The organism is Pseudomonas sp. HD6422 (assembly GCF_025377065.1).
GTDB lineage: Bacteria > Pseudomonadota > Gammaproteobacteria > Pseudomonadales > Pseudomonadaceae > Aquipseudomonas > Aquipseudomonas putida_U.
This window is the reverse complement of sequence record NZ_JAHWIW010000001.1, coordinates 167706-225376: the sequence shown is the minus strand read 5'-3', so window position 1 is coordinate 225376 and position 57671 is coordinate 167706. Positions and strand designations below refer to the sequence as shown.

45 protein-coding genes (2 of these 45 cut by a window edge) are annotated in these 57671 nt (G+C 62.9%); 21 read left to right on the top strand and 24 right to left on the bottom strand.

The features are described 5' to 3' along the window. Positions 1 to 1095 carry the 3' portion of an ATP-dependent nuclease gene (locus KY379_RS01100; protein ID WP_261240435.1) on the top strand. Its footprint begins 732 nt before the window's first position, so only the last 1095 of its 1827 coding nucleotides appear in the window; the start codon falls outside the window, past its left edge; it ends in the stop codon at positions 1093 to 1095. A 287-nt stretch (positions 1096 to 1382) separates the two neighbouring features. On the opposite strand, the gene KY379_RS01095 is transcribed toward KY379_RS01100, so the two are convergent. From KY379_RS01095 to KY379_RS01080, 4 genes are all read right to left on the bottom strand, one after another. Further along, positions 1383 to 1964: a hypothetical protein gene (locus tag KY379_RS01095; protein ID WP_261240436.1), complete on the bottom strand. Its 582-nt coding sequence runs from the start codon at positions 1962 to 1964 to the stop codon at positions 1383 to 1385. Between the two features lie 97 nt (positions 1965 to 2061). Beyond that, positions 2062 to 2436, bottom strand: coding sequence for a hypothetical protein (locus KY379_RS01090; protein WP_119714029.1), 375 nt, complete (start codon positions 2434 to 2436; stop codon positions 2062 to 2064). 2 nt (positions 2437 to 2438) lie between these two features. After that, the gene (locus tag KY379_RS01085) at positions 2439 to 2909 is read right to left on the bottom strand and encodes a hypothetical protein (RefSeq protein ID WP_261240438.1); all 471 of its coding nucleotides are present in this window, start codon (positions 2907 to 2909) and stop codon (positions 2439 to 2441) included. A 47-nt stretch (positions 2910 to 2956) separates the two neighbouring features. Further along, the gene (locus KY379_RS01080) at positions 2957 to 3352 is read right to left on the bottom strand and encodes a DUF6957 family protein (RefSeq protein ID WP_261240440.1); all 396 of its coding nucleotides are present in this window, start codon (positions 3350 to 3352) and stop codon (positions 2957 to 2959) included. Positions 3353 to 3480: 128 nt separating this feature from the next. Here KY379_RS01080 and KY379_RS01075 point away from each other — a divergent pair, with 128 nt between their 5' ends. From KY379_RS01075 to KY379_RS01065, 3 genes are all read left to right on the top strand, one after another. Next, the gene (locus KY379_RS01075) at positions 3481 to 3948 is read left to right on the top strand and encodes a helix-turn-helix domain-containing protein (RefSeq protein WP_261240441.1); all 468 of its coding nucleotides are present in this window, start codon (positions 3481 to 3483) and stop codon (positions 3946 to 3948) included. 241 nt (positions 3949 to 4189) lie between these two features. Then, entirely contained in the window at positions 4190 to 4837 is a 648-nt protein-coding gene (locus KY379_RS01070; RefSeq protein WP_261240442.1) for a response regulator transcription factor, read from the top strand. A 9-nt stretch (positions 4838 to 4846) separates the two neighbouring features. After that, positions 4847 to 8461: a transporter substrate-binding domain-containing protein gene (locus KY379_RS01065; protein WP_261240443.1), complete on the top strand. Its 3615-nt coding sequence runs from the start codon at positions 4847 to 4849 to the stop codon at positions 8459 to 8461. 45 nt (positions 8462 to 8506) lie between these two features. Here KY379_RS01065 and KY379_RS01060 read toward each other — a convergent pair whose 3' ends face one another. Further along, positions 8507 to 8851 (bottom strand): YggL family protein, encoded by a 345-nt coding sequence (locus KY379_RS01060; RefSeq protein ID WP_196172146.1) that lies wholly within the window; start codon positions 8849 to 8851, stop codon positions 8507 to 8509. A gap of 186 nt (positions 8852 to 9037) precedes the next feature. On the opposite strand from KY379_RS01060, the gene dacB reads away from it, so the two are divergent. Then, positions 9038 to 10495: a D-alanyl-D-alanine carboxypeptidase/D-alanyl-D-alanine-endopeptidase gene (dacB, locus tag KY379_RS01055; protein WP_133328783.1), complete on the top strand. Its 1458-nt coding sequence runs from the start codon at positions 9038 to 9040 to the stop codon at positions 10493 to 10495. An 18-nt stretch (positions 10496 to 10513) separates the two neighbouring features. Here dacB and KY379_RS01050 read toward each other — a convergent pair whose 3' ends face one another. Both KY379_RS01050 and rlmKL read right to left on the bottom strand, forming a co-directional pair. Next, a complete protein-coding gene (locus KY379_RS01050) occupies positions 10514 to 12880 on the bottom strand; it encodes a diguanylate cyclase (RefSeq protein WP_133328785.1) in 2367 nt (788 codons plus the stop codon). A gap of 91 nt (positions 12881 to 12971) precedes the next feature. After that, positions 12972 to 15164, bottom strand: a complete 2193-nt coding sequence (gene rlmKL, locus KY379_RS01045; RefSeq protein ID WP_261240444.1) for a bifunctional 23S rRNA (guanine(2069)-N(7))-methyltransferase RlmK/23S rRNA (guanine(2445)-N(2))-methyltransferase RlmL — start codon at positions 15162 to 15164, stop codon at positions 12972 to 12974. Between the two features lie 561 nt (positions 15165 to 15725). Here rlmKL and rmf point away from each other — a divergent pair. Continuing rightward, positions 15726 to 15941 carry a ribosome modulation factor gene (gene rmf, locus KY379_RS01040; RefSeq protein ID WP_003248687.1) on the top strand — a complete coding sequence of 72 codons (216 nt, stop codon included), beginning with the start codon at positions 15726 to 15728 and terminating at the stop codon, positions 15939 to 15941. Positions 15942 to 16036: 95 nt separating this feature from the next. Here the strand turns inward: rmf and KY379_RS01035 are convergent, their stop codons facing one another. Then, entirely contained in the window at positions 16037 to 17062 is a 1026-nt protein-coding gene (locus KY379_RS01035; RefSeq protein ID WP_261240446.1) for a quinone-dependent dihydroorotate dehydrogenase, read from the bottom strand. 103 nt (positions 17063 to 17165) lie between these two features. Here KY379_RS01035 and KY379_RS01030 point away from each other — a divergent pair, with 103 nt between their 5' ends. From KY379_RS01030 to KY379_RS01015, 4 genes are all read left to right on the top strand, one after another. Then, positions 17166 to 18404, top strand: a complete 1239-nt coding sequence (locus KY379_RS01030; RefSeq protein ID WP_261240447.1) for a CmpA/NrtA family ABC transporter substrate-binding protein — start codon at positions 17166 to 17168, stop codon at positions 18402 to 18404. A 10-nt stretch (positions 18405 to 18414) separates the two neighbouring features. Then, the gene (locus KY379_RS01025; RefSeq protein WP_133328793.1) at positions 18415 to 18990 is read left to right on the top strand and encodes an ANTAR domain-containing response regulator; all 576 of its coding nucleotides are present in this window, start codon (positions 18415 to 18417) and stop codon (positions 18988 to 18990) included. Positions 18991 to 19155: 165 nt separating this feature from the next. Next, positions 19156 to 20367, top strand: a complete 1212-nt coding sequence (locus KY379_RS01020) for a nitrate/nitrite transporter (RefSeq protein WP_133328795.1) — start codon at positions 19156 to 19158, stop codon at positions 20365 to 20367. A 9-nt stretch (positions 20368 to 20376) separates the two neighbouring features. Then, positions 20377 to 22038, top strand: a complete 1662-nt coding sequence (locus KY379_RS01015; RefSeq protein ID WP_261240448.1) for a bifunctional protein-serine/threonine kinase/phosphatase — start codon at positions 20377 to 20379, stop codon at positions 22036 to 22038. Between the two features lie 75 nt (positions 22039 to 22113). On the opposite strand, the gene KY379_RS01010 is transcribed toward KY379_RS01015, so the two are convergent. The 8 genes from KY379_RS01010 to ppsA form a co-directional block, all read right to left on the bottom strand. Beyond that, entirely contained in the window at positions 22114 to 23148 is a 1035-nt protein-coding gene (locus tag KY379_RS01010; protein ID WP_133328799.1) for an OmpA family protein, read from the bottom strand. A gap of 110 nt (positions 23149 to 23258) precedes the next feature. Further along, the gene (gene sigX, locus KY379_RS01005) at positions 23259 to 23825 is read right to left on the bottom strand and encodes an RNA polymerase sigma factor SigX (RefSeq protein WP_133328801.1); all 567 of its coding nucleotides are present in this window, start codon (positions 23823 to 23825) and stop codon (positions 23259 to 23261) included. A gap of 114 nt (positions 23826 to 23939) precedes the next feature. Next, positions 23940 to 24764: a mechanosensitive ion channel family protein gene (locus KY379_RS01000; protein WP_133328803.1), complete on the bottom strand. Its 825-nt coding sequence runs from the start codon at positions 24762 to 24764 to the stop codon at positions 23940 to 23942. Positions 24765 to 24766: 2 nt separating this feature from the next. Further along, a complete protein-coding gene (locus KY379_RS00995; RefSeq protein ID WP_133328805.1) occupies positions 24767 to 25030 on the bottom strand; it encodes a CrfX protein in 264 nt (87 codons plus the stop codon). A 57-nt stretch (positions 25031 to 25087) separates the two neighbouring features. After that, positions 25088 to 26098 (bottom strand): zinc transporter ZntB, encoded by a 1011-nt coding sequence (locus KY379_RS00990; RefSeq protein WP_133328807.1) that lies wholly within the window; start codon positions 26096 to 26098, stop codon positions 25088 to 25090. 27 nt (positions 26099 to 26125) lie between these two features. Then, positions 26126 to 26617: a ribonuclease E activity regulator RraA gene (gene rraA, locus KY379_RS00985; protein ID WP_136913647.1), complete on the bottom strand. Its 492-nt coding sequence runs from the start codon at positions 26615 to 26617 to the stop codon at positions 26126 to 26128. 112 nt (positions 26618 to 26729) lie between these two features. Further along, positions 26730 to 27755 (bottom strand): lysophospholipase, encoded by a 1026-nt coding sequence (locus KY379_RS00980; RefSeq protein WP_261240449.1) that lies wholly within the window; start codon positions 27753 to 27755, stop codon positions 26730 to 26732. A gap of 65 nt (positions 27756 to 27820) precedes the next feature. Beyond that, a complete protein-coding gene (gene ppsA / locus KY379_RS00975; protein ID WP_133328813.1) occupies positions 27821 to 30196 on the bottom strand; it encodes a phosphoenolpyruvate synthase in 2376 nt (791 codons plus the stop codon). Between the two features lie 175 nt (positions 30197 to 30371). Here ppsA and KY379_RS00970 point away from each other — a divergent pair, with 175 nt between their 5' ends. Next, positions 30372 to 31190, top strand: coding sequence for a pyruvate, water dikinase regulatory protein (locus tag KY379_RS00970; RefSeq protein ID WP_133328815.1), 819 nt, complete (start codon positions 30372 to 30374; stop codon positions 31188 to 31190). Positions 31191 to 31342: 152 nt separating this feature from the next. On the opposite strand, the gene KY379_RS00965 is transcribed toward KY379_RS00970, so the two are convergent. Continuing rightward, the gene (locus KY379_RS00965) at positions 31343 to 36208 is read right to left on the bottom strand and encodes an NAD-glutamate dehydrogenase (protein ID WP_133328817.1); all 4866 of its coding nucleotides are present in this window, start codon (positions 36206 to 36208) and stop codon (positions 31343 to 31345) included. A gap of 273 nt (positions 36209 to 36481) precedes the next feature. Between KY379_RS00965 and KY379_RS00960 the strand changes: the two genes are divergently transcribed. After that, positions 36482 to 36835: a hypothetical protein gene (locus KY379_RS00960; protein ID WP_261240450.1), complete on the top strand. Its 354-nt coding sequence runs from the start codon at positions 36482 to 36484 to the stop codon at positions 36833 to 36835. Positions 36836 to 36876: 41 nt separating this feature from the next. Here KY379_RS00960 and KY379_RS00955 read toward each other — a convergent pair whose 3' ends face one another. Continuing rightward, the gene (locus tag KY379_RS00955) at positions 36877 to 38121 is read right to left on the bottom strand and encodes a T6SS phospholipase effector Tle1-like catalytic domain-containing protein (protein ID WP_261240452.1); all 1245 of its coding nucleotides are present in this window, start codon (positions 38119 to 38121) and stop codon (positions 36877 to 36879) included. Between the two features lie 222 nt (positions 38122 to 38343). On the opposite strand from KY379_RS00955, the gene KY379_RS00950 reads away from it, so the two are divergent. From KY379_RS00950 to KY379_RS00910, 9 genes are all read left to right on the top strand, one after another. Further along, a complete protein-coding gene (locus tag KY379_RS00950; protein ID WP_133328823.1) occupies positions 38344 to 39303 on the top strand; it encodes an AAA family ATPase in 960 nt (319 codons plus the stop codon). A gap of 4 nt (positions 39304 to 39307) precedes the next feature. Next, a complete protein-coding gene (locus KY379_RS00945) occupies positions 39308 to 40252 on the top strand; it encodes a DUF58 domain-containing protein (protein WP_133328944.1) in 945 nt (314 codons plus the stop codon). Then, positions 40249 to 40743, top strand: a complete 495-nt coding sequence (locus tag KY379_RS00940) for a DUF4381 domain-containing protein (protein ID WP_261240453.1) — start codon at positions 40249 to 40251, stop codon at positions 40741 to 40743. The genes KY379_RS00945 and KY379_RS00940 overlap by 4 nt, the downstream gene beginning before the upstream one ends. Then, entirely contained in the window at positions 40736 to 41812 is a 1077-nt protein-coding gene (locus KY379_RS00935) for a vWA domain-containing protein (protein ID WP_261240454.1), read from the top strand. The genes KY379_RS00940 and KY379_RS00935 overlap by 8 nt, the downstream gene beginning before the upstream one ends. Further along, entirely contained in the window at positions 41809 to 43527 is a 1719-nt protein-coding gene (locus KY379_RS00930) for a tetratricopeptide repeat protein (protein WP_261240455.1), read from the top strand. Before KY379_RS00935 ends, KY379_RS00930 begins: the two co-directional genes overlap by 4 nt. Further along, positions 43524 to 45149 (top strand): BatD family protein, encoded by a 1626-nt coding sequence (locus KY379_RS00925; RefSeq protein ID WP_261240456.1) that lies wholly within the window; start codon positions 43524 to 43526, stop codon positions 45147 to 45149. The genes KY379_RS00930 and KY379_RS00925 overlap by 4 nt, the downstream gene beginning before the upstream one ends. Positions 45150 to 45321: 172 nt before the next feature. Then, positions 45322 to 46560: an exonuclease SbcCD subunit D C-terminal domain-containing protein gene (locus KY379_RS00920; RefSeq protein WP_133328833.1), complete on the top strand. Its 1239-nt coding sequence runs from the start codon at positions 45322 to 45324 to the stop codon at positions 46558 to 46560. Further along, positions 46557 to 50201 (top strand): AAA family ATPase, encoded by a 3645-nt coding sequence (locus tag KY379_RS00915; RefSeq protein ID WP_261240457.1) that lies wholly within the window; start codon positions 46557 to 46559, stop codon positions 50199 to 50201. The genes KY379_RS00920 and KY379_RS00915 overlap by 4 nt, the downstream gene beginning before the upstream one ends. Next, the gene (locus KY379_RS00910) at positions 50198 to 50797 is read left to right on the top strand and encodes a glutathione S-transferase (protein ID WP_133328837.1); all 600 of its coding nucleotides are present in this window, start codon (positions 50198 to 50200) and stop codon (positions 50795 to 50797) included. Before KY379_RS00915 ends, KY379_RS00910 begins: the two co-directional genes overlap by 4 nt. A 37-nt stretch (positions 50798 to 50834) precedes the next feature. Here KY379_RS00910 and KY379_RS00905 read toward each other — a convergent pair whose 3' ends face one another. The 6 genes from KY379_RS00905 to pepN form a co-directional block, all read right to left on the bottom strand. After that, positions 50835 to 51014, bottom strand: coding sequence for a hypothetical protein (locus tag KY379_RS00905; protein ID WP_133328840.1), 180 nt, complete (start codon positions 51012 to 51014; stop codon positions 50835 to 50837). Between the two features lie 122 nt (positions 51015 to 51136). Further along, positions 51137 to 52267 carry a lactonase family protein gene (locus tag KY379_RS00900; RefSeq protein ID WP_261240459.1) on the bottom strand — a complete coding sequence of 377 codons (1131 nt, stop codon included), beginning with the start codon at positions 52265 to 52267 and terminating at the stop codon, positions 51137 to 51139. Continuing rightward, positions 52233 to 52523, bottom strand: a complete 291-nt coding sequence (locus KY379_RS00895; RefSeq protein WP_133328844.1) for a DUF5629 family protein — start codon at positions 52521 to 52523, stop codon at positions 52233 to 52235. Before KY379_RS00895 ends, KY379_RS00900 begins: the two co-directional genes overlap by 35 nt. 65 nt (positions 52524 to 52588) lie before the next feature. Next, positions 52589 to 54988, bottom strand: coding sequence for an efflux RND transporter permease subunit (locus tag KY379_RS00890; protein WP_261240460.1), 2400 nt, complete (start codon positions 54986 to 54988; stop codon positions 52589 to 52591). Then, complete coding sequence (locus KY379_RS00885) at positions 54985 to 55998, bottom strand: WD40/YVTN/BNR-like repeat-containing protein (protein ID WP_397466001.1); 1014 nt, start codon at positions 55996 to 55998, stop codon at positions 54985 to 54987. Before KY379_RS00885 ends, KY379_RS00890 begins: the two co-directional genes overlap by 4 nt. A gap of 185 nt (positions 55999 to 56183) precedes the next feature. Beyond that, a protein-coding gene (gene pepN / locus KY379_RS00880; protein WP_261240461.1) for an aminopeptidase N crosses the window boundary here: on the bottom strand, positions 56184 to 57671 show its 3' portion. 1185 nt of this gene lie beyond the right edge of the window; the window shows 1488 of its 2673 coding nt (coding positions 1186–2673); its start codon lies beyond the right edge, outside the window; its stop codon occupies positions 56184 to 56186.

Here is a 57671-nt window from a genome sequence, read left to right as displayed (position 1 = left end):
ATTAGCATTGACCTACTTGGAGAAGAGTTTTCCCTTGAGATGGGCGCAACCAACGGCATCTCCTTCCCTCTCGAAAAACAGGGCAGCGGAACACAGAGAACCGCTCTGTGGACGATATTGAAGTTGCTCGCTGACAAAGGCATAAAGGCCAGAGCTGTTGGTAGTAAAGCAAAGCAACATCACGAGGCTCTGGGCGCGAACATCTCACATATTCTACTTATTGATGAGCCCGAGGTTAGTCTTCATCCTCGAGCCACACAGGCCGCACGAGACGTTCTGTATTCCCTACCTGACAGCGAAAACTGGCAGGTAATGCTCACCACCCACTCGCCGAGCTTCATTGATCTTGCGAAAGATCACACAACCATCATTCGTGCCGAAAAAGATCACGACCACAAGGTCTCGGCCACGACTCTTTACCGTCCTGATCGCGTGCAACTTGATGAGGATGATAAAGAGAACCTCAAGCTTATGAACCTCTTTGACTCGCACATATCCGAAGCTTTCTTCGGAGGTAAAGTGCTGATCGTTGAGGGTGATACCGAATACACTGCGTTCAACTATATCAGGGATCGCGAGGTCAAGAACGGTAGCCTGCGATACAAAGATATCAACATCATCAGAGCGCGAGGCAAGGTCACTGTTGCCTCTATGATGAAGGTATTGAACCACTTCAAAACCAAATACTACGTCCTGCACGACACTGACCAGCAAAGAACGAAGTCTCGCTCTTTAGATAAAAAGGCCAGCGTGGACGGCAAGAAAGTCTACAAAGAAATTGAAATAAACAATCCAGCCTGGACGAACAACACGAAGATTCTCGACCAAATGAGTGATTATTCCCGCGTCGTGGCTTCTATCGGAAACTTTGAAGCAGCCTACTTCTCAGAAATCATCGAGAGTGACAAACCTGAAAACCCAATGAACAACATCAAAACTAATGCAGAGCACTACAATGTAGTGAAACAGCTGCTTGATGGAGTTCTTGGGTTCGATGATACCGTCTTGCCATCGGGTTCAATCGCTTGGTCGAGCATGGACGAAATCGATCAGGCAGTGAATGCCTGGAGGGACAGCGTAACAATCGTGAGCTGACGCTCAGATGAAGGCCCCACTAACCTGGGGCCTACAGAGCATGAGGAGTTACCATTCCCAGCTCAACTCCGTATCACATCGCGTCAGATTAGGTTAGCAAGCAGGCTGGAATAATCAGGGCTCCGACGATGTTTCAGAAAAGCTTAATGAAAATAAAGCCACTGCAACCAATGCAAGCGGAGCGCGCAGGCCACGAAGGCCGCAGAGGTGAGGATGGAAGCCCGGAGGGCCAAGCCCAGCTTAACTGGGCTTGGTTTACGACAGCCGTACCCGAAGGGTCACCCAAATCAGCGGTGCAGCTTACTGAAACGCTCTACTAACCTTGCAGGAGCAATCGACTGCCACGTTTCAAGCACGGTGGTTTTATAGAATAGATTAATTCCAACCCCTACAAAAAATGCCGCAATTAAGCACGCAAGAGCAAATGCACAACGCGTTACATCCCCGGCATATTCTGCGAACCCATTCACAGAGCTATAATGATAGCCATCGACAATTGAACCCAACCCAAAGAAAAACGCGATCCAAGCAAGAACAAACACCACTGCGGAAATTACCGCCCCGTTGGCCCAGATCCCAAGTTGTGCGGCATACCGCAGACTCGGCACCTCTATGACCTTGCCATTCTCCGGTTTCACCGCAAAAACAAAGCCTTTATTTTTTACTTTATTTCGAGACTTCTGTACCAGGCCGTAAAACTCGTACTCCTTGCCACTATCTACCTCCTCGTAAATCTTTGTAGGCATTCGGAAGTTTGGAATCAGCACATCATCCACCTTCATGATCACCTCCACGTTATCCGAGTACGTGTTGAACACACGCATATCTTCCAGCCGCCCTTTAAAACGCAGATACTCGAACTTAATCACTTGAAGCTCCTTGCTTTTTGCCAAAACTCAGGCACAGAGATACTTAGGGCATGACACATTCACACCCCTGGCTCATTTCTAAAATTGACTTCCGCGATTAGGTGTTGGGGTAGCGATTACCCACAAGGCGCCGAAATTCATTAAAGCTACGCCGACCACCATCACGTTGGAATGTAGCTATCACGTATCGGGAGTGGATCGTGGTGATCACCCAGAACTTCCCCTCCTTGGCCGTAGCGAGGATGTCGGATGTTTGGATAAGGTGGCCATCAGCGTATCGTCCGTGCGCCCCCTTCTTGGCATGCCCGAACACGACGCCAACCGCGCTGTGCCTACTGATGTGGACATTTACAAGAACCGCCGTGACCTCTTCTTCGAAGCCCTGCCCGACCGCTCGAGCAATCCGAAGCAGGTCGAAATCGGAATAGCGTTTGACGTAGAAATCGACTTCCACTTCGCTGTTCTCTGACATGGTTAATGCCCCCCAAGCCCTGTAACAGAAGCGGAAGTCGAGGCACGACTGCGATACAGCTCCTTCAGCCCAGTCAGGAACTCAACTTTTAGGCCTGGTTCATGCGTGTCGATGTAAACCTCACCGCCCTCAACCTCAAGGATCGAGACCGGCACTTCATCCAAGCTGAAGCCCATGGAGAGAGACACCAGCTTTTCCATCTTCCAGCCATCGCCTTTGTTCATCCAGCCGGGTGTTACCGCTTGGACTTCCTGAACAAGCAAGGTTTCATCTTGTGCCACTAGCAACTCAACGAGCCGGGTCTCGTCATTGAGCATTTCTTCATAGCTTCTGAATTGACCTTCATGGAGACGCTGAACACTCACGTGATACCAGTGCGTAGCAAGAGCTCGGGAAACGCCGTGCCAATGCATCAATCCATCTCCAAACATACCTGGGAAACCGGCGATATCAGCTTGGTGCGAACGGAACATATCTTGACCTCTGAAACAGGCAAGTCGCCACGAGTAGGCCGTGACACTTAGAAGATGGAGAAGATGCCTTGCAGGCTGGAAGGCTTGCGATACCCGGGGCCTTTCAACACGTAGGCAGTATTCCGAGTTACGAACAGGTAGCCATCTTGAAACGAAGTGCCCATGGAGGAGCGTACCCAGTTACCGGGCTCGAAGCGCCTCTGCTCGTCATGCAGCACCTTGTAGGCAAACAGAAACATTGGTTGGCATCCAGCTGCGGTTACTTTGGCCCGCTCCTCTTCCGTGACTATCGCATCGAGGATCACCCACTCTTCAACTACGCAGATGGGAAACCACTTGAACCGCTGTCGGGCCGCAGCAAGGACATCTTCGAGAGACAGCTCGGAGCCAATCAGGGCAACCCCATTTTCGCCCAGAAGCCCATCTTCGAGCCCACTTACCATCCGCTGCATCCCCGCCAAAAATTACAAATAAATTGACGATCTATGCCTTGACCGCCATCCATATAACTATAGCTCTTTGCGTGGCGGCAGGCAAACGCGGCATACCGTTCGCTTTTGGGGAGCATACGATGTCGCTGCGTTATTCCTTTGCAGCATCCCTCCAGTTGCTACGCACTCGAAAAGGGCTGTTCCAGGAGGACATCGCCAACGTCGGCGGCTCGGTCTCCCAGCCCTATGTGAGCAAGCTAGAACTCGGAAAGAGTGCGGTGAGCCTCGACACCAGCTATCAGCTAGCAGTCGCATTGAAGGTGGAACCGATCACCCTCCTAGCCCTAACGGTTGCCTCTCATGACCAAAAAACAGCTAGGGAAATGCTGTTGGCTGCGCTTGCGGAACTGGATGCTTTGGAGCTGGCAGACGCGAGCCTTCCGACGGAGCCTGCGGAATTAGCCCGCCATGGGACTTATGACGCCAGGAAGAAATGGGTGGCCGTTCAGGACTTGAAGAAGAGAGGCTTCACCCAAGCTCAGGCGAAGAAAGAGCTGGGCATTCCTGAGTCGACTTTGCGTCGGTTGTGGCACCAGCAATTCGAATGAGCAATCCGTTGTGAAAAGCTACCGAGGGGCATGACCGCAATGGTTGCAGGCTCATCACAGAGCTTGTGAGGTGTATCGCTCCCTAACCCCTCTCTTCCTGACTCACTATCAGTTCAGGCTCACTCCCCATCACAATCCCACCGAATCTAAAGATTTCACGTCAAAGGCATCAAAGCCTTTTGGGCTTTGATCAAGGGCAAGGGCAAGGGCAAGGGCAAGGGCAAGGGCAGTCAAAGCCTAGATGTTTTTGACACTAAGCCCAGTGTGTCCACAAAACGTATTCATTGTCGACGACCATCCCGTCATCCGCCTGGCCGTTCGCATGTTGCTGGAAAATCAAGGCTACAAAATAGTGGGCGAGTCGGACAATGGCGTCGACGCCATGCAGATGATTCGCGAAGCCCATCCTGACCTGGTGCTCCTTGACATCAGCATCCCCAAGCTAGACGGCCTGGAGGTACTTTCACGCTTCCAGTCCATGGCACTGCCGCTCAAGGTGCTTGTCCTCACCGCCCAGTCCCCGGCGCTGTTCGCCGTACGCTGCATGCACTCCGGTGCGGCCGGGTATGTCTGCAAGCAGGAAGACCTGAGCGAACTGCTCAGTGCCATCAAGGCCGTACTCGCCGGTTACAACTATTTCCCCAGCCAGGCGTTCAATGGCGGTAACGAGACGGCCGACGCCGACTTGCAACTGTTCCGTCAGGTCAACGACCGGGAGTTGATGGTGTTGCAACTTTTTGCCCAGGGACGGACCAATAAGGAAATTGCCCAGGGGATGTTTCTCAGCAGCAAAACCGTGAGCACTTACAAGAAGCGCCTGATGCAGAAACTTCAGGTCAATTCCCTCGTCGACCTGATCGACATGGCCAAACGCAACGCGCTGGTCTGAGGGCGGAACATGCCACGCTACGTCACTCCCCTGCTACTCGCGCTGGCCCTGGCCAGCGCTGAAGCTCGGGCCACCGCGCCCCAGCCCGCTCCCTACACCTTATTGCCCCGCTCCACCGCCAATCCCGTCCAGCCGACGCTGAGCGAATCCCAGCGGCGCTGGCTGCAAGAGCGCCGATCATTGCGGCTGGGCACCTCCGCCCCGGACTACCCACCGTTCGACATCACCAGCGGCGGACGCGACTACCAGGGGCTGACCGCCGAATATGCACACCTGATCGGCAACGCGTTGCAGGTGCCGATCGAGGTCGTGCGCTATTCCTCCCGGGATGCGGCGGTCAGCGCGCTCAAGCACGGTGAGATCGATCTGCTCGGCAGCGCCAACGGCTATGAGGCAGCAGTCGATGGCCTGGCGCTGTCGCGCCCTTATGCCGTCGACCAACCGGTGCTGGTCACCCGCGAGGATCAAGCGCCCCCGCTCGACGCCGGCCTGGCCAACCTGCGCCTGGGCATGCTCGACCACTATCTGCCCAGACGGGACATCCGCACCGCCTACCCCAACGCCAGACTGATGGCCTTCGGCTCGTCCGCCCAGGCGCTCAATGCCGTTGCCTTCGGCCAGGCCGATGTGTTCATTGGCGACACCATCTCCACTCACTATCAACTCAACCGCGGCCACCTGCCCGGCTTGCGCATGGCCAACTTCAGCAAGCATGAAGCAGTAGGCTTCGGCTTCGCCATGCGCAGCCAGGACACGCAGTTGCAAACCCTGGTGAACATGGCTCTGGACATTCAGCCCGGCGCCGTGCACGGCAGCATCTTCAAGCGCTGGAGCGCGGGCAGCGACCTGCTGCTGACCGACCGCCAACTGCACCTGACCCCGGCAGAACAACAATGGTTACGCCGGCACCCGGTGATGCGCGTGGCCATCGACGAAACCGCCGCACCGGTGTCGTTCTTCGATGTCGGCGGGCACTTTCGCGGCGTCACCGCTGACCTGCTGGAACTCATCCGCCTGCGCACCGGCCTGCGCTTCGAAGTGCACCGCGCCAGTGGCACCGCCGACATGCTGGCCCGCCTCGAAGGTGGCCGGGTCGACCTGATCGCGGCACTGGTCAACGACAATCTCGACGCCCAGCACCTGCGCAGCACCCGCACCTACCTGGAAAGCACCCATGTGCTGGTCACCCGCGACGACGAGCGCCAGGTCGATTCACTGGAGGACCTGCGCGGACAGCGCATTGCAATCACCCGCTACAGCACCCTGGACGAGCTGCTCGCACGTGACTTTCCCCAGGTTGCCTGGATCGAAACGGAGAACACCTATTATTCAATGGCGCTGCTGGAAACGGGCGCGGTCGATGCGGTGATCACCACACTGATCGATGCCAATCACGCCCTGAACAACGATCCCAAGCTGGTCATCCGCAGCGCCATCGGCTCCGAGCCGGCCAGCTTCGCGATGGCTACGCGCGCGGAGGACACCGCCCTGGCCTCGGTGCTGGACAAAGCCTTGGCGAGCATCTCGCCAGAGGAGCTGGGAGTGATCAACAACCGCTGGCGCGGCTACGGTCCACCTGACGGCAAGCGCTGGCAGCGATTGCGTCAGCTCGCCGTGCAGGTGCTACTGGGCACCGGTTTGCTGCTGCTGCTCGCAGTGCTCTGGAACACCCGCTTGCGTCGGCAGATCCGCCAGCGCCAGCAGGCCGAACGGGCACTGAGCGATCAGCTGGCGTTCATGCGTGCATTGCTCAATGGCACCCCCCATCCAATGTACGTGCGCGACCGCCAGGGCCACCTGCAAAGTTGCAACAGCAGCTACCTAGAGGCCGTGCAGGCCACTGCCGAGGATGTGATCGGCAAGCGCCTGGAACAGAGCCTGTTCTGCGATCCACTGCATGCCCGGCAGATCGAGGCCGACTATCAGCAGGTCATGCGCGACGGCACACCGCTGATCCTCGACCGTCCCTTAAAGTTGCGTGGGCGGGAAATGACCCTCTACCACTGGATCCTGCCCTATCGCGATTCCTTGGGTGAGCCGCAGGGCATCATTGGCGGCTGGATCGACATCAGCGAGCGCCGCGAACTGGTCCAGGAGCTGCGCCAGGCCAAGCAGCAGGCCGAGGACGCCAACCGCGCCAAGAGCACCTTCCTGACGACCATCAGCCATGAAATCCGCACGCCGATGAACGCACTGATCGGCATGCTGGAACTGGCCTCCATGCGCGCCGAACAGGGCCAGCTCGACCGCACTGCGCTGGACGTCGCGTACCACGCCAGCCGTGACCTGCTGGGACTGATCGGGGACATTCTCGACATCGCCAGAATCGAATCCGGCCAGCTGTCCCTGGTACCGGAGCCGGTTGACGTGGCGGCACTGATCGCTTCGGTGCAACGGGTATTCGAAGGCCAGGCGCGGCAAAAGGGCCTCACCCTGGAGGCCGACATCGCTGCGAGTGCACGCTGTCACGCCCTGCTCGACCCGTTACGCCTCAAGCAGATCCTGTCCAATCTGGTGAGTAACGCGATCAAGTTCACCGACCATGGCCAGGTCCGCATCCAGGCCTGCGTACTCGACGCAAGCGGCGAGGACGCGCCAACCCTGGTAGTAGAGGTACGCGACAGCGGCATCGGCATTCACGACGCTGACCTGCAACGCCTGTTCACGCCCTTCGCCCAAGCCAATCTGCACAGCCAGGGCGCTCGCGCCGGTACCGGCCTGGGGCTGGCCATCTGCCGCAGCCTGGCCGAAATGATGGGGGCCGACCTGCAGCTCAAGAGCCTGCAGGGCGTCGGGACCCAGGTGCGCCTGGCGATGCCCCTCTGCCGGGTCGAGCCGCCGCTGGCCCATGGGCGGTCGGCCCAGCACCTGGCCTCCCCCAACCCGCATCTGAAGGTATTGGTGATCGACGATCACCCCGCCAACCTGTTGCTCATGGCCCACCAGCTCAACCATCTGGGCCTGCAGCAGACCACCGCCAACGAAGGGCGCGAAGGCCTGGCGAAATTTCGCAAGGGCCAATTCGATGTGGTGATCCTCGACTGCAACATGCCGCACATGAATGGCTATCAGTTGGCCGATGCGATCCGCGCCTACGAGCGCCAGCATGATCTGCCGCCCTGCACCTTGCTCGGCTACACCGCCAATGCCCAGCCCGAAGTGCGCCAGCGCTGCCTCGAGGCGGGCATGGACGACTGCCTGCTCAAACCCATCAGTCTGGCCACGTTGTGCAAGCACCTGGCCCGGGTACTTCCACGTCATCTGGAGCACGGCGTGTCGCGGCGACCGTTCGACCTGAGCGGCCTGGACGCCGTCGTCGGCCTGGAGGCGCAGGACCTTCAGCGGCTGCTCGACACCGTCAGCCAGAGCCTACGCGAGGACTACAGCGCCCTGATGGCGCTGGAGGTGGAACAGGATACCGAGGCGCTGGCCGAGCAGGCACACAAGATCCTCAGCGTGGCCAGAATGCTGGAGGCACAATCGTTGATGACGGCTTGCGAGGCGCTGGAGCAGAACGGGCTGAGCGTGGCCGAAATGAAACGGCGACGACAGGCCTTGGCGCGTCAGATGCGCCGGGTGGAAAAAGCCCTGGACCGAGCGCAGCAGGCCGGGTCAGGGCTTTGATTGGACGCAGCGCAGGCGCGATAGCCTGGCGCTGCTCCAGTGGGATCAGGAAGCCGGGTTGATCGGCTTGTCCGGATACCAGGCGTCCAACAGCGGGCTGACTTCTACCTTGGTCAGTTCGCTACGGCCCTTGAGCCACGCTTCGACAGTTGCACGCTGCTCTTCGCTGACCGAGCCGCGCTTGGCACTGCAGACCAGACCGAAGTCATCGCCGCCGACATAATCCAGGCCATTGGCGTCCATGGCCTCGGCCAGGAACGCGTCGAGGAAGGCATCGATGGCTTCGTCGGACAGGTCTTCCTTGAAATCCAGGTTCAGTTCGAAACCCAGCTCCTGGAATTCATCGACGCACAGCTTCTTGCGCAGACGACGGGAACGGTTGGTAGCCATGAAACAATCCTCTTGAGTATTTACGCGCGGCACTTTACCAGTTTCCACTGCCGTTCGGGCCTTTTCCGTCGAACAGAGTTCACCGCAGCCACGCTTGGGGCATAATGCGCACTATATTTCGTTCTGGGGCAACCATTCTTACAGCCCCAATGTCTTTCTCCCTCGTCCGCAGGGTATTTGTCACCTATGATCAAAGCGCTCCGTCCCCTCTTTCTCGCCAGCCTGCTGATGCCATTGGCAATCCCCAGCCAGGCAGCTGCCGTCAACACCACCCTCCCCCCCAAGGTGCAACAGGCCCTGAAGGCCAACAAGCTGCAGGACGATGCCCTGTCGCTGGTGATGCTGCCTCTCGACGGCCCCGGCACTGCCACGGTGTTCAATGCCGATATGTCGGTGAACCCGGCCTCGACCATGAAACTGGTCACCACCTATGCCGCGCTCGAACTGCTCGGCCCGACCTTCCAGTGGAAGACCGAGTTCTACACCGACGGCACCCTGAGCAACGGTGTGCTCAACGGCAATCTCTATCTCAAAGGGGGCGGCGATCCCAAGCTGAACATGGAGAAACTCTGGTTGCTCATGCGTGACCTGCGCGCCAACGGCGTACGCACGGTAACCGGCGACCTGGTGCTGGACCGCAGCCATTTCGTACAGCCTAACCTGCCGCAGTTCAACGACGACGGCGGCGACGTCAACAAGCCGTTCCTGGTCAAGCCCGATTCGCTGATGATCAACCTCAAGGCACTGCGCTTCGTGACCCGCAACGACGGGGGCAAGGTCACCGTTGCCGTCGAACCGCCGATCGCCAGCATCCATATCGACAACCAGGTCAAGCCGGTGGCATCCAAGAAGTGCAGCGGCGATGTGCGCTACAACCCGGTAACCCAGGCCGACGGTATCACCGTGACGGTCAGCGGTCAGTTGGGTGACGGCTGCAACTCGCAGACCTACCTGTCGCTGCTCGACCACCCGACCTACGCCGCCGGCGCCGTGCGGGCCATCTGGAGCGAACTGGGCGGCAGTATCCAGGGTCGCGATCGCATCGAGAACGTGCCCAAGAGCGCACGCCTACTGGCGCGGGCGTTCTCCCCCGATCTGGTCGAGGTGATCCGCGACATCAACAAGTACAGCAACAACACCATGGCGCAGCAGTTGTTCCTCAGCCTCGGCGCACGGTTCCGCACCGATGCCGACGGCGACGACGGTCGTGCCGCGCAGCGCGTGGTGCGCCAGTGGCTGGCCAAGAAAGGCATCACCGCGCCGCACCTGGTGATGGAGAATGGTTCGGGGCTGTCGCGGGCTGAACGGGTCAGTACCCGCGAAATGGCGGCCTTGTTGCAGGCGGCCTGGAAGAGCCCCTATTCGGCGGAGTTCATCAGCTCGATGCCGCTGGTGGGCATGGACGGCACCATGCGCAAGCGCCTCAAGCGCACCGCCATGGCCGGCGAAGGGCATATCAAGACCGGTACGCTGAACACCGTGCGGGCAATTGCCGGCTACAGCCGTGACAACAATGGCCATACCTGGGCAGTGGCTGCGATTCTCAACGACCCGAAACCCTGGGGCGCCTCCCAGGTGCTCGACCAGGTCTTGCTGGATCTCTACCGCCAGCCAAAGGTGGCAGGCAGCACAGCGGCCAACTGAAGCGGTCGACGACAGGACTCAGTCCGGACCGTCTTCGACCCGGTCCCGGCCAGCTTGCTTGGCCGCGTACACACCAGCATCGGCGCGTAACAACAAGGCATCGGCGCCCTCCCCAGGGCGCCACCCTGCGACACCAAAGCTCGCCGTCACCGTGCCGATATCCGTAACCGGAACGGCACGCACGCTATGCCACAACTCCTCGGCCAACAGGCGGGCCTGCTCGGCATTGGCGCCTGGGCACAGCACCATGAACTCCTCGCCGCCGAGCCGGCAGAACACGTCGGTACGCCGCAAGCGGTTGCCAATGCGCTGGCAAAGGCTGCGCAACACCTGGTCTCCGGCGGCATGGCCGAAGCGATCGTTGATACGCTTGAAGTGGTCGATATCGAGCATGATCACCGACAGGTCGGTGCCTTCGCGCTGGGCGCGATCGAGCTCGGCCTTCAAGCGCTCCTGAAAATAGCGACGGTTATGGATGCCGGTGAGGGCATCGGTGACCGACAAGGCCCGTAGCTCCTCCTCGACTCGCTTGAGGTCGGAAATATCGGTCAGGTAGCCATGCCACACCGTAGACTGCTGCCCGCCCACCTCAGGCGTCGCCTCGCCGCGTATCCAGCGCAATCCGGCGCGCGGCAGGCAGACCCGGTATTCCTCGCGCCAGGGCGTCAGGTGCTCGGCCGAATAACGCACCGAACGACGGACACGCTCCAGGTCGTCCGGATGAATGCGTTCGAACACCGCCGAAGCGTCCTCGCGCAGGACCTGCAGGTCAATTTCATAGATGTCGTAAAGCCCCTCGCTCGCGTAGGGAAAGCACGAGTGGCCATCGGCATCCAGGCGGTATTGATAGATGCCGCCGGGCACTTCGTCGCTGAGCTTTTCCAGCAGCCGATCACGCGATGCCAACGCTTCGTGCACGCGACGGCGCTCGGTGACATCGATGCAGATGGCCAGATACCCGATCCACAAGCCCTGCTCATCGTTCACCGCGCTCACCAGCATATTGGCCAACAGCTGGCTGCCATCCTTGCGCAACAAGGTCCACTCCATGGGCTTACCGCTGCTTTCCTGCAACAGCGCCTCACCCTCGCGCCCACGGGGCAGGTGCAAAGCCTGGGCACGAGCGTCGAGCTCGGCTGCCGACACCAGCGCCTCAAGGCGCAAACTGCCTACCACCTCATGGGAGGTATAGCCGAGCATCCGCTCGGCACCGGCGTTGAAGGTGGTGATCACACCCTTGAGATCGGTGGCGATGATCGCCACCTGGGTGGCGGCGTCGAGCACGCTGCGCAACTGATTATGGGTGTCTCGCAGTGATTGCTTGCTGATCCGCAGCTGCGCGGTACGCTGCTCGACCAAGGCCAAAGCACGCTGGCGCTGGCTGAACAGATTGTAGAGCAGGACACTGAGCAACAGGCTCAGCAGGCCTCCGAGCACGGCGAGCATCTGCGCAAGGGAGGAGTGATTGGCAGTGAAGAACACCTGGCTGGGGCGGATGTCGAGCCGATAATGGTGATCGGCCATGTGCAACAAATAGGTACTCGAAAACCCCAAAGGTGCGGGTGCATTGTCCGATTCGAACAATACTTCGCCACCACCGGCCCCGGCAGGGTCGATCACGCGCATCACCAGGTTGTCGTCTCTGCCCCCGGACAACCCCTCGCCTAGCAACTGGCGCATGCTCAGTACCGCTATCACGTATCCCAGCGGAGGATTGTGCTCCTGGCCCTCGCCGAACACCGGCGCCACCATCAGCAGCCCGCGGGTGTGTTCCGGCGGCAGGTTGATCAGGTCCAGAGGGGGCGAGACGGCCATGCTGCCGGGCACCGATGCGCGCTCCAGGACAGCCTGACGCTGCGCCTGGCCGGCCAGGTCCAGACCAGAGGGTTGCCCAAGCAGGTTGGCCGCCTGGGTATAGAGCACCGGAAAATACACCGCACGCTCAGGGGCGGGCTGCCAATTGCCTTGGGCATCCCGATCACGGATCAGATAAGCATGGCCGAGCCGGGCACTGGCTTGACGCTCGAATTCGGCGCGTTGGCCGTGCTCGACCCGCGGAGCCCACGAATATGCCTGGGTGCGCTGCAGCAGCGGCCCTGCATAGCCGTCGAACTCGTGCGGGGTGATGACATCGGAATAGCTGAAGAAGCGACGCAGGCCATCCAGGCGTTGCTCTTGTTGATCCAGACGCTCTGCCAAACGACTGTAGCGTTCATCCGCCAGCAGGTCGAAACGCTGGCGCAGCTTCTGCTTGTACAGATTCTGCGCCCCCAACGCGAGCGCCGCCGAGAGCAGGCCACCCGCTACCAGCGCCACCAGCGCTACCGCCCAGGCCGGCAGGCTGAACCTGCCGAGGCCGGCCCACTTCGCATACACCTTGGACATAGCACCGTCTCGTCACGTCAGCGTCCTGCGAATCAACTTGGCCCTGAACAATTTATAGCCATTGGCCATTATCCGTGCAAGCCCAAACGCTTCAGCGCAGCTGCAGACGCCAGGCACGGTGGATCCGGTTGTTGCGGGCAAAGTCCGGGTCCAGGGTCTGGGCGCTGATCTCCTCGACTGCATAGCGGGTCAGCAGGTGTTCATCGAGCTGGAACTTGCGGAAGTTATTGGAGAAATACAGCACGCCGCCCGGGGCCAGGCGCGCCATGGCCAAGTCCAGCAGTTGCACGTGGTCGCGCTGCACGTCAAACACACCTTCCATGCGCTTGGAGTTGGAGAAAGTCGGCGGATCGATGAAGATCAGGTCATAGCTGTCGCGGTTGGCTTCGAGCCAGGCCATGACGTCGCCCTGCTCCAGACGGTTGCGCTCGGAGAAGCCGTTGAGCGACAGGTTGCGTCGGGCCCAGTCCAGGTAAGTCTTGGACAGGTCGACGCTGGTGGTGCTCCGCGCACCGCCCTTAGCCGCATGCACGGTAGCTGTGGCGGTGTAGCAGAACAGGTTGAGGAAGCGCTTGCCAGCCGCCTCGCGCTGGATGCGCATCCGCATCGGACGGTGGTCGAGGAACAGACCGGTGTCGAGGTAGTCGGTGAGGTTGACCAACAGTTTGACGCCGCCCTCCACCACCTCCATGAACCGCCCCTCGGTCCCCTGACGCTCGTATTGGCGGGTACCGCTCTGGCGCTCGCGACGCTTGAGCACCACACGCTGCGGATCGACGCCCAGCGCCTGGGGAATCGCCGACAAGGCGTCGAGCAGACGTGCCTGGGCCTTTTCCGGATCCACCGAGCGTGGCGGGGCGTATTCCTGCACATGCACCCAGTCCTGGTACAGATCGACGGCCAGCGCGTACTCGGGCATGTCGGCATCGTAAACGCGGTAGCAACCGACTTGCTCACGACGGGCCCATTTGCCCAACTGCTTGAAGTTCTTCTGCAGGCGGTTGGCGAACATCTGAGCCCCTTCCGACAGGCGCGCCGGCTGGCTGGCGATGGCCTCACGGACACTCGACCGAGCGTCGTCGCCCTGCGCCTCGCGACGCTCGCCGGTGACGAACTGGTCGGGCTGCACTTTGAACAGCAGCAGTTTGCACGGCAAGGCGCCGTTCCAGAACGCGTACTGCTTGTGGCTGCGGATCCCCATGCGTTTTCCCAGTTCGGGCGCGCCGGTGAAGACCGCCGCTTCCCAGCCCATGCAGGCCTGACGCAGGCGCTCGCCGAGGTTCTGGTAGAGGTACAGCAGGCTGGCCTCATCACCCAGACGTTCGCCATAGGGCGGGTTGCTGATGACCAGGCCCTTCTGGTTCTGGTCGGGACGCGGCTCGAAGCTGGCGACCTCGCCCTGGTAGATCTTCACCCAGTCGCCCAGGCCCGCGCGCTCGACGTTGTTGCGGCCTGGCTGGATCAGCCGCGGGTCGGCCTCATAGCCACGAATCCACAGCGGTGGCTTGGCCAGACCGGCCTCGGCACGCGCCTGTGCTTCGTCGTGCACCTTGCGCCAGAGCGCCGGCACATGGCCGAGCCAGGCCGTGAAGCCCCAGCGTTCGCGCTTGAGGTTGGGCGCGATGTCGGCAGCGATCATCGCCGCTTCCACCAGGAACGTGCCGACACCGCACATCGGGTCGGCCAAAGCACCGCCGGCTGCGGCGATTCGTGGCCAGCCGGCACGGATCAGCACGGCGGCGGCAAGGTTCTCCTTGAGCGGCGCGGCGCCCTGCTGCAAACGATAACCACGTTGGTGCAGGCTATGACCGGAAAGGTCGAGTGACAGGATCGCCTCGCCTCGGTCCAGGCGCAGGTGCACGCGCACGTCAGGATCGATCTTTTCCACCGACGGCCGCAGGCCTTCACGGTTGCGCAGTTTGTCGACGATGGCGTCCTTGACCTTGAGCGCGCCGAAATGGGTGTTGTCGATCCCCGACCCATGGCCGCTGAACTCGACGGCCAGTGTGCCATCAGCGGCCAGGTGGTCGGCCCAGTCGAGCCCATGGACGCCATCGTACAGATCGTCAGCGTTCTTCATGGGGAAGCGCTTGAGCACCAGCAGCACCCGATTGGCCAGGCGCGACCAGAGGCACAGGCGGTAGGCGGTTTCCATGTCGGCGGCGCCGCGAATGGCCGAGGTGTGCTCACGCACGTCATCCAGGCCGAGGCCCTTGGCCTCTTCGGCGAGCAGGCCTTCGAGGCCTTTGGGGCAGGTGAGATAGAGTTCGAAACGGTCCGACATGAGTCTTCCAGAGCCTTGGGCTGTTTGAGTGACGAAGCGACGCATCGCCTCGCCGATGTTTGCCCGAACGCCCTTCCAGCAAGCGTTCGAGTGGCCGCCGCTACGCGCCATGCGCAGAGGACGGCCGGGCCGCCCGGACATTCGGCCGCTTGCCGGGTGGCAAAGACAGCTTAGATCATCGGGCAGTACGAATAATTTCCCGCGAACCAGGCTCGATGTGACCCTTCGTCGCGTTTCCAGGTGTTTCCATCAGCGCATGCCAGCAATGGCAAAATGCCTATCATGCTGCGGCAAACCCCGATCACAGGCGGCTCAGGGCCAAACAAGGTTGAGTCGCATTTATTTACTTATCCTCTCACCCTAGAAAAGATTACGTCCTTATGACAAATCGATCATTCCCAGGGCGAGCCGCTTTCGATAGAACTGGTCTCAGGCCACTTCGCAACGAGGCGGCACTTTCAGCTCGCCACGCCGGCAGCGAGCGCAAACCGGCAGAACGATTCTGCCCGGCCTCGGAGAGGCCGACGGGACATTACAGTCAACAAGTGAGGGCAACACCCTATGAGAAGACTTAAGCGTGATCCGTTGGAAAGAGCATATTCACGTGGCTACCAATACGGGGTCACCGGCAAATCCCGCGAACTTTGCCCCTTCAATCTTCCTTCTGTACGCCAAGCCTGGATCAACGGCTGGCGCGAAGGTCGCGGTGATAACTGGGACGGAATGACTGGCACCGCTGGCATCCATAGACTCAACGAAAATCACGCCGTTGGCTGAACGAGGACATTGATTTCGAGTCACCATGCGCGCCCCATCCGGGCGGCGGGCTAAGGCCCAGGGGCCCCTTCAAGGGGCCCTTTTTTATGCCTCGCTCAACCACGCGGCATCGCAGCGATCGCATCCACCGCCTCACGGATCAGCGCAGGTCCCTTGTAGATGAAGCCCGAGTAGATCTGCACCAGGCTCGCACCGGCCGCGATCTTCTCGGCCGCATGGCGCCCTTCGGTGATGCCACCCGCCGCGATGATCGGCAACTTGCCGCCCAGCTCGCCGGCCAGCACCTTGACGGTGTGGGTGCTTTTTTCCAGCACCGGAGCGCCACTCAGGCCACCCCCCTCGCCGCCATGCTCCAGGCCTTCGACCCCTTCGCGGCTGAGCGTGGTGTTGGTGGCGATCACCGCATCCATCCCCGAGGCCAGCAACGCGCCGGCGACCAGGGCGGTTTCCTCATCGCTCATGTCCGGGGCGATCTTGATCGCCAAAGGCACTCGCTTGCCGTGCTCGCCCGCCAGTTGCTCGCGGCGCTCGGCCAGGGCATCGAGCAGTTGCTTGAGCGAATCGCCGAACTGCAGGCTACGCAGTCCGGGGGTATTCGGCGAACTGACGTTGACGGTGATATAGCTGGCTGCGGTGTAGACCTTGTTCAGGCAGATCAGGTAATCGTCCACGGCACGCTCGACCGGCGTGTCGAAGTTCTTGCCGATGTTGATGCCAAGCACACCCTCGTAGCGCGAAGCACGCACGCGCTCGAGGAGGTGATCGACCCCCAGGTTGTTGAAGCCCATGCGGTTGATGATCGCCGTGGCCTGCGGCAGGCGGAACAATCGTGGCTTGGGGTTGCCCGGTTGCGGACGCGGCGTCACGGTACCGATCTCGACGAAGCCGAAGCCCAGCTGGGCAAAACCGTCGATGGCCGCGCCGTTCTTGTCCAGTCCCGCCGCCAACCCCACCGGATTGGCGAAGTTCAAGCCCATGACACTCACCGGCAATGGCGCCGGCTGCTTGCACAGCATGCCGTTGAGACCGAGGCGGCCACCGGCACCGATCAGGTCCAGGGACAGGTCGTGGGAGGTTTCCGGAGAAAGCTTGAACAGCAGCTGGCGGGCCAGGGTATACATGGGCAGGCGAGGCTCGGGGGTGAATGAGGGTGCGATTATAGCCAGCGCCGGCCTGGCATGACAGCAAATCCTCGGCGCCCTTGGCACATGGGTTGCTTCGCCTATGTCCACAGCCTATTCAGTACGGGCGAGGACTTTTGTGAATACAGCACCACTCGCGTGGGTCAACGGCAGCGATGCGCCGGAGAAGCCCAGCCTCGATATCGGCTTCATGGCCCTCACCGATTGCGCTTCGGTCGTGGTCGCCGCCACTCAGGGCTTCGCCCAACAGCAAGGCCTTACCCTCAACCTCAAGCGCCAGGGTTCCTGGGCCGGCCTGCGCGACAAGCTGGTCAGCGGCGAGCTGGATGCCGCCCATTGCCTGTATGGTCTGATCTATGCCGTGCACCTGGGCATCGGCGGAGTGCCGGCCAAGGACATGGCGGTGCTCATGGGCCTGAATCAGAACGCCCAGGCCATCAATCTGTCCTCAGCCCTGCAAGGCAAGGGCGTGACCAACCCTGAAGCACTGGCGCGACTGGTGCACCAGCATGGCACACGACTGACCTTCGCCCAGACTTTTCCCACCGGCACCCATGCCATGTGGTTGTACTACTGGCTGGCCAGCCAAGGCATCCATCCGCTGCGCGACGTCGACAGCGTGGTGGTGCCTCCTGCGCAGATGGTCGCTCACCTGGAGGCCGGTCGTATCGATGGCTTCTGTGTCGGCGAGCCCTGGTCGGCCGATGCGGTGGCCAAGGGACAGGGCTTCACCCTGGCGACCAGCCAGTCGATTTGGCCGGATCATCCGGAAAAGGTGCTGGGGTGCGCACGCGCCTTCGTCGAACAGTACCCTAACAGTGCAAGGGCACTGATCAAGGCCATCCTGGCCGCCAGCCGCTTCATCGAACAAGGTGCCGACAACCGTCGCAGTACGGCGCAACTGCTCAGCGGCAGCGCCTACCTCGACACCGCGCCGGCCAACATCGAGCCGCGCCTGCTCGGCGACTATCACGACGGCCTCGGCAATCACTGGCACGACCCCCATGGCCTGCGGGTGTTCGACCAGGGTCGGGCAAACCTGCCCTACCTGTCCGATGGCATGTGGTTCATGACTCAGTTCCGCCGCTGGGGTCTTCTGCGTGACGATCCCGACTACCTGGCAGTGGCGCGCAAGGTCCAACAGTTGGCGTTGTATCGGGACGCCGCCAGCGCCATGGGCGTGCCCTGTCACGAAGCATCGATGCGCAGCAGCCTGCTGATCGATGGCATCCGCTGGGATGGCAGCGACCCCCACGGCTATGCCCGCAGCTTCCGCCTGCATGCCCTGGGCGAAGCGCCCAGCGCCCGCGTTGGACTGTGAGGACGCCACCATGCTGCGCATCCTGCTGATCGACGACACCCAGATGAAACTCGGTCGCCTCAAGGCGGCCCTGTGCGAGGCCGGCTTCGAGGTGATCGAAGCGCCAAGCCTGACCATCGACCTGCCCGCCTGCGTCGAAACGGTGCATCCGGACGTGGTATTGATCGATACCGACTCACCGGGTCGTGATGTGATGGAACACGTGGTGCTGGTCAGCCGCGAGCGCCCGCGGCCGATCGTGCTGTTCACCGACGAACACGATCCGGGGGTGATGCGCCAGGCGATCCAGGCCGGGGTCAGCGCGTACATCGTCGAAGGCATCCACGCCGCGCGCCTGCAGCCGATCCTCGATGTCGCCATGGCGCGCTTCGAAAGCGACCAGGCGCTCAAGGCGCAACTGCTGGCCCGCGACCAGCAACTGGCCGAGCGCAAACGAATCGAGCAAGCCAAGGGCTTGCTGATGAAAATGAAGGACTGCAACGAGGAACAGGCCTACACACTGATGCGGCGCCAGGCCATGAGTCGTCAGCAGAAGCTGATCCAGGTGGCGGAACAGATCATTGCCATGCATGAAATGCTTGGCTGAATCGGCGAACGCCGAGTTGGCCCGCGTCTTGCTCGACATAGCGCACCGGTAGCCAACGGCGGTTGCCCACTTACATCCGACAAAGACGTCGCTCTCTCTTTTCACTTTCGTGAAATGGGTAGCGGCGTTTTTTTTGTTCCGTTGCATTGCCGAATGAGGTGTTCGATGACTACCAGCTTCTGGAAATCCGGGCATGTGCCCACTCTGTTCGCCGCGTTCCTGTATTTCGACCTGAGTTTCATGGTCTGGTACTTGCTCGGCCCATTGGCGGTGCAGATCGCCGCCGACCTGCAGTTGAGCGCGCAGCAACGCGGCCTGATGGTCGCCACACCGATCCTCGCCGGGGCGGTGCTGCGCTTTGCCATGGGCATGCTGGTGGATCGACTGTCCCCCAAGACCGCTGGCCTGATCGGCCAGGTCGCAGTGATCGGCGCACTCGCCGGCGCCTGGATGCTGGGGGTGCGGACCTACGAACAGGCACTGCTGTTGGGCGTGTTCCTGGGCTTTGCCGGCGCATCGTTCGCGGTATCGCTGCCGCTGGCCTCGCAGTGGTACCCGCCGCAGCATCAGGGCAAAGCCATGGGCATCGCCGGGGCGGGTAATTCTGGCACGGTGTTCGCCGCCTTGCTCGCACCGGCGCTGGCCGCAAGCTTTGGCTGGAACAATGTCTTCGGCTTCGCCTTGATCCCACTGCTGCTGACCCTGCTGGTGTTCACCTTGCTGGCGCGCAATGCCCCGCAGCGCCCCAAGCCCAAGGCCATGGCCGACTACTTCAAGGCCCTCGGTGACCGCGACAGCTGGTGGTTCATGTTCTTCTACAGCGTCACTTTCGGTGGCTTCATCGGCCTGGCCAGTGCCCTGCCCGGCTACTTCAGCGATCAGTACGGGCTGAGTCCGATCACGGCCGGTTACTACACCGCCGCCTGTGTCTTCGCCGGCAGCCTGATGCGGCCCTTGGGGGGTGCCCTGGCCGACCGCTTCGGTGGCATCCGCACCTTGCTGGGCATGTACAGCGTGGCCGCCATCTGCATCGCTGCAGTGGGCTTCAACCTACCCAGCGCGGCGGCGGCCCTGGCCTTGTTCGTCAGCGCCATGCTAGGCCTCGGTGCCGGCAATGGTGCAGTGTTCCAACTGGTGCCGCAGCGCTTTCGCCAGGAAATCGGCGTGATGACCGGACTGATCGGCATGGCCGGCGGTATCGGCGGCTTCCTGCTCGCCGCCGGCCTGGGCACCATCAAGCAACACACCGGCGACTATCAGCTAGGGCTGTGGCTGTTCGCCAGTCTTGGTGTGCTGGCCTGGTTCGGCCTGCATGGCGTCAAGCGTCGCTGGCGTACCACCTGGGGCTCGGCGGCTATCACCGCGGCGCGGGTCTGAGGTCGCTCGATGAGCCTGCAGCTGAGCTTCGCCCAGGCCACCGCCACCGGTCCGCGCGCGGAAAACCAGGACGCCTTGCGCCTGGTGACGCCAGCGCCGGAACTGGCGGCGAGCAAAGGCTACCTGTTCGCCTTGGCCGATGGCGTCAGCCAGTGCGCAGATGGCGGTCTGGCTGCGCGCGCCAGCCTGCAGGCGCTGGCCCTGGACTACTACGCCACCCCGGCGACCTGGGGCGTGCCCCAGGCCTTGGACCGACTGCTGAGTGCACAGAACCGCTGGTTGCGCGCACAGGGCAACGGTCAGCCGCTGCTCACCACCCTCAGCGCCCTGGTCCTGCGCGGGCGGCGCTACACCCTGGCGCATGTCGGCGACTGCCGCGCCTATCGCTGGCATGAAGACCGGTTGCAGTGCCTGAGCGAAGATCACGTCTGGGACCAACCAGGCATGCAGCATGTGCTCAAGCGCGCCCTTGGCCTGGATCAACACCTGCTGGTCGATTACCGCGAAGGCGAACTGCAGCCGGGCGAGCGCTACCTGCTGGTGAGCGATGGCGTCTGGGCCAGCCTGGGCGACCGGCACATCCAGTCGATACTGCGCGAGCAAACCGACCCGCAAGCCGCCGTCGACACGTTGGTAGCCAGCGCCCACCACAATGGCAGCCAGGACAATGCCAGCGCTCTGCTGGTACAGGTCGAGCAACTCGGCCCGGCCAACCTCGGCGATACCCTGGCACAATTGAGTCAGTGGCCACTGCCTGGCCCGTTGCGCGAGGGGCAGCTCATCGATGGCTGGCACGTCGACAACCTGCTGGCGCACAGCCGTCAGTCGCTGCTCTACCGGGTGCGCGATCCACAAGGCCAGCCATGGCTGCTCAAGACCTTGCCTGCCAGCTGTGAGGAGCCCGGCGCAATCCAGAGACTGTTGCTGGAAGAGTGGTTTCTGCGCCGCGTCACCGGACGGCATTTTCCTGAACTGCATGCCGGTAGCCAACGCCAGCACTTGTACTATGTGATGCGCGAATACAGTGGCCACAATCTGGCCGACATCCTTGCCGAGCATGGCCCACTGCCGCTGCCGCAATGGCTGGAGATGGCCCGCCAGCTGTTACAGGCCGTCGGGGTACTGCACCGGCGTAACCTGGTACACCGCGACATCAAGCCCGACAACCTGCACCTGGGTCAGGACGGCCAACTGCGCCTGCTGGACTTCGGCCTGGCCTACTGCCCAGGGCTGTCCGAAGACCTGCCGTTCGACGTTCCCGGCACCCCCTCGTTCATCGCCCCCGAGGCGTTCGAAGGACAGCCACCCAGCCCGCGCCAGGACCTCTATGCCGTCGGCGTGACCCTGTACCAGCTGTTGACCGGCCACTTTCCCTACGGCGAAATCGAGCCGTTCCAGCGTCCGCGCTTTGGCCAACCGGTCAATCCTGGCCGCTATCGCCCCGACCTACCGGAATGGTTGCAGCACAATCTGCTGCAGGCCGTCGCGGTGGTACCGGCACAACGTTTCGAGACTGCCGAGCAATGGCTGTTGCTGCTCGAACGCGGCGAACGCCAGGACCTGCCCGACCGCCCGCGCCCCTTGCTCGAGCGAGAACCGCTGAAGGTATGGCGCACCCTGGCGCTGCTGTCTTTGCTGTTGAACCTGGTATTGCTCATTTGGCGGCTGTGATCATCTGCTCGCAGCAAATCCCAGACAAAGAAAAACCCGGCCGAGGCCGGGTTTTTCATTGAAGCGTCAAACCAATTACTTGGCCTGGGCTTCTACCTGAGCTTCAACGCGACGGTTGATAGCACGGCCTTCTTCGGTGGCGTTGTCGGCAACCGGACGGGTTTCGCCGTAGCCAACCGAGTCAATGCGGCTCGATTCAACACCGTACTGCTGGGTCAGGACCTGCTTGACAGCGTTGGCACGACGCTCGGACAGCTTCTGGTTGTAAGCGTCTGGACCCACGGAGTCAGTGTGACCTTCCACGGTGGTGGTGGTCTGTGGGTACTGCTTCATGAAGTCAGCCAGGTTCTTGATGTCGCCGTAGCTGTTAGGCTTGACGACCGACTTGTCGAAGTCGAACTTGACGTCCAGCTCAACGCGAACGACTTCGGCAACAGCCGGGCAGCCGTCGGCGTCAACGGTGACGTTGGCCGGGGTGTCAGGGCACTTGTCGACGTTGTCGCAAACGCCATCGTTGTCGCTGTCGGAGCAGACTTCAGCAACTGGAGCCGGAGCGACTTCAGCTTGCTTCGGGCTACCGCCGAAGTTCAGACCAACGCCAACGCTCGGGGCCCACTCGGTGTCGCCCTGGTCGATGTTGTACTGAGCTTCAACGCCGGCACGGGCGTAGAACATGTCGGTGATGTACCACTTGGCGCCAGCGCCAACGTTGGCGAAGGTGGAGTGGTCACGACCGCCACGGCCGGTCTGGCCCAGGCTCTGGTGCGAGAAACCAGCCGACACGTATGGACGGATGGCATCGTACGGGTTGTTGAAGTGGTAAACGGCATCCAGGGCGGTGTTGGAGCCCTTGATGTTCTTGCCGTCGTCGCCACGAGCGTTGTGCACTTCGTCGTAGCCCAGACGCAGTTCAACGTCGTCGGTCAGGAAGTAACCGATGGAACCGCCGAACAGGTTGCCGTCGTTCTTGAAGTCGCGCTGGCTGTCGAAGAATTCTTTCTTGTAGAAGATTTCAGTCTCGACGGCGCCTTGACCTTGTGCCATAGCGCCAATCGAAGTGGCGGCTACAAGCGAACCAATGGCCAAGCCCAAGGTGTTTTTCAATTTCATCCGTTAAATCCCCATCTGGTGATAGTTAAGCAGTCCCACCAACATCAGGGGGACAACTCGACGGCAAGTCTAGCAGAACTCGCCGATTGGTTAGAGATATTTCCTATGGACTAAGTTTCATCCATACCGGCAAATTTCTCTCTAAGCTTGTCTAGGGCGCGCTTGTAACGCATTTTTGTTGCACTGAGCCCCATATGCATGATATCGGCGATCTCCTGGAATTCCAGCTCTGCGACAAAACGTAGCACCAGGATCTCCCGGTCGATCGGATTCACATGCACCAACCACTTGTCCAGCCCGCCTTTCTCTTCGGCTTTCGGGGCCTTGTCCTCGGACGCCTCTTCTACAGGGTCCAGACTCAGGGCATCCATCAACCGGCGCTTGCGACGCTCTTTGCGATACTGGGTAATGCACTCGTTGTAGGTGATGCTATAGAGCCAGGTCTTGAACTTCGACTTGCCTTCGAAGTTCTTCAGCCCGTAGAGCACCTTCAGCATCACTTCCTGACAGACATCGTCCGCGTCCCGGTCGTTCCCCAGGTAACGTGCGCACACATTGAACAGGGTCCGCTGGTAGCGCCTCATGAGTTCCTCATAGGCGCGGGTAACGTGGTACAGCTCCTCATGCGAACGCGCCACCAACTCCTCATCGGTGAGTTCGCGGGGGTCATAACGCATGGGCGGCGAATGAACTTTATTCAAAACGGATCTGGCCGACAGTCAGGTCAATGTCGCCGCTCGGCCCGCTCGGGCCGATTTTTGCGGCGGCATACATTAACAGCTTTTATGCGGTTAGCGGCTAGTGACTCGCTGCTCGAGCAACACACGGTTGGACAGCGACACTAGTTCGCCATCATCGGTGAGCACGGTCGTCTTCACCGTACCGATCTCCTCGATCTGCCCTTCGACCTCTCCAATCCGCACCTGCTGGCCGACCTGGTAGAGCTCACGCACATAGATGCCTGCCAGGATCTGCCCGGCGATTTCCCGGCTGCCCAGGCCCATGGCCAGCGCAACGGCCAGACCAACGGTAATCAGACCGATGACGATCACGTGGTTGAGCAGGTCGGTCTTGACCTCCAACTGGCTAATGGCCACCGAAATGCTGATGATCACCACCAGCCCTTGGGCGATGCGCCCCATGCCTGCGGCGTAATCGAGGCCGATGCCTTCGGCAGCGCCGCGCACCAGGCCGTTGACCAGCTGTGCCAACAGCACGCCGGCGAGCAGCACCAGGGCTGCGCCGAATACCTTGGGCAGGTACAGGGCAAGCATGTCCAGGGTCGCCGAAACCCGTTCCAGGCCCAGGGACTCGGCAGCCGAGACGAGGAAGATGAGCAACACGAACCAATAGACGATCTTGCCGATCAGGGTGGAAATCGGTACCTGAATGCCGGCGCGACCGAGCATTTTGGTCAGGCCGGTGCCGGCCATCAGGCGGTCCAGGCCGAACTTGGCCAACAGCTTGGACAGCAGCGTGTCGAGCAGCTTGGCCACCACGAAACCCAGCAGCACCACGACCAGCGCGCCGAACAGGTTGGGGATGAAGTTCGCTACCTTGGTCCAAAGGGCAGTCATGGCAGTGACCAGGCTCTGGGTCCAGAGATCGAGTTCCATATTCAATCGGCCTTATCAGCTTTGCTGCCGGCGGCAGCGTTGCGAGTAGAGTGTCGACGGACCGGCGCGACATGCGCCGAACCGTTGTTCACGGCGATCAGCAGCGCCTGGCTCCATCGGCCAAGCAAGCTGAACAGATCGCCAGCGCCGACCTGGCGGTTGGCGGTTTTCAGCACGCGACCCAGGCAGGCGGCATCATCCCGGTCCTTACCGGACGGCGACGCCTTGAGCAGGTCGCGCAAGGATTCTTCAAACGGATCGTGCATGGGCACCTCGCGCAGTGTCAGTCAGAGACGAGACGGCCGGGCCATGGGTCACAACCTTCATACCCAGCGCAGACGACGGAACAGCCACCACTGCCCCACGGCCAACCCCAGCACGACCATGCAGGCGAACAGAAAACCGTAGGGATTCTGCGCCCCAGGAATGCCGCCGACGTTGATGCCGAGCAAGCCGGTGATGAAACTCATCGGCAGGAAGATGCAGGTGATGATGCCGAACTGGTACATGGTCCGGTTCATCCGCTCGCTGCGCCGGCGATCCTCGCTTTCCAGCACCAGCGCCGCGCGCTCGCGGGCCAGCTCGAGTTCCTCGAGGTAACGGATCAGGCTGTTGTTGAGTTCGTTCCAGTAATCGGCATCGGCCGGGGCGAACCAACTCCATTTGCTGCGCGAAAGCTGGGCGTAGATCTCCCGCTGCGGGGCCAGAAAGCGCCGCAAGCCCGCGGCGCGTCGACGGATCTGCTGGAGACTGCCGTGTTCGGGGCCAGCATGGCGTGAAGAGTACCGTTCGTCGGATTCGAACTTCTCCTCCTCCAGATCGACCAGTTCAGACAGGTCGCTGACCAGTGCCTGGACCTTCTCGGTCAGCAGTTCTCCCATCAGCAGCAACAGTTCCGATGCCGATCTCGGCCCCCTGCCTTCTTGCAATTGCTGAAGGATCTCTTCGCTGGCACGCAGCGAACGCAAACGCAGGGAGATGACACGCTGCGCCTGGGCGTGGATACGCACCGACACCATGTCCTCGGGTTCGGCACCCGGATTGAGGTTGACCCCGCGCAGGAACAGCAGCAATTGTTCCTCGGCCAGCGGCAACAACCGTGGCCGGGTATTTTCTTCCAGCAGCAGGTCGCAGGCGAACTCGCTCAGGCCGCTGTCGCGCAGCAACCAGGTACGGGTCTGCGGGTGGCTGCGATCCCAGTGTAGCCACAGGCTTTCCTGCGGCTGCAACTGCAAGCCATCCAGCTCGGTACGGGCGATTGAACGCGCGCCGCCTTTACCATCGAGCACCAGGGCATGGACCAGCCCCCACTGCGCGTTGTCTTCCTCGAACATTGACGCTCCATCAGCGCGTACGGCGCATTACTCCGGCATTTTCAGCGGGCTTGGCGAGACGATCACGCCGTTGTTGTCGGCATACAGGTACTCGCCTGGGCGGAAAGTAACACCGGCGAAGGTCACCGCCACATCGAGGTCGCCCAGGCCGCGCTTGTCGGTCTTCTTCGGGTGGCTGGCCAGCGCCTGCACCCCCACGTCAGTCTGGATCAGCACATCCACGTCGCGTACGCAGCCATAGATGACCAGCCCCTCCCAGCCATTCTTGGCGGCCTTTTCGGCAAGCATGTCGCCCAACAACGCACAGCGCAGTGAGCCACCCCCGTCAACTACCAGCACCTTGCCCTTGCCATCGAGTTCGACCTGCTCCTTGACCCGCGAGTTGTCCTCGAAGCACTTGATGGTGACGATCTGGCCACCGAAGGAATCGCGGCCGCCGAAGTTGCTGAACATCGGCTCGAGCACCTGGACCAGGTCCGGGTAGGCATCGCACAGGTCGGGCGTAACGTAATGCTGCATGGCAAGCTCCTGTCAGTCGCAACGAAAGCGGATGTGGAGCTAGGCTACACCGGAGCGGTCGGTGCAGTCATCCCAGACCGGGCGGTCATTCAGGTTTTATGGAAACCTGTGATCACCCCGCCGGCACAACCTCCGCCGCCACCGTCGCCTCATGCACCGCCACCAAAGGGTCGCGCAACCAGCGCTCCACCAATGGCCACACCTGCGCCTGCGCCGCCTTGCTCACCAGCATGTCGACATGGCCAAACGCCTCGAAACCCTCTTCGCGCCCGAGGCGCAGGAACTGCTTGCGCTCCCCACCCAACTGCTCGTACAACTTGCGGCACGCCCATACCGGGTCCTGAGTGTCACCGGCGCCGGCCACCACCAGCAGCGGTACATCGACGTTGGCCAACCCCGCCCACCAATCGTCGCCCTTGTCGCCGAAACGCCCGAACAGGCCATGCCAGCGCATGCTTTCCAGCGCCAGACCAATCGGTTCGTCCTCCGGGCCAAGTTTCAAGCGCGGACCGGAAAGGTGCCCCCAACGCTTGAGCAGCAGCTTCGCTCCCCAGGTCAAGGGTGGCACTTTCAACGGCCAATACACCCGGCTCACCTGGCTGCCGAACAACGCTACGCTAGCCATCTGGGTGGCCGGCAGGTAGCCCCCACCCAATGCCGCTGCCAGGGTGGTGCCGCCCAGCGAATGACCGATCCAGTGCGGCGCTCGCGCCGCCTGTTCGTGTACGAAAGCGGCGATCGCCGGCAGGTCGTAGCGGGCATAGTCGGCCACGCGATTGCGCTGCCAGTCGCGGTTGCGCGGCGACAGGCCGTGGCCACGCATCTCTGGGATCCACACGTCGAAACCGGCACGCGCCAGTTGCGCCCCCAGTCCGATGCCTTTGGGCGAATACCAGAAGCGTCGGTTGGAAAAACTGCCGTGCAGGAGGATGACCGGCTGGCCATGGCCAGCGGTCTGATCCGCCAGCCCCAGGCGGGTGACAGCCAGTTCGACGCTCGGATCCGGGCTGTTGCCGGCCTTGATCCGGTACACGTCTTCGCTGAGGTCGCCCCGGCGCTCGGCGCTGAGCAGGGCCACGGGAAATAGAGTGCTGCTGCTTTGCATAGATGACTTGCACAAAAAAAGGGCGGGATCCATTGCTGGAACTCGCCCTGGATAGACCAGGCGGGGGCGCGCCAGGCACGTCCCCGCAATTTACCAGATCAAGCCGCGCCCTGGCCCTCGGCCAGGAAGAACCAGGTCTCGAGGACCGAATCCGGATTCAGCGACACGCTTTCGATGCCCTGCTCCATCAGCCATTTGGCCAGGTCCGGGTGGTCCGAAGGGCCCTGGCCGCAGATGCCGATGTACTTGCCGGCCTTGTTGCAGGCGGCGATGGCATTGGCCAGCAGCTTCTTGACCGCAGGGTTACGCTCGTCGAACAGGTGAGCAATGATGCCCGAGTCGCGGTCCAGGCCCAAGGTCAGCTGGGTCAGGTCGTTGGAACCGATCGAGAAACCGTCGAAGTACTCGAGGAACTCCTCGGCCAGGATGGCGTTGGACGGCAGCTCGCACATCATGATCACGCGCAGGCCATTGTCGCCACGGGCCAGACCGTTCTCGGCGAGCAGGTCGACGACCTGGCTGGCTTCGCCCAGGGTACGCACGAACGGCACCATGATCTCGACGTTGGTCAGGCCCATTTCATTGCGCACGCGCTTCAGGGCGCGACACTCGAGCTCGAAGCAGTCACGGAACGACTCGCTGATGTAACGCGAAGCCCCACGGAAGCCCAGCATCGGGTTCTCTTCTTCCGGCTCGTACAGCTTGCCGCCGATCAGGTTGGCGTACTCGTTGGACTTGAAGTCCGACAGGCGCACGATGACCTTTTTCGGGTAGAAGGCCGCGGCCAGGGTGCTGATGCCTTCGACCAGCTTCTCGACATAGAAGCCGACCGGGTCGTCGTAGCCCGCGATGCGCTTGTCGACGCTCTCTTTGAGCTCCGGCGGCAGGCCGGCGTAGTTCAGCAGTGCCTTGGGGTGCACGCCGATCATGCGGTTGATGATGAACTCCAGACGCGCCAGGCCGACACCGGCGTTGGGCAGCTGGGCGAAATCGAAGGCGCGGTCCGGGTTGCCGACGTTCATCATGATCTTGAACGGCAGTTCCGGCATGGCATCGACCGAGTTCTGCTTGACGTCGAAGCCCAGCTCACCTTCGAAGATGAAACCGGTGTCGCCTTCGGCGCAGGACACGGTCACGCCCTGGCCATCCTTCAAGACCTGGGTGGCGTTGCCGCAGCCAACGACGGCCGGAATGCCCAGTTCACGGGCGATGATCGCCGCGTGGCAGGTACGGCCGCCACGGTTGGTGACGATGGCGCTGGCGCGCTTCATGACCGGTTCCCAGTCCGGGTCGGTCATGTCGGAGACAAGTACGTCGCCTGGCTGGACCTTGTCCATCTCGGACACGTCGTTGATCACGCGGACCTTGCCGGCGCCGATACGCTGGCCGATGGCGCGGCCTTCGACCAGCACGGTGCCCTTTTCCTTGAGCAGGTAGCGTTCCATGACGTTGGCGCTGGCACGGCTCTTCACGGTCTCAGGACGGGCCTGGACGATATACAGCTTGCCGTCGTCACCGTCCTTGGCCCACTCGATATCCATCGGGCGCTGATAGTGCTGCTCGATGATCATGGCCTGCTTGGCCAGCTCGTTGACTTCGTCGTCGCTCAGGCAGAAGCGCGCACGGTCGGCGCGGTCGACTTCGACGGTCTTGACCGAACGACCGGCCTTGGCTTCGTCGCCATAGACCATCTTGATTGCCTTGCTGCCCAGGTTGCGGCGCAGGATCGCCGGACGGCCAGCCTGCAGCGTCTGTTTGTGGACGTAGAATTCGTCCGGGTTGACCGCACCCTGCACGACGGTTTCACCCAGGCCGTAGGCGCCCGTGATGAACACCACGTCGCGGAAGCCCGACTCGGTGTCCAGGGTGAACATCACGCCGGCGGTGCCGGTTTCCGAACGGACCATGCGCTGCACGCCAGCGGACAGGGCCACCAGCTTGTGATCGAAGCCCTGGTGCACGCGGTAGGCGATGGCGCGGTCGTTGAACAGCGAGGCGAAGACCTCCTTGGCCGCACGGATCACGTTGTCCACGCCACGGATGTTGAGGAAGGTTTCCTGCTGACCGGCGAAGGAAGCGTCGGGCAGGTCTTCGGCGGTGGCCGACGAGCGCACGGCCACGGCCATGTTGTCGTTGCCCTTGGACATTTCGGCGAACGCCGTACGGATTTCCGAATCCAGACGCGCCGGGAACTCGGCCTCCATGACCCACTGACGGATCTGTGCGCCGGTCTTGGCCAGGGCGTTGACGTCATCGACGTCCAGCGCATCGAGCGCGGCGTGGATGCGGTCGTTCAGCCCGCTCTGTTCGAGGAAATCGCGGTACGCCTGAGCCGTAGTGGCAAAGCCGCCCGGCACCGAGACGCCGGCACCGGCAAGATTACTGATCATCTCGCCCAGGGATGCGTTCTTGCCCCCCACATGCTCTACATCATGGACGCCGAGCTTATCGAGGGAAACTACGTACTCTACCAAGGTGATCTCTCCACTTCTGTATGGGAAACGCTCAAGGGCGCCGGCCTGCCGCTATGACTTGACCGGGCGCTTGTGGCCTGTACCTGGAAAATAAGTGAGAATGCCGACAGCCACGTTCGGCAAACCGAACTTATCATATCCAAGATTTGTCATCAGCTTAAGGCCCAGATCGCAAATGAAACGAACCGCGTTCTTCATCTCCGACGGCACCGGCATCACGGCCGAAACCCTGGGCCAAAGCTTGCTAGCGCAGTTCGATAGCATTCCGTTCAATAAATTCACCCGCCCCTACATCGATACACCGGACAAGGCGCGGAACATGGTGGCGCAAATTAACGCCGCCGCCGAACGCGACGGCATGCGGCCGATCATCTTCGACACCATCGTCAATCAGGACATCCGTGAGATCCTGGCGACGTCGAACGGCTTCATGATCGACATCTTTTCGACGTTTTTATCCCCACTTGAGCAGGAATTGACTGCCCATTCGTCGTATTCCGTCGGAAAATCCCACTCTATCGGGGGCAACTCGAACTATATGGAGCGGATCGAGGCGGTGAATTTCGCCCTCGATAATGACGACGGAGCCCGTACCCATTATTACGACAAGGCCGACCTGATCCTGGTCGGCGTGTCGCGTTGCGGCAAGACCCCGACCTGCCTGTACATGGCCATGCAATTCGGTATCCGCGCCGCCAACTACCCGCTCACCGAAGACGACATGGAGCGCCTGCAGTTGCCAGCGGTACTGAAGAAGTACCAGCACAAGCTGTTCGGCCTGACCATCGACCCCGACCGCCTCACCGCCATCCGCCACGAGCGCAAGCCCAACAGTCGGTATTCGAGCTTCGCCCAATGCGAGTTCGAGGTACGGGAAGTGGAGAATCTGTTCCGCCGCGAGAACATCCCCAACATCAATTCGACGCATTTCTCGGTGGAGGAGATTTCCGCGAAGATCCTGGTGGAGAAAGGTGTGGAGCGTAGGTTCAAGTAGGGCGTGGGGCTCGCCGTAAGTTGTTCGTCGCTGGTTAGATCGAGCGCCGCCCGCGCGGCGCATCGCGAACTGCGCTCGATCTCACAGACGCTAAAACTCTCCCGACGAGCACCCCCGGCATCACCGCCGGGGCTCCCCATTCGCACTTACACTCAGGACGGCACCACCACGGCCTGCCCGCTCATCGCCAGGTCGACCAACTCGCGATTGGCCACCGCATACATCGCATAATCGGTGCCGGTGGCGTTGCGCAGGTCATCGAGCATGGCGCGCCAGCGCTCGACCATCACTCGATGCTGCTCGGCCCACAACGCCACCCGGGCATTGATGTCCTCTGGCGCGTCGGCCATCTGCAGCACGGATATGGTGATCGCCCGCTGCTGCAGGTCGATGTCGTCGCGGAATGCCTCGCGGGCCAGGGCCTGCCAGTTGCTTTCCACCGGCAAGTTGCTGATCTCCTGCAGGTACCAGGTCAGGTCCAGCGCGCTGCCCACGGCGAAGAACGCCTTGGCCACCTGCGCAGGCTCATGTCCGGTGACATCCGCCGCTTCGATGATTGGCAACAGCGTGTAAAGGTGGCTGGTGCCAGCGACCATGCGCGCCAGCAACTCCGGCACGCCAGCGGCGACGAAGCCCTGATAGCGCTCCATCCAGCGTTCGCGGGTCGGCCCCTCCAGCAGTTCGTCGAGCTTCAGCCCCAACTGCGCGATCTTCGGCCCGAAGTGCGCTGCATCGCGCCCGGCGTCCTGCTCGTTGCGGCGGCTGCGCAAGAACCAGCGCGTGGCCCGACGCCCCAGACGCATCAGCTCGTCCATCAGGGTCAACTGGATCTCGGCGGGTACTTGGTAATCCAATGCCTCGATCTGGCGGAACCAGTGCGGCAGGTGGAAGATATCGCGCACGATCACGTAGGCTCCGGCGACATTGGCCGGGCTCATGCCAGTGGACTCCTTCAGGCGCTGCACGAAGGTGATGCCCATGTTGTTGACCAGGTCGTTGGCGATCTGGGTGCTGACGATTTCGCGCTTCAGGCGGTGACGGCGCATGGCCACGTCGAACTTGCTGACCAGCGAAGGTGGGAAGGCGGTCTCCATGTCGCGAGTGAGGTAGTCGTCGTCCGGCACCTGCGATTTGAGCAATTGCTCCTTGAGGTCGATCTTGCTGTAGGAGATCAGCACCGACAGCTCGGCACGGGTCAGCCCCTGACCGGCCGCCAGGCGCTCGGCCAGCAGCTCTTCGCTGGGCAGGAATTCGATGGCTCGGTCGAGCTTGCCACGGCTCTCCAGGTCAGCCATCAGCCGCTTGTACTCGGCAATCCGTTCGCGGGCGCGGCGTGCGGCCAGCGACAGCGCCTGGGTCTGTTTGTAGTTGTTGCCCAGCACCAGCGTGGCCACTTCGTCGGTCATGCTGCCCAGCAGCTGGTTACGCTGCTTTTCGGTCATGTCGCCGCCCTGCACTACCTCATTGAGCAGGATCTTGATGTTGACCTCGTGGTCGGAGCAGTCCACGCCAGCGGCGTTGTCGATGAAGTCAGTGTTGGTGGCTCCGCCGTGCAGGCAGAACTCGACGCGGCCAAGCTGGGTCATGCCCAGGTTACCGCCCTCGCCCACCACCTTGCAGCGCAACTCGTCGCCGTCCACGCGCAAGGCGTCGTTGGCCTTGTCACCGACATCGGCATGGCTTTCGCTGCTGGCCTTGACGTAGGTACCGATGCCACCGTTCCACAGCAGATCCACCGGTGCCTTGAGCAGCGCGTGGAGCAGCTCGGTCGGAGTCAGGCGGTCGGCCTCGATGGCGAAGCGTTCTTTCATCTGCGAAGTGATGACGATGCTCTTGGCGCTGCGCGGGAAGATGCCGCCGCCCTCGGACATGATGCTGGTGTCGTAGTCGCTCCAGGCCGAACGTGGCAGGTCGAACAGGCGCTGGCGTTCGGCGAAGCTGGTGGCCGGGTCCGGATTGGGGTCGATGAAGATGTGCAGGTGGTTGAAGGCTGCGACCAACTGCAGTTTGTCGGACATCAACAGACCGTTGCCGAACACGTCGCCGGCCATGTCGCCGATGCCGATCACGGTGATCGGGTCCTGCTGCACGTTGATCCCGCGCTCGCGGAAGTGGCGCTGCACGCCGACCCAGGCGCCGCGGGCGGTGATACCCATCTTCTTATGGTCATAGCCAGCCGAGCCACCGGAGGCGAAGGCATCGCCCAACCAGAAGCCGTAGTCGATGGCGATGCCGTTGGCGATGTCGGAGAAGGTCGCGGTGCCCTTGTCCGCCGCTACCACCAGGTAAGGGTCGTCGTCATCGTGCCGCACCACGTTGGCCGGTGGCACCACGCCGCCGTCCTTGAGGTTGTCGGTGATGTCGAGCAGGCCGCTGATGAAGATGCGGTAGCAGGCCACGCCCTCGGCGGCGATCTCGTCGCGGCTGCCGCCCAGCGGCAGGCGCCGCGGCAGGAAGCCGCCCTTGGCCCCCACCGGGACGATCACCGAGTTCTTCACCTGCTGGGCCTTGACCAGGCCCAACACCTCGGTCCGGTAGTCTTCCTCGCGGTCCGACCAACGCAGGCCGCCACGGGCGACATTGCCAAAGCGCAGGTGCACGCCCTCGACCCGCGGCGAATAGACGAATATCTCGAACTTGGGTACCGGCTTGGGCAGTTCGGGAATCAGCTTGGGATTGAACTTGAAACTGAAGTACGGCTTGGCCTGGCCATTGGCATCGGGCTGGTAGAAGTTGGTGCGCAAGGTGGCCTTGATCAGGTCCAGGTAGCGGCGCAGGATGCGGTCCTCGTTGAGCACCTGGACGTCGTCCAGGGCGGTGAGGATCGCCTGTTCCAGACGCTGCTGCTTGTCATCCAGGTCATCCTGGCCCAGTTTGCGCGCCAGGTAGAAGCGGGTCTTGAACAGCCGGGTCAGCTCGCGGGCGATATCGGTGTGGTTGTTCAGGGTGCTGGCGATGTAGCCCAGGTCGAAGCCCAGGCGGATCTGCTTGAGGTAACGGGCATAGGCGCGCAGCAGCGCCACATCGCGCCACGGCAGGCCGGCGGTGAGCACCAGGCGGTTGAAGGCATCGTTTTCGGCGTCGCCGTTGACGATGTGGACGAAGGCGTCCTGCAGGGTGTCGTTGAGCTGCTGGATATCCAGGTCCAGACCTTCGCTGTAGGTGAAGGCGAAGTCATGAATCCAGTATTCGCGACCACTGGCATGGCGCAGGCGGTAAGGGAACTCGCCGAGCACGCGCAAGCCCAGGTTTTCCAGGATTGGCAGCACGTCGGACAGCGCCAGTGGGGTATCGGCGTGGTAGAGCTTGCAATGCAGCAGGCGCTCGCCCAGGCGCGTCAGCGGCTGGTAGAAGCTCATCACCAGTGGCTTGGTTTCGGACAAGGCCAGCACGTGCTGCAGGTCGACCACCGCCGAATGCGCCGGGAAACGCTCGCGGTAGCCGGCTGGGAAACCTTTGGGGAAATCGCTGAGCACGTTGGTGCCCTGGGCTTCGCCGAGGTTCTCGATGACCAGCGCGGTGTAGTCGTCCTGCCACGACCGGCATGCCTGGACCACCTCCTTCTCGAGCTGCTGCGGATCGATATCGATGCGGTTCTTCGGATCGACCCGCAGGATCAACTGCACCCGCGCCAGCACCGACTCGGAGAAGAAGGTCCAGAACTCGCAGTCGCTCGCTTTCAAGCGCTCCATCAGCACCTGCTGAATCTTCTGGCGCACTTCGGTGGAATAGATTTCCCGCGGTACGTAAGCCAGGCAGTAGCAGAAGCGACCGTACGGATCCTTGCGCAGGAACACACGAATCTTGTTGCGCTCCTGGATCTGCACGATCGACATGACCGTGCTGAACAGCTCGTCGATCGGCGTCTGGAACAGGTCGTCGCGCGGCAACACCTCGAGTACCTGGGCCAGCTCCTTGCCCAGGTGCGCCTTGGCATCGAAGCCTGAGCGACGCTCGACCTCGGCGACCTTGACACGGATATAAGGAATGGAATGCACGCTCTCGCCATACACCGACGAGGTGTACAGGCCCATGAAGCGGCACTCCTTGATGACCTTGCCAGCCGCATCGAGCTGGCGGATCGACACGTAGTCCGGATAGGCCGGACGATGCACCCGGCTGGGCAAGGCGGCCTTGGCGAAGGACAGCAGCAGCGGTTCGTTGAGGTAGGCGACCGCGTAATCTTCGATACGCAGATCCTCGGCGGTCAGGCCCACCCGCAAACGCCGCGGCAGGCCGAGGAACGAGTCCGGATCGTAGACCATCTGGCCGCCGGCGCTATCGGCCTGGACCGTGAACTCCTCGTAGCCGAGGAAGGTGAAATGGTTGTCCAGCAACCACTCGAGGAAGGCCTTGACCTCATCTTTCTCGTGCTGGGCGGGGCCGAAGGCGGTCTGCTCGACCTGCGCCACCACTTCGCGCAGCTTGGCCTTCATCGGCTCGAAGTCATCCACCGCCACCCGTACCTCGGCCAGCACCTGCTCGATCTCGCGGGCCAGCACCTGCAGTTCGGCGGCGTTGGCGCAGCGGTCGATCTCCAGGAACATCAGCGACTCATGCTGCACGCCCTCGCCCTGGGTGCCTTTGGGCAACAGTTCCAGCAGTTCGCCCTTGGCGCCCCGGCGCACGCTCAGCACGGTGGTCTGCAGGGTGTGGATGCTGTAACCGCGGCGGTTGAGCTCGGTGCGCACCGAGTCGACCAGGAATGGCAGATCGTGGTGCAACACCTCGACCACGCTGTGCGTCGACTGCCAGCCATTGCGCTCGTAGTCGGGGTTGTACACCCGTACCTGAGGTTGCGCGGGGTCGAAGCGCTCGATGATGCGCCAGGCCGACAGGGTGCAGCCGACCAGGTCGGACAGGCGCCGCTGGGTGAGTTCGTCCAGAGAGATGATGCCGAAGAACTGTTCGGCGAACAGCGCCACTTGTGGCAGTGCCTGCTCGCTGATGTGCTGCGCCAGGGCCGCTTGCAGTTGATGCTGGAAGTCGGCTTTGCTGGCTGCGGTGAAGAACGCCATCTGTGGTACTCCGCGTGGGCTTTGTTGTAATGAAGCGTCGCATGCGTGCGCCGTACACGGATCAACGATAGTCAACCCGTGGCAAGACGAACGGTGAAAACCTGGGCGTTGAACGTGCAAGCACGCTCATGGCTCGCCGAAGCTTAACGACTGGCCGGTCATCGCCGCTTGCGGTGCTGCGACAATTTCGGTCAAAGGGTGGAAACTTTACGTTTATGGATGCGCATCGGGCTGTCAGAATTCCCTTTCATTCACTCCAGTCCGAGCCCTGCCATGCACATCAAGACCGCCCTGCTGTTCGCCACCCCTTGCGACGACGAGGAAGACAACATGGCGACCCTGTGCTGCCACAGCGACAAAGGGCAGATGTTCCTGCTGACCCGCTATCCAGATGAAGACACCGTCGACCTCACCTTGGATGACGAGCCGTCGACCCTCGATGGCCTGACGGTGACGCTGAGTGCCCAGCGCCTGAGGCTCGAGGTGGCCGCCACCGACCGCGATGCGCTCAAAGGCGACGCCTCACTGGACATCGAACTGACCTCGGCGGGCACCGACCTGGATGAAGTGGCGCTGACCTTGCGCAATATCCTCGACGGCACCGGGACCTTCATCGACCAGCGTTGAGGCTGCGACCCGGCATCCGCCCTAGCTCGGCGCCCGCTCATTCAGCCCAGTGGATTGTCATGCATCACCCTGCCCTTGGGGGCTGGGCGATGCACGTACATCCAGTCAAGACGGCTGTTGCGCATGCCGTTCAGGGCATTCCAGTGGGCCGATGTGTGCACGTAACGACCCTGCAGCAGTTGGCGCTCTGCACCGGTCAGTTGCAACTGCGAACAATCGCCCAAAGCAAAGCCGTGCACCTTGTGGCTGATACCGCGCAACTCTGCCGGCAAGCGGTGTTCAGGCTCTCCCCCCAGCGGCGCGAACGGCACTCCGCCACGCACGCCCAGTTCCCGCATGAGGCTCAGGTACACCCGCGACAGGTGTCCGAGCACCTCACGCTCACGGTGAACCGCGGCATACACCTGCTTCTGCGCCAAGAACCGCTGGACGGCGCCGCCGACAACCGGCTCTTCCCAGCTGAGCACCTGGGCCGCGGGCGCACCCAATTCGGTGAACGAGGTCTGCAGCAAACTGACAGCCTGGGCATAGGCCTCGGTCCGCTCGACCGGCGTCGACTGCGCCACCCGTTGGGAAAACGGCTTGCACAGCTGCACCTGCTCGTGCATGCGCTCCTTGTAACCACCACCGACGTTGGCATGTACACCGGGCACGACGATGTCGTTGGCACTGCGCACCAGGGGAAAATTGTGCCGTTGCTCATCCCCGGCCACCAATTGCACCACGTGCCGGGCAATGCCTGGGGCCAGCCCCAGGCGCAGAGCGCCATTGCGGGTGTCGGCAGGGTCGAAGTCCCAACTCAACGGGGCGACGATGGCCGCTACGGTGTCGAACAGGCCGATGAAATTGATCGGCCATTGCACCTCGGCCAGCCGATTGGCCAGGTGCCGCGCCGCCGCCGCGCCACGGCTGAAACCGAACAGGTCGAACGCCAGGCGTGCCGGCAAGGGGCCCGCGTGCCGCTGGTTTTCGAACCAGGCCAACACCTCGGCCACCCGCGCCTCCACGCCTGTGGAACCGCGTCCGGTGGCCTGGCCGTAGAAGGAGTCGGCAGCACCTTCGCGCGTGCCAACACCTGGCACGTAGCGTTTGATGAACAACTGGTCGCCCAGCATCCCGGTGGGATACAACGCGTGCAACAACGCCACGTTGCTGCGTGAGTTGCCATAACTACCCGCTTCGCCATAGCCCCCCAGGGCCAGGTTGCACTGATTGTTGCCGGTGCCGTCGAAGAAAATCCCCACCCGCAGGGTCACCCCAGTTGGGAAGTCGTGCTGCTCGCTCATGGTTTCGTTCCAGACAAGGAAAAGAAAACCAGCAAGCGCCAGCCCGCACCCGTTGCAAATCGGCAAACACGTAAAGCAAAGCAGGAGAATTCGCCTCGCTGAGCAGGATAAAAATACGAGCCTGCATTGGTCGGCGCCCCCCCGGATGGATTAAAGTATCAGCCCCTGCCAGGCCGCCCGCGCTCCGCGCTCGCCCTGGCGCAATCCCAGGAACCGTCGCCGATGGAACACCGTGAAGCGCTGATCGCGCTGCGCACTTTTCTTTCCTCCCAGATCCTAGGCCAGGAGAAGCTGGTCGAGCGCCTGCTGATCGTACTGCTGGCCGACGGCCACATGCTGGTGGAGGGGGCGCCGGGTCTGGCCAAGACCAAGGCCATCAAGGAGCTTGCCGAAGGTATCGAGGCGCAGTTCCATCGCATCCAATTCACCCCCGACCTGCTCCCGGCGGACATCACCGGCACCGAGATCTACCGCCCGGAAACCGGCAGCTTCGTGTTCCAGCAAGGGCCGATCTTCCACAACCTGGTGCTGGCCGACGAGATCAACCGCGCCCCGGCCAAGGTCCAATCGGCCCTGCTCGAGGCCATGGCCGAACGCCAGGTCAGCGTCGGACGCAGCACCTATGAGCTGTCACCACTGTTCCTGGTCATGGCCACGCAGAACCCGATCGAGCAGGAAGGCACCTACCCGCTGCCCGAAGCCCAACTCGACCGCTTCCTCATGCACGTGAAAATCGGCTTCCCGGACGCTGCCGTCGAGCGTCGTATCCTCCAGCAGGCCCGCGGCGAAGCCCTTGGCGGTGAGGTCAAGCCCGAGCGGCGCGTCAGCCAGCAGGCGATCTTCGCCGCGCGCAAGGAGATCCTCGGCCTTTACATGGCCGATGCGGTGGAGGAATACCTGGTGCAGTTGGTAATGGCCACGCGCACCCCGGCCAAGTTCGACGCCGAACTGGCCGACTGGATCGCCTACGGCGCCAGTCCGCGTGGCTCGATCGCCCTCGACCGTTGCGCGCGCGCCCATGCCTGGCTGGCTGGGCGCGATTTCGTCAGCCCCGAGGACATTCAGGCGGTGCTGTTCGACGTGCTGCGCCACCGCATCATTCTGTCGTTCGAGGCCGAGGCCGCGGGGGTCGACCAGGACCGGGTGGTCCAGCGCATCCTCGACGTCGTCGCCGTTGCCTGAGCCCATGCCCACCACGCCGCAGGCCGAACCCGGCATCCGCATCGGCCTCGCCGAGCTGATCGACATGCGCCATCGCGTGCGTGAGATCCAGCTGTTCTCCCGGCCCGGGCAGCGTAGCCCGCTGGTCGGCCTGCATCATTCCAAGCTGCGCGGGCGCGGCGTCGACTTCGACCAGGTGCGGGTGTACCAGGCCGGTGACGACGTGCGCAACATCGACTGGCGAGTCACCGCGCGGACCCAGGAGCCACATACCAAGCTGTTCCACGAAGAGCGGGAGCGGCCAATCTTCATCCTCGTCGAACAGAGCCACCGCTTGTTCTTCGGTTCCGGGTTGATGTTCAAGTCAGTGCTCGCCGCCCAGGCTGCAGCCCTGTTCGGCTGGGCCGCCCTGGGCCACAACGACCGCATCGGCGGCCTGGTGTTCGGCGACAACGAGCACCATGAGATCAAGCCCCGGCGCAGCAAACAGAGCCTGCTGCAACTGCTCAACCGCATGGCCCGGGCCAACCAGGCGTTGCACAGCGAAGCGCTACCCCAAGCGGACAACCTCGGCCTGGCCCTGCGTCGGGCACGGGAAGTACTGCGCCCCGGTAGCCTGGCCATCGTCATCTGCGACGAGCGCTCCCTGAGCGACCAGGCCGAACAGCACCTGGCCATGCTCTCACGGCACTGCGACCTATTGCTGATGCCGGTCAGCGATCCCCTCGACCACGCCCTACCAGCTGCCGGCCTGCTGCGTTTCGCCCAGCGCGGTCGGCAACTGCAACTCGACACGCTGGACGCCAACCTGCGCCAGGCCTACCGTCAGCAGGCCGAAGCACGGGTCGAGCGCTGGGAACTGATGGCGCAGAAGCTGCGGGTCGTACTGATGCCTCTGAGCACCCAGAGCGAGATGATCGAACAATTGCGTGAATACACCAACGCGCAACGCCCAGGGAGCCAGCCGTGAATCCCCTGGACCAACTGCAGCCGCTGATCGCTCCGCCGCCGATCGGCCTGTGGCCGCCCGCACCCGGCTGGTGGCTGCTGCTGGTAATGCTGCCGCTGCTGGGCTGGGGGCTCTGGCGCCTGCGTCGTTGGCGCCCGGGCAAACGTCCGGTGGTACGCGCCGAGCAGCCCCTGGACCCGGTGCGCTTGGCCGCCCTGGCCGAACTCGCCAGCCTGCCCCGCCCCTATGACGGCGCCCCGGCCGGTGCCTGGCTGCAACAGATCAACGCCCTGCTCAAACGGCTGTGCCGCAACCATTACCCTGGCGCCAACAGCCACACCCTGAACGGCCGCCAGTGGCTGGCGTTCCTCGACAACCGCTGCCCCGCCGCCGGCCTGACCCGCTGGATGGTGCTGGTCGAAGGGGCCTACAAGCCCGAGTGCCGGCTCGACGACAAAGCCATCGCCGGGCTGGCCCAGGCGGTCGAAACCTGGATCCGCAAACATGTTTGAGTTCGCCTGGCCGTGGCTCCTGGCACTGCTTCCGCTGCCCTGGCTGGCACGCTTGCTGCTGCCGGCCGCCGACAGCGGCGAGCCGGTGCTCAAGGTCGGCTTTCTGCACGAACTCGAAAGCCTCGCCGGACGCCGCGCCCGGCTGAACCTGCCGACGTTGCGCCAACAGTTGCCGTTCGTGCTCATCTGGGTACTGCTGCTGTTCGCCGCGGCACGCCCGCAATGGCTGGGGGAACCAGTGCCCGTCGCTGCCAGCGGCCGCGACTTGTTGGTGGCGGTGGATGTTTCGGGATCGATGGACTTCCCTGACATGCAATGGCAGGGCGAGGAGATCAGCCGCCTCGATCTGGTCAAAGCGCTGCTCGGCGACTTCCTGCAGGAGCGCGAAGGCGACCGGGTCGGGCTGATCTTGTTCGGCAGCCAGGCCTACCTGCAAGCGCCACTGACCTTCGACCGGCGAACCGTGCACACCTTCCTCGATGAGGCGCAGATCGGCATCGCCGGCAAGAACACCGCCATCGGCGACGCCATTGGCCTGGCAGTCAAGCGCCTGCGCGAGCGCCCGGCACAGAGCCGAGTGCTGGTGCTGGTCACCGACGGCGCCAACAACGGCGGTCAGATTCACCCCTTGACCGCCGCTCGCCTGGCCGCCCAGGAAGACGTGCGCATCTACACCATCGGCATCGGCGCCAACCCCGAGGCCAGCGGCACGCCAGGCTTGTTGGGACTCAATCCGAGCCTGGATCTGGACGAAGCCTCGCTCAAGGAAATCGCCGAGCTGACCCACGGTGCCTATTTCCGTGCCCACGATGGCGCCGAACTGGACGCCATCGGCGACACCCTCGATCAACTCGAACCGGTGGCCCAGCAACCGACCCAGGCGCGGACCGCCCGTGAGCTCTATGCCTGGCCCCTGGCCCTGGCATTGCTGCTGAGCATGCTGTTGGTAACCGACACGCTGTGGCCGGACAACCTGCTCCAGCGTGCCCTGCGCAAACCACGCTTTCTTCAGCCTCACCCCGAATGGCGCCAGCGCCTGAAACGCCTGCGCCTGAGGAGGCGAAGATGATCGAGCTTTGGCCGCAATGGCTGCGCCCGTTATGGTTGCTGCTGGTACCCCTGCTGAGCTGGCTGCTGTTCAAGCTCTGGCACCGACGCAAACGTGCCGGGCGCTGGCAGATGATCCTGCCTCCGGCATTTCACCCGGTGTTGCTGGGCGGTGGCAGTGGCAGCAACAGCAAGCTGCCTTGGGTCGCCTTGGGCGTGGCTTGGCTGCTGGTGGTGCTGGCCCTGCTCGGCCCGAGCTGGCAGCGCCTGGAGCAGTCCCACCAGCAGCCGGCCGACCCACTGGTGATCCTGCTCGAACTGACCCCGCAGATGCTCGCCGAAGACGCCTCGCCCAATCGGCTGGAACAGGCTCGGCGCAAGATTCTCGACCTGCTCGAACACCGCCGCGACAGCCAGACCGCCCTGATCGTCTACGCCGGCTCCGCGCACACCCTGGTACCGCTGTCCGATGACCTGGGCACCACGCGCAACCTGCTCGAGGCGATCGACCCGTCGATCATGCCGCAACCCGGTCGGCGCGCCGACCTGGCCGTGCAGAAGGGCCTGGCCCTGCTGGCCCAGAGCGGACTGGGCCAGGGCCGCCTGTTGCTGGTGGGCTCGGCACTTGGCGAGGATGAACGCCAGGGCATCGTCAAGGCCCTGGGCCGACAGGGGCCGAGCCTGCTGATGCTAGGCGTCGGCAGCCGCGAAGGCGCGCCGGTACGTCAGGCCAACGGCGAATACCTCAAGGACGACCAGGGCGGCATTCTCGTGCCACGCCTGGACAGCGCCGCGCTCAAGGCCTTCATCGGCAGCACCGGCGGCCGCTACCGTCACGCCCGGATCGACGACCTCGACCTGCGCGGGCTGGGCCTGTTTGACTCGCCCCACCGCCTACGCAACGACGGCCAGAACCTGCAACTCGACCGCTGGGCCGACCAGGGCTACTGGTTGCTGCTGCCTTTGTTGCTGCTGGCGGCCTGCGCCGGGCGGCGCGGCTGGTTGTTCTGCCTGCCGCTGCTGCTGGCGCTGCCGCAACCGAGCCAGGCCATGACCTTCGATGACCTCTGGCTACGCCCGGACCAGCAAGGTCAGCGTCTGCTGGAGCAACAGCGGCCGGCGGACGCGGCGCAGCATTTCCGCAACCCGCTGTGGCGCGGCGTGGCACTGTATCAGGCCGGTGACTACGCGGGCGCCGCCCAGGCATTTGCCCAAAGCAACAGCGCCGCAGCACACTACAATCGGGGCAACGCCCTGGCCCGCAGTGGCGAACTGGAAGCTGCGCTTGATGCCTATGAGCAGGCGCTGGAACTGCAACCCGATTTGCAACCGACACTGGACAACCAGGCGCTGGTCCAGCAACTTCTGCAACAACGTGAGGGCCAGGCCGAGCAGGCGCAGGCCGGCAATGACGCCCAGGGCACTCCAGGCAGCGATACCGACGGCAACAGCAGCTCGGCCGGCAATCCGACTCAGGGTGCGCCGGGTGACGACGAGCAGAGCGCAACGGCTCCCGGCGAGAGTAGCAGCACAAGCCAGGCGGCACCTGGGAGCGATCCAGGCGGTGACGATGACAGCATCATCAAGCCTCCACAGCGCCCAGCCGCGGCCAGCCTCGATGCCGAACAGCGTCAGGCCCTGGAACAATGGCTGCGGGAAATCCCCGACAATCCGGCGGAACTGCTGCGGCGCAAATTCTGGTATGAACAGCAATTGCATCAGGAAAATTCACGATGAGTCGCTTCGGCGTCTTTCTTTTCAGCTTGCTATGCAGCCTGCTGGCCCATGCCGCGCCGAGCTTGCAGGCGAGTGTCGACCGTAACCGCCTGGAAGCCGGCGAAACCTTCGAGCTGACCCTCGAAAGCCAGGACGTGACCCAGTTCGGCAAGCCTGACCTGCGTGCCCTGGAAGGCGACTTCGATGTACGTGGTACACGCCAGCTCAACAGCCTGCACACCCTCGACGGCGAAACCCGCGCCAGCACCCGTTGGATCATCACGCTGCTGCCTCGTCGCAGTGGCAGCCTGCGCATTCCCCCGTTGCAACTGGGCCAGTCACACAGCGAACCGATCGACCTGCAGGTCCTGCAAGCCGACGCCAGCCGTCCGGACAGTGCCCAGCAAGTGTTCATCGAAGCGAGCGTGGACAGCGCGCAGGTCTATGTCCAGGCCCAGGTGGTGCTGACCCTGCGTATCTACCATTCGGTATCGCTGTATGACGACAGCAGCCTCAGCCCGTTGCAGCTGGACAGCGCCAAGGTCGAGCCGCTGGGTGAGTCGCGCACCTATGAAAAAGATATCAGTGGCGTGCGCCATGGCGTGATCGAAACCCGATACGTGGTCTACCCGCAGCAAAGCGGCACGCTTGAAATCCCACCACTGACATTCATCGCCACCGCCGTCGACAGTGCGTCGCCAACGGCTACCGGGAACCGCAGCGGCCATCAGGTGCAGGTCAGTTCGTTACCACTGCATATCACCGTGCAGCCCATTCCCCCGGCCTGGCCAGCCAACACCCCGTGGTTGCCGGCACGCGAGCTGAGCCTGGACGAGCACTGGAATCCCGACCCTGCGAGTCAGGCCACGCAGATCGGCGATTCGCTGACCCGCAGCATCACCTTGCGCGCCGAAGGCCTGTCCAGCACTCAATTGCCACCCCTGCCCGCCACCGAGATCAACGGCCTGCGTCGCTACCCGGATCAACCGGTGCTGCGCAACGACATCAGCGAACGCGGCATGACCGCCAACCGCGAGGAACGCGAAGCGCTGGTGCCGACCCACAGCGGCGAACTGGCCCTGCCGGCGTTGGAGGTGACCTGGTGGAATACCCGCGAAGATCATCTGGAGCACAGCAGCCTGCCAGCCAGGACCCTGAGCGTGCGCGACAACCCTGCCCTGAGCGCAGAGACGCCGGTGGGCGACAACAGCAGCGCCAGCCGGTTGCTCTGGCCTTGGCAATTGGCCACGCTGGTGTTCGCCCTGACGACCTTGCTGGGCTTCGCCCTGTGGTGGCGGGCACGCACCCAGCCGGCGGTGTTGCGTGCCGCGCAGAACGGGCCTAGCCCCCGCACGCTGCTCGACGACCTCAAGCGCGCGTGTCTGGCCAACGACCCCCAGGCCACCCGCCAGGCCCTCGACGCCTGGGCCCGCCAACAACCGGAGACCTTGGCCGAGATGGCAGCGCGCTTCGTGCCGTTGTCGGATGCGCTGGATGGGTTGAACGGGGCGTTGTATAGCGAGAGCGGCCAGTATTGGCAGGGTGAAGAGTTGTGGCGAGCGATCGGCACGATCCCATCGGCGGAGCAGGTCGTGGTACCTACCGGAGAAAATGGCAGCCTGCCGCCGCTTTATCCGAAGTAGAGGGGTTGGGGGTCACTTGAAGGGTGCGGTGGTGCATATATCGAGCGCCGCCACACCCCTCAAGCGAACCCTTCGCGATCCACTACGCAACAGGTACCATATCGCCTTTGCGCAAAGCCCATCTTCCAAGACAAGCCCCTTGCTTGCCCGAATCGACACCGACAGGTCATCCATGCGTCTGTTTCACACCTCCGACTGGCACCTGGGCCAAAGCCTGCACGGCCAGGAACGCGATTTCGAACACGCCTGCTTCCTCCAATGGCTGCTCGGCCAGTTGCATCTGCGCCAGCCCGACGCGCTGCTGATCGCCGGCGACATCTTCGATACGGTCAACCCGCCGGTCAAAGCCCAGGAGCGCCTCTACGACTTCATCGTTCAGGCCCACGAGCAACAGCCCAAGCTCGACATCGTGATGATCGCCGGCAACCACGATTCCGGCTCACGGATCGAATTGCCCGCCGCACTCATGCGGCGCCTGCGCACCCATGCCCTGGGTCGGGTGCACTGGCTCGACGAAGGCCAACTGGACGCCGAGCGCCTGCTGATTCCGCTCACCAACGCTCGCGGTAAAGTCGAGGCGTGGTGCCTGGCCCTGCCGTTCCTGCGCCCGGCCGAGGTCACCGGGCCGCAATTGGGCGACGATTACCTGCAAGGCATCGCCAAGGTCCATCAGCAGCTGATTGCCGCCGCACAGGACAAGCGCAAGAAGGGCCAGGCGCTGATCGCCATCAGCCACGCGCACATGGCCGGGGCCGCCGTCTCCGAAGACTCCGAACGCAGCCTGATCATCGGCAATGCCGAAGCCCTGCCGGCCAGGCTGTTCGACAAGGCCATCAGCTACGTCGCCCTGGGCCATCTGCACAAACCGCAAAAGGTCAACCGGGAGAACCGCATCCGCTACAGCGGCTCGCCGATTCCACTGTCGTTCGCCGAGATCAACTACCCGCACCAGGTCCTGGAAGTCGAGCTGGACGGTACCGAGCTGGTCAGCGTCGAGCCGCGTCCGGTGCCACGCGCCGTGGCCCTGCAACGTATCGGCCCGGCGCCGCTGGGCGAACTGCTGGCACAACTCGCCGACCTGCCGGTGGTCGACCTGCTCGAGGACCCCAACCGCCAGCCTTGGCTCGAAGTCCGGGTCCAACTGGACGAGCCGCAGCCCGACCTGCGTCAGCAGATCGAGGCCGCCCTGCACGGCAAGGCGGTGCGCCTGATTCGCATCAGCGCCGAGTACGCCGGGCGAGGTCATCATGAGGACGATGACCTGGCGTTTGTCGAGTTGTCGCAGATGACCCCGCAGGACCTGTTCAGTCGGGCCTGGGAACAGGCCTATGGCAATCCGGTCGACGACCAGGCTCTGGCCGATTTCGCCCTGTTGCTGCAGGACGTGCAGCTGGAAGAGGAACAGCCATGAAGATTCTCGCCATCCGCCTGAAGAACCTGGCATCCCTGGCCGGCCCGATCGACATCGACTTCACCGCCGAGCCACTGGCCAGCGCGGGCTTGTTCGCCATCACCGGCCCCACCGGTGCGGGCAAGAGCACCCTGCTTGACGCGCTTTGTCTGGCACTGTTCGGCAGCGTGCCGAGGCTCAACGACATCGGCCGCGAGGCCAAGGTGCCGGATGCGGACGGTGAAATCCCCACGTCCGACCCCCGCAACCTGCTGCGCCGGGGCACTGGCAGCGGCTTTGCCGAGGTCGACTTCGTCGGTATCGACGGTCGTCGTTATCGTGCCCGCTGGGAAGCCAACCGCGCCCGCGACAGGGCCAACGGCAAGCTGCAGCACAGCCGCCAGAGCTTCTATGACCTCGACAGCGATCAGGTGCTGGCCAGCGGCAAGAACGAGTACAAGCAATTGGTCGAGGCCCGCCTGGGCCTGAACTTCGAGCAGTTCACCCGTGCCGTGATGCTGGCTCAAAGCGAGTTCGGCGCCTTCCTCAAGGCCGACGACAGGGAACGCAGCGAACTGCTCGAAAAGCTCACCAATACCGCCATCTATACACGTCTCGGCCAACGCGCCTTCAGCAAGGCCCGGGAAACCGGCGAAGCGCACAACGCCCTCAAGGAACGCGCCAGCCATCTGCTGCCGATGGACGAAGCGGCACGCGTCGAACTTGACCAACGCCTCGAGCAGGCACAGCAACAATTCAAGGCCGAACAGGCCACTGAGCGCCAGTTGGAACAGCAGCGCAACTGGCTGAGCGAACAGCAACGACTGCATACCCAGCACGCCGAAGCGCTGGCGACCCTGCATGCTGGCGAACAGCATTGGCAACAACTGGCCGAACAGCGTCTGGACGTACAGCGCCTGGAACGCCTGGCGCCGCAGCGCCACCAGTTCCAACGCCAGCAGACGGTGAACGCACAGCTGACGCCCCTGGCGACCCGGATCGACGAGCAGCAACGCCAGCAAACCGCGCTGCAGCATCAGGTCGCCGACCTTGAACAGACGCTGGAAAACGCCCGTCAGGCACTGACCCAATGCCAGACCAGGCAGAGCGAGAACGCGCCGCGGCTGCGCCAGGCGTTCGCCGGGCAGGACAACCTCACCCGCCTGGAGCAGGAACTGACGGCACAACGCACCGCTGTCCAGGAGACCGAACAGCAGGTCGCCCAAGGCCAGCAGCAGTTGCAGCAGTTGGAGGAGAACCAGCAGCGCAGTCAGCAACAGCTGGCGCAGATCGACGCCGCCCTGGCCGGCAGCCAGCACCTGGCAACCGTGGCCAATGCCTGGCAGGCGTATCTGCCACAACTCAAGCAGGTGATGCAGATCGGCGGCCGCCTGGCCAAGGGTCGTGAAGAGCTGCCAGGCCTGCAGGCCCAAGTCAGCCAGGCCAACGCCCTGTTGCAAGGGCAGCGCGACGAGTACGAACTGCTGTTCCGCGAGGCCAAGGCTGAACCTCAGGCCCTGGCCGAGCAGATCGATCTGCTCGGCGGCATGCTTCAGGAAAACCGCAAACAGCTGCGTGCCGTCGAAGAGCTGTCACGCCTGCACGGGCGGGAAATGGAACTGCGCCAACAGCTCGACGCCCAACAGCTGCGTCAACAGCAAGCCATGCAGCAGCGCCAGCAACTGATCGGCGAAGGCACCGCAGCCAAGGCCGAGCTGGAAGCCGCCGAGCAGGCCCTGAACCTGACCCGCCAGTTGCTCGACCGTCAGCGTCTGGCCCGCAACACCAGCGTCGAGGAACTGCGCGGCCAACTGCGCGACGGTGAACCGTGCCCGGTATGCGGCAGCGCCGAACACCCGTTCCATCAACCTGAAGCCCTGTTGCAGAGCCTAGGACGCCACGACCAGGCCGAGGAAGCGGCAGCGCAGCAGCAGGTCGAAACCCTCAACGGCAAGCTGGTCGAACTGCGCACCCAACTGGGCGTGGTCAACGCCCAGCTCAAGGACAACCAGCAGCAACAGCAGCAGTTGAGCGAACACTTGCACGCCCAGGTCGAGCAGGTGCAGGCACACAGCCTCTGGCCAGCACTCGCACCGCAGGACGATCAGGCCCGCAGCCGGTGGTTGACCAGTCAGTTGCAGCGCCTCGAGGAACAGATCGGCCAGGATGAGAAACGCCAGGCCGCCCTGCTCAGCCTGCAAAAGGATGCCGCCCGCCTCGGCCAGCAGTTACAGGCCGCCGAGCAAGCCCAGCAACAGGCCATGCACCACCTCGAGCAACAGCATCAAGCGCTGGCCAATGACGAGCGGCAGTTGCAACAAGGCCTGGGCGATCTGGCCAGCGTGTTGCCAGAGGACCTGCTCAAGGCGCTGAGCGACGATCCAGCGAATGCCTTCCTCGCCCTCGATCAGCAAATCGCCCTACGCCTGCAGCAGTTGGACCAGCGCCAGGACGAACAGCACGAACAGCAGGCGCGTCAGACCCAACTGGACAAACTGCGCGACCAGCAACAGGCGCGGCTGCAGCAGCAACAGCAGTTGCAGGAAAAACTGACCGCGCTCGACCGGCAGCGCCAGCAAGCCCAAACCGAGCTGGCCGAACTGCTCGGCGAACACGCCAGCGCCGAAGCCTGGCAACGGCACGGCGACCTCGAACTGGAGCAAGCCCGCGCACGGGAGGCCGACACCGCCCAGCACCTGCAGGCGCTACGTACCCAGGGCGTGCAACTGGCCAGCGAGCTCAACGCCGCGCGGCAACAGCACCAGGCGCTGGAGCAGGAGCACCAGCAGTTGCAGGGCGAGATCGGCCAATGGCGCGCCGAGCACCCGGAACTGGACGATGCCGGCCTTGAACGCCTGCTGGCCATGGACGACGCCCAACTGACCGAATTGCGCCAACAGTTGCAAGCGGCCGAGAAAGCCGTCGAGCAAGCCCGGGTGCTGCTCCAGGAGCGCGACCAGCGCCTGCAGCAACATGCCGCGCTGATGACGGTTGACGCCTCCTCCGATGAGCTGGAACAGGCCCTGGGCGAGCTGCGCGAACGCCTCGCCGGCCATGAACAACGGTGCGCCGAACTGCGTGCGCAGCAAGCCGACGACCAACGCCGGCAGCAGGCGCACCAGGCCCTGGCCGCTGACATCGAACAGGCCAACCAGCAATGGCAGCGCTGGGCACGGCTCAGCGCCCTGATCGGCTCGGCCTCCGGCGATGTGTTCCGCAAGATCGCCCAAGGCTACAACCTCGATCTGTTGTTGCACCATGCCAACGCCCAACTGCGCCAGCTGGCTCGTCGTTACCGGCTCAAGCGCGGGGGTAGTGCCTTGGGCCTGCTGGTGCTGGATACCGAGATGGGCGACGAGCTGCGCTCGGTGCATTCGCTGTCCGGTGGTGAAACCTTCCTGGTCTCGCTGGCGCTGGCCCTGGGCCTGGCGTCGATGGCCTCCAGCACCTTGCGGATCGAATCACTGTTCATCGACGAAGGGTTCGGCAGCCTCGACCCCGAGTCGCTGCAATTGGCCATGGACGCCCTCGACGGCTTGCAGGCACAAGGTCGCAAAGTCGCGGTGATCTCCCATGTGCAGGAGATGCATGAACGGATTCCGGTGCAGATCCAGGTGCGTCGCCAGGGCAATGGCTTGAGCGATGTCGAGGTAAGCGGGTGATCCTCTACTCGTTCCGCCGTTGCCCTTGGGCCATGCGTGCGCGCCTGGCCTTGCGCTATGCCGGGTGCGAGGTGGAGATCTGCGAGGTCGCGATGAAGAACAAGCCGGCACAACTGCTGGCCCTGTCGCCCAAAGGCACGGTTCCAGTGCTCGACACTGGGGCCGAGGTGCTGGAGGAAAGCCTGGACATCATGCACTGGGCACTCGAGCGCAACGACCCGCAGGACTGGCGTCTGCGGGCCGATCCCCAGGCCAGGCAGCATGCGGATACGCTGATTGCCCGCAACGACAGCGCCTTCAAGGCGCAGGTCAACCTGTACAAGTACGCCGAACGGTATCCGGAGCATTCACGGGCGTACTACCGTGAGCAGGCCGAACCCTGGCTGGCGCAGCTGGAAGGCCTGCTGGAAGGCCGGCCCTACTTGCTGGCCGACCACCCGAGCCTGACCGATGCCGCCCTGCTCCCTCTGATGCGCCAGTTTGCCGGGGTCGAACCGCAGTGGTTCGCCGAGGCAGCTTATCCGCGACTGCGGAGCTGGCTGGAGGGATGGCTTGAGTCGGAGCTGTTCAAGGCGGTGATGGCGCGGCAACAGTGACTGCCGCCCGTTGCCCCGGGCTGTCCTGCAGCTCCGATCACTGAGTCTGCTTGCCACTCAACGCCGCGTGGAAATGCGCGCTCTGGCGCAGGTACTGGTCGGTGTAGCTGTGGGTGACAGGTGTTTTGGCGTGGCTTTCAAGTTGGGCATGCGCCGGCAGTACGACGGAGGCTGAAATGGCGGATGCGGCAATAACCGGGAAGAGATTGAAGTTCATCTGGGCTGACCTCTGCTTCAGTGGTTTGACATGGCCCATCCGGGCCTTGGATCAAACTTACGCCGCTGGGCTCAGCCACAGAAATTCATTGCACTGGTAGGAAATATCATCGCTATCGATGATCACTCGATGAACTTGAGGTCAGAAGGCGCATCCTGAGACAGGGTCTGCACCGTCTCTCCCAATCTGCCGCTACGCGGATCACGGCGAATGACGACGATCTGGTTGCTCTTCTGATTGGCCACCAGCAGGAAATTGTCGCTCGGGTCGAGGGCGAACTCGCGCGGGTGATCGCCTTCCACCGAGCGGCGCTGCAACAACGTCAGTCGACCATCCTCCGCGCCCACACCGTACACCACGATCTCGTTGGCCGTGCCGCGGTTGCTGACATAGAGAAAGCGCCCGTCGGCGGACAGGTGCAGCCCACCGGAAGCCTTGGCAGCGGCGTCCGGATGCTCGGTCAGTGGCAGCCGCTGGCGCTCCACCAGGGCATGTTCGCGGACGTCGAACATCACCACTTCGCCGCTCATTTCCAAGGTCAGGTAGGCATGGCGCCCCTTGGCATCGAACAATAGATGGCGCGGTCCACTGCCGGGTGGCAGCTCTACCGCCGGTGGGCTGGCCGGACTCAGCGGACGGTCCGGACTGGCGCCGTCGTAGCGGTAGATGAACACCTTGTCCGCCCCCAAGTCACTGGCATAGACGTGCTGACCATCCGGCGCCACCACCAGTGAATGCACGTGGGCGCCAGCCTGACGCTCGGGGTTGACGCCGCTGGGCTTGTGCCGCACCTGCTGCACCACCTCGCCGAGCTTTCCGCCCTTGGCCACCGGGAGCACCACCAGGCTACCGCCAGGGTCGGCTGCCATCGCATAGTTGGCGACGAACAGATAGCGCTGGTCCTGACTCAGGCTGGCGTGCGTGGGTTCATCGCCGCGGCTGGGCACCTGGTTGAGCGGCTTGATCTCACCTCGGTCGCTGACACTGAAACTGCTGGCATGACCCTGCTTGGTCTCGTTGACCGCGAACAGTAGCCGCTGGTCGGCCGACAGCACCAACCACGAAGGGCTGACGCTTTTCACCACTTGCAGCGGTTTGGGGTCGATATGACCGGTCTTGCTGTCGAACCGGTAGCGATAGATTCCTTCGCTCTGGCCATCGGTATAGCTACCGACCAGCAGGGTGGCGGCATGGGCATCGATCATCAGGGTCATCAGGCTAGCGGTCAGCAGGCTCTTCCAGGTCCGGTTCATCTTCGTCCTCATCGGGTGCGCGAAACGCTTCCATACAGACTAGACGGTGTTCACCCTGGACATCGCTGATGAGCCAGTCGTTCCCTTCTAACGTGGCGGCAGCGACCTGTTCGGCAGTGAACTGCCAACGGCGAAGCTGGCGGCCATCCATGCATTCGACCGTCAGGCCGACTGCATCGCAGGTAAAGTCGAACGCATGCAGACCGTCGATCAGGAGCATGTCGCATGCCGCGAGGGCGTTGGTGAGGGTGGTCATGGGGATACCCGGTGAAAAAGAGGCGGCATTATAGCCTTGGGGCCGCTGCGCGGCCCCTTCTTTCCTCAGTGGGCGAAGATCGAGCCGCCCTGCTTGCCGACCATCTTTTCTGGTTTGATCAGGAATCGCGCCAGTGCCGGCAGCAGCCACAGCGCACCGAACATGTTCCACAGCAACATGAAGGTCAGCATCAGCCCCATGTCGGCCTGGAACTTGATCGCCGAGAAGATCCAGGTGCACACGCCGATGGCCAGGCACAGCCCAGTGAACAGGACTGCCTTGCCGGTCGAGCGCAGGGTCTGGTAGTAGGCTTCCTGTAACGGCAGACCGGCACGCAGGAAGCTCTCCAGGCGGCTGTAGATATAGATGCCGTAATCCACGCCGATGCCCACACCCAACGCGACCACGGGCAAGGTGGCCACCTTGACGCCAATCCCCATGAAGGCCATCAACGCATTGCCCAGCACCGAGGTCAGCACCAACGGCAGGACGATGCACAAGGTCGCCGCGAACGAGCGGAAGGTGATCATGCACATCGCCGCCACGCACAGATAGACCAGCACCAGAATGGTCAACTCGGCAGACTTGATCACCTCGTTGGTGGCCGCCTCGATCCCGGCATTACCGGCCGCCAGGAGGAACTGCAGACCGTCGCGGTCATGGCTGTCGGCGAATGCCCTGGCTGCCGCGGTGACCTGCTCCAGGGTCTCGGCCTTATGATCGTTGAGGAACACCAATACCGGCGCGAGCGAGCAGTCGGCGTTGTACAAGCCGTCGGCACGGGCAATGGAGTTGTTGAGCACGTCCGGGTTGCGCGACAGCGTTTCCCATTTCAGGCTGCCCTCGTTCATGCCCTTGATCACTTGCTTGGACACTGTCACCAGGGAGATCGCCGACTGTACGCCGGGGGTGTTTTCCATGGTCCACATCAGCTCGTCGATCGGCGCCAGGGTCGAGTGGATCGAACAGCTCTCCGGCGGAGTCTTGACCATGATCACCAGCACGTCCGAGCTGGTCGAGTAGTTGCTGATGATGAAGTTGTTGTCCTGGTTGTAGCGCGAATCCGGGCGCAGCTCCGGGACGCCCTGGTCGAGGTCGCCGATCTTCAGATGCTGGCTGTACCAGAGGCCGCCAGCGAAGGCGACCAACGCCAGGGCAACGGACACCGGCGCAACTTTCGCACTGGCGAAATTCGACAGCAGGCGCCAGAACGGATGCTCGCGGGTCGCATCCTTCTTGCTACGTTCGATAGCCTTTTTGCTGATGCCAATGTAGGAGATAGCCACCGGCAACAGAATGAGGTTGGTGAAGACGATCACTGCCACGCCGATCGAGGCACCGATGGCCAGTTCGCGAATCACCCCGATGTCGATGATCAGCAGGGTGATGAAGCCCACGGCATCGGCAAGAATCGCGATCATCCCAGGCAGGAAAAGCTGGCGGAACGTGCGCCGCGCCGCAGTCAGGGCGTTTTCGGCATCGCTGGACTGCAAGGCGATGCCGTTGATCTTCTGCACCCCGTGGGAAATGCCGATGGCGAAGATCAGGAACGGCACCAGCATCGAGTAGGGATCTAGGCCGAAACCCACCGCGTGCATCAGCCCCAACTGCCACACCACCGCCACCAGGGTAGTGACCAACACGGCGATGGTGCTGCGCATGCACCAGGTGAACCAATACAACAGGGCCCAGGTGATGGCCAGGGCCACTCCGAAGAACATCGCCACCATCACCAGACCGTCGATGAGGTCGCCGACCTTCTTGGCGAAGCCGACGATGTGGATCTTCACATTGGGGTTCTGCGCCTGGTACTTATCGCGAATCTTCTCCTCGAGCTGGTGGGAGAACTGCTGGTAGTCGAGCTTGACCTGCTTGCCGGGGTCCTGAGGGTCAGGGTAGCTCTCGAGCAACGGCACATCGACGATGCTGGACCTGAAGTTGTTGCCGACCAAACGCCCCACCTGGCCCGACTTGAGCACATTGTCACGCAGGGCATCGAGACTTTGCTGCGAGCCGTCGTAGGTGTTGGGGATCACCTCGCCACCGGCGAAACCGTCCTCGGTCACCTCGGTCCAGCGCACGCTGGGACTCCACAGCGATTTCAGCCCGGCACGGTCGACGCCAGGGATGTAGAACACCTCGTCATGGATCTGCCGCAGGGTTTCCATGTAGGCCTGGTCGAAGATGTCACCTTTGACCGCCTCCACCGAAATGCGCACGGTGTTGCCGAGGTTGGCCAGGTCATTGCGGTGGGCCATCATCTGTTCGATGAAGGGGTGTTCGAGCGGGATCATCTTCTCGAAGCTGGTGGACGGACGGATCTGCGTGGCCTGCCAGAACAGCAGCACGCTGACCAGCAGGCACAGCACGATCACTGCCGGGCGGTTGTTGAAGATGATCCGTTCGAGCAGGGACGCCTTGTCCCCGTGGTGCCGATGCACGGCAATGCTTTCGCGACTGGTCATGGGTTCACCTGCGCGGCGCCTTCTGCGTTGGCCAAATGGATACCGCCCTGCCCCACCAGCAACAGGCCGCCGTCGGCCAGACCCGTGGCGGCGGCCAGGGCGATGCGGTCGGCGCGGTTGTAGAGGGTGAAGTGCTGGCCATGGTCGTGGCTGCGCAGCACGCTGCCGCCGTTGCCGACCAGCACCAGTGAGCCATCGTCGAGCAGGCTGGCGCTGGCCAGACCGAACGCGAATGTGCCGCGATTGGCCTGAAGTTCGATGGGCTGCCAACTGTCGCCGAAATCGCTGGAGCGCAGCACATTGCCGCGCAGACCGTAAGCCAGCAGGGTATGAGGTTGGCCGGTCCCGATCACCCCGAACAGCGAACCTTCGTAGGGGCTCTGGACCTTGGTCCAGGTCTGGCCGTTATCGGCCGAGCGGAACATGCTGCCTTGCTCGCCGACGATGAACAGGCCGCTGTCGGTAATCCGGGCGATACCGTTGAGGTGCATTTGCTCCGGATTGTCCAGGCGCTCGGCGACGTCCTGCCAGTGCTGGCCGCCATCGGTGGTTTCCAGCAATGCGCCGTAGGCGCCTACTGCAAAGCCGTGCTGGGCGTCGAGCATGCCGATATCGAGCAGTGGCGCTTCGCGGCTCAGATCTTCGAACTGCTTGCTCCAGGTCGCGCCGCCGTCGCTGCTGGCGAGGATCTGCGCGTCATGACCGACGGCCCAACCGCGTTTGTCGTCGACGAAGGTAACCGCGGTGAGCAGTTGCCGGGTCGGTACGCGGGCTTGGGTCCAGGTCTTGCCCTGGTCGTCGGAAAACAGGATATGGCCGCGATCGCCGACCACCACCAGCCGTTTGCCGGCGTGTGCGGCATCGATCAACAGACTCTGGCTGGCCTTGGCCGATTCGGTCGAGTATTCGTCGGCTGCAGCGGCCTGCGCGCTGTCGGCCCACATCCCCAGTGCCAGCGCCAGCATTGCGCTGGCCGCCAACGGCCAGGCATTACGCCAGGCCTGCGTCATCACCCGCTTCCTCATGAACATCCCCTGTTGTGCTCTTATTGGTGGGTCTGTGCTGTGAAAAGCCTGTATTAGAGGCTTGTGCGGATCGTATCGGGGAAGCTTGAAGGATTACAACGAACGGGACGTTATGTTTTGTTAACCGCCAAAAAGCTGGGACTGCTGTGCAGCCCCAGGATCTACCAGGCTTACGCCAGACTCTTGCTCACCACTTCATACACATCGCTGGACAACTCACCGGAAGCCAGGATTCGCTCCAGCTCGCCCTTCATCAATGCCTGGCGCGCGTCATCGTACTTGCGCCAGCGGGTCAGCGGCGCCAGCTGGCGCGAGGCGATCTGCGGGTTCAGGGCGTTGAGTTCGATCACCAGATCGGCCAGGAAGCGATACCCCGAGCCATCGGCCGCATGGAAGTTGACCAGGTTCTGCCCGGCGAAAGCACCGATCAACGCGCGCACCTTGTTCGGGTTCTTCATGGTGAACGCCGGATGCTGCATCAGCGCCTTGACCCGCTCCAGGGCACCCGGCAAGGCACTGGCCGCCTGCACACTGAACCACTGATCCATGACCAGCGGGTTGTCCTTGAAGTGTTCGGCGAAGGCCTCCAGGGCTTTGGCCCGCTCGGCCTCGAACGGCGAGTTGACCAGTACCGCCAGGGCGGTCAGACGCTCGGTCATGTTGTCGCACTGCTCGAATTGCTCCAGCGTCGCCTCCAGCACCTGCGCCTGACCGCTGAGCATCAGGTAGGACAGGGCGATATTCTGCAGGCTGCGGCGGGCGAAGTGCTCAGCCGAAGCCACGTAGGCGGTCTGACGCGATACCTCGCGGTTGGCCTGGTAGCGCGCCCACAGGGCATCGAACAGTTGCGTGGCGATCTGCTGACGGGCGAACTCGCGGGCGGCATGGATGGCATCGACGTCGGCTACCTGGCTGATCTCGGTAAGATAGGCCTCGCCCGGCAGGGACAGCATCTCGCCGACCATGGCAGGGTCCAGCGTCTCGTTGCCGAGCACGGTGCCGAGCGCGGTGATCAGCCGCTGGTCGAGGACCATCGCTTCGCCGCGCTGGAACTGGCCGATCAGCTCCTGCAGGACCTGCACCGCCAGTTGCTGCCCCGCTTCCCAGCGGTTGAAGCCGTCGCTGTCATGCTGCATGAGGAACATCAACTGGTCGCGGTCGTAGGGGAAACTCAGCTTGACCGGAGCGCTGAAGCCACGCAGCAACGACGGCAGCGGCTTGGCCTGGATGCCTTGGAAGGTGAACGTCTGCTCGGCTTCGGTCACCGACAGCACACGGCTGGTCTGAGTAGCAACGTCCTCACCGACCAGTCGCAGCGCCAGGTCGTTGCCCTCGGCGTCGAGCAGGCCCAGTTCAACCGGGATCACGAACGGCAGCTTCTCGACCTTGTCCGGGGTTTGCGGGCAGCTCTGGCGGAAGGTCAGGCTATAGGTCTGCGCGGCGCTGTCATAGGACTCGCTGACCTCCAGACGCGGTGTGCCAGCCTGGTTGTACCAACGCTTGAACTGGGTGAAGTCGACGCCGTTGGCGTCTTCCATGGCCTTGATGAAGTCGTCGGTGGTCACCGCCTGGCCATCGTGGCGCTCGAAGTACAGGTCGCTCCCTTTGCGGAAGCCCTCGGCGCCCAGCAGGGTGCGCACCATGCGCACCACTTCGGC

Coding starts and splice junctions, on each gene's coding strand:
- KY379_RS01090 (WP_119714029.1), bottom strand. CDS start 2,436: ATGTCAGAGAACAGCGAAGTGGAAGTCGATTTCTACGTCAAACGCTAT.
- KY379_RS01085 (WP_261240438.1), bottom strand. CDS start 2,909: ATGTTCCGTTCGCACCAAGCTGATATCGCCGGTTTCCCAGGTATGTTT.
- KY379_RS01080 (WP_261240440.1), bottom strand. CDS start 3,352: ATGGTAAGTGGGCTCGAAGATGGGCTTCTGGGCGAAAATGGGGTTGCC.
- KY379_RS01075 (WP_261240441.1), top strand. CDS start 3,481: ATGTCGCTGCGTTATTCCTTTGCAGCATCCCTCCAGTTGCTACGCACT.
- KY379_RS01070 (WP_261240442.1), top strand. CDS start 4,190: ATGTTTTTGACACTAAGCCCAGTGTGTCCACAAAACGTATTCATTGTC.
- KY379_RS01065 (WP_261240443.1), top strand. CDS start 4,847: ATGCCACGCTACGTCACTCCCCTGCTACTCGCGCTGGCCCTGGCCAGC.
- KY379_RS01060 (WP_196172146.1), bottom strand. CDS start 8,851: ATGGCTACCAACCGTTCCCGTCGTCTGCGCAAGAAGCTGTGCGTCGAT.
- dacB (WP_133328783.1), top strand. CDS start 9,038: ATGATCAAAGCGCTCCGTCCCCTCTTTCTCGCCAGCCTGCTGATGCCA.
- KY379_RS01050 (WP_133328785.1), bottom strand. CDS start 12,880: ATGTCCAAGGTGTATGCGAAGTGGGCCGGCCTCGGCAGGTTCAGCCTG.
- rlmKL (WP_261240444.1), bottom strand. CDS start 15,164: ATGTCGGACCGTTTCGAACTCTATCTCACCTGCCCCAAAGGCCTCGAA.
- rmf (WP_003248687.1), top strand. CDS start 15,726: ATGAGAAGACTTAAGCGTGATCCGTTGGAAAGAGCATATTCACGTGGC.
- KY379_RS01035 (WP_261240446.1), bottom strand. CDS start 17,062: ATGTATACCCTGGCCCGCCAGCTGCTGTTCAAGCTTTCTCCGGAAACC.
- KY379_RS01030 (WP_261240447.1), top strand. CDS start 17,166: ATGTCCACAGCCTATTCAGTACGGGCGAGGACTTTTGTGAATACAGCA.
- KY379_RS01025 (WP_133328793.1), top strand. CDS start 18,415: ATGCTGCGCATCCTGCTGATCGACGACACCCAGATGAAACTCGGTCGC.
- KY379_RS01020 (WP_133328795.1), top strand. CDS start 19,156: ATGACTACCAGCTTCTGGAAATCCGGGCATGTGCCCACTCTGTTCGCC.
- KY379_RS01015 (WP_261240448.1), top strand. CDS start 20,377: ATGAGCCTGCAGCTGAGCTTCGCCCAGGCCACCGCCACCGGTCCGCGC.
- KY379_RS01010 (WP_133328799.1), bottom strand. CDS start 23,148: ATGAAATTGAAAAACACCTTGGGCTTGGCCATTGGTTCGCTTGTAGCC.
- sigX (WP_133328801.1), bottom strand. CDS start 23,825: ATGCGTTATGACCCCCGCGAACTCACCGATGAGGAGTTGGTGGCGCGT.
- KY379_RS01000 (WP_133328803.1), bottom strand. CDS start 24,764: ATGGAACTCGATCTCTGGACCCAGAGCCTGGTCACTGCCATGACTGCC.
- KY379_RS00995 (WP_133328805.1), bottom strand. CDS start 25,030: ATGCACGATCCGTTTGAAGAATCCTTGCGCGACCTGCTCAAGGCGTCG.
- KY379_RS00990 (WP_133328807.1), bottom strand. CDS start 26,098: ATGTTCGAGGAAGACAACGCGCAGTGGGGGCTGGTCCATGCCCTGGTG.
- rraA (WP_136913647.1), bottom strand. CDS start 26,617: ATGCAGCATTACGTTACGCCCGACCTGTGCGATGCCTACCCGGACCTG.
- KY379_RS00980 (WP_261240449.1), bottom strand. CDS start 27,755: ATGGATCCCGCCCTTTTTTTGTGCAAGTCATCTATGCAAAGCAGCAGC.
- KY379_RS00970 (WP_133328815.1), top strand. CDS start 30,372: ATGAAACGAACCGCGTTCTTCATCTCCGACGGCACCGGCATCACGGCC.
- KY379_RS00965 (WP_133328817.1), bottom strand. CDS start 36,208: ATGGCGTTCTTCACCGCAGCCAGCAAAGCCGACTTCCAGCATCAACTG.
- KY379_RS00960 (WP_261240450.1), top strand. CDS start 36,482: ATGCACATCAAGACCGCCCTGCTGTTCGCCACCCCTTGCGACGACGAG.
- KY379_RS00955 (WP_261240452.1), bottom strand. CDS start 38,121: ATGAGCGAGCAGCACGACTTCCCAACTGGGGTGACCCTGCGGGTGGGG.
- KY379_RS00950 (WP_133328823.1), top strand. CDS start 38,344: ATGGAACACCGTGAAGCGCTGATCGCGCTGCGCACTTTTCTTTCCTCC.
- KY379_RS00945 (WP_133328944.1), top strand. CDS start 39,308: ATGCCCACCACGCCGCAGGCCGAACCCGGCATCCGCATCGGCCTCGCC.
- KY379_RS00935 (WP_261240454.1), top strand. CDS start 40,736: ATGTTTGAGTTCGCCTGGCCGTGGCTCCTGGCACTGCTTCCGCTGCCC.
- KY379_RS00930 (WP_261240455.1), top strand. CDS start 41,809: ATGATCGAGCTTTGGCCGCAATGGCTGCGCCCGTTATGGTTGCTGCTG.
- KY379_RS00925 (WP_261240456.1), top strand. CDS start 43,524: ATGAGTCGCTTCGGCGTCTTTCTTTTCAGCTTGCTATGCAGCCTGCTG.
- KY379_RS00920 (WP_133328833.1), top strand. CDS start 45,322: ATGCGTCTGTTTCACACCTCCGACTGGCACCTGGGCCAAAGCCTGCAC.
- KY379_RS00915 (WP_261240457.1), top strand. CDS start 46,557: ATGAAGATTCTCGCCATCCGCCTGAAGAACCTGGCATCCCTGGCCGGC.
- KY379_RS00905 (WP_133328840.1), bottom strand. CDS start 51,014: ATGAACTTCAATCTCTTCCCGGTTATTGCCGCATCCGCCATTTCAGCC.
- KY379_RS00900 (WP_261240459.1), bottom strand. CDS start 52,267: ATGAACCGGACCTGGAAGAGCCTGCTGACCGCTAGCCTGATGACCCTG.
- KY379_RS00895 (WP_133328844.1), bottom strand. CDS start 52,523: ATGACCACCCTCACCAACGCCCTCGCGGCATGCGACATGCTCCTGATC.
- KY379_RS00890 (WP_261240460.1), bottom strand. CDS start 54,988: ATGACCAGTCGCGAAAGCATTGCCGTGCATCGGCACCACGGGGACAAG.
- KY379_RS00885 (WP_397466001.1), bottom strand. CDS start 55,998: ATGACGCAGGCCTGGCGTAATGCCTGGCCGTTGGCGGCCAGCGCAATG.